This is a genomic window from Flavobacterium sp. KKT103 (assembly GCF_055640565.1).
The window spans coordinates 2,306,858-2,364,528 of the sequence record NZ_CM145766.1 but is presented as its reverse complement, the minus strand read 5'-3'; the positions used below and the strand labels follow the sequence as shown (position 1 = coordinate 2,364,528).

At 34.2% G+C, this 57,671-nt stretch carries 47 protein-coding genes and 1 tRNA gene (2 of these 48 running past the window's edge); 23 read left to right on the top strand and 25 right to left on the bottom strand.

Features of this window, described 5'->3' with window-relative positions:
* On the top strand, window positions 1-900 hold the final stretch of the coding sequence (clpB, locus tag ACZ2G0_RS10165) for an ATP-dependent chaperone ClpB (protein WP_470307540.1). Its footprint begins 1,710 nt before the window's first position; only the last 900 of its 2,610 coding nucleotides appear in the window; its start codon lies beyond the left edge, outside the window; it ends in the stop codon at window positions 898-900.
* Between the two features lie 806 nt (window positions 901-1,706).
* Here clpB and ACZ2G0_RS10160 read toward each other — a convergent pair.
* A complete protein-coding gene (locus ACZ2G0_RS10160) occupies window positions 1,707-3,998 on the bottom strand; it encodes an acyl-CoA dehydrogenase family protein (RefSeq protein ID WP_470307539.1) in 2,292 nt (763 codons plus the stop codon).
* 291 nt (window positions 3,999-4,289) lie between these two features.
* On the opposite strand from ACZ2G0_RS10160, the gene ACZ2G0_RS10155 reads away from it, so the two are divergent.
* The 4 genes from ACZ2G0_RS10155 (at window position 4,290) to ACZ2G0_RS10140 (ending at window position 7,440) form a co-directional block, all read left to right on the top strand.
* A complete protein-coding gene (locus tag ACZ2G0_RS10155; RefSeq protein ID WP_470307538.1) occupies window positions 4,290-5,009 on the top strand; it encodes a tetratricopeptide repeat protein in 720 nt (239 codons plus the stop codon).
* Window positions 5,010-5,060: 51 nt separating this feature from the next.
* Entirely contained in the window at window positions 5,061-5,858 is a 798-nt protein-coding gene (locus tag ACZ2G0_RS10150) for a DUF1853 family protein (RefSeq protein WP_470307537.1), read from the top strand.
* Between the two features lie 111 nt (window positions 5,859-5,969).
* Complete coding sequence (locus ACZ2G0_RS10145; RefSeq protein ID WP_470307536.1) at window positions 5,970-6,806, top strand: helix-turn-helix domain-containing protein; 837 nt, start codon at window positions 5,970-5,972, stop codon at window positions 6,804-6,806.
* An 85-nt stretch (window positions 6,807-6,891) separates the two neighbouring features.
* Window positions 6,892-7,440 (top strand): YbhB/YbcL family Raf kinase inhibitor-like protein, encoded by a 549-nt coding sequence (locus ACZ2G0_RS10140; RefSeq protein ID WP_470307535.1) that lies wholly within the window; start codon window positions 6,892-6,894, stop codon window positions 7,438-7,440.
* 68 nt (window positions 7,441-7,508) lie between these two features.
* On the opposite strand, the gene ACZ2G0_RS10135 is transcribed toward ACZ2G0_RS10140, so the two are convergent.
* Complete coding sequence (locus tag ACZ2G0_RS10135; RefSeq protein WP_470307534.1) at window positions 7,509-7,790, bottom strand: hypothetical protein; 282 nt, start codon at window positions 7,788-7,790, stop codon at window positions 7,509-7,511.
* A gap of 321 nt (window positions 7,791-8,111) precedes the next feature.
* Here ACZ2G0_RS10135 and ACZ2G0_RS10130 point away from each other — a divergent pair, with 321 nt between their 5' ends.
* Window positions 8,112-9,884, top strand: coding sequence for a hybrid sensor histidine kinase/response regulator (locus ACZ2G0_RS10130; RefSeq protein ID WP_470307533.1), 1,773 nt, complete (start codon window positions 8,112-8,114; stop codon window positions 9,882-9,884).
* Window positions 9,885-10,016: 132 nt separating this feature from the next.
* On the opposite strand, the gene ACZ2G0_RS10125 is transcribed toward ACZ2G0_RS10130, so the two are convergent.
* Window positions 10,017-10,736: a hypothetical protein gene (locus ACZ2G0_RS10125; RefSeq protein ID WP_470307532.1), complete on the bottom strand. Its 720-nt coding sequence runs from the start codon at window positions 10,734-10,736 to the stop codon at window positions 10,017-10,019.
* A gap of 181 nt (window positions 10,737-10,917) precedes the next feature.
* Here ACZ2G0_RS10125 and ACZ2G0_RS10120 point away from each other — a divergent pair, with 181 nt between their 5' ends.
* Both ACZ2G0_RS10120 and ACZ2G0_RS10115 read left to right on the top strand, forming a co-directional pair.
* Window positions 10,918-11,850 carry an NAD-dependent epimerase/dehydratase family protein gene (locus ACZ2G0_RS10120; protein WP_470307531.1) on the top strand — a complete coding sequence of 311 codons (933 nt, stop codon included), beginning with the start codon at window positions 10,918-10,920 and terminating at the stop codon, window positions 11,848-11,850.
* Between the two features lie 146 nt (window positions 11,851-11,996).
* Entirely contained in the window at window positions 11,997-12,884 is an 888-nt protein-coding gene (locus ACZ2G0_RS10115) for a carbon-nitrogen hydrolase (RefSeq protein WP_300286846.1), read from the top strand.
* Window positions 12,885-12,957: 73 nt separating this feature from the next.
* Here the strand turns inward: ACZ2G0_RS10115 and ACZ2G0_RS10110 are convergent, their stop codons facing one another.
* The gene (locus ACZ2G0_RS10110; RefSeq protein WP_470307530.1) at window positions 12,958-14,484 is read right to left on the bottom strand and encodes a choice-of-anchor I family protein; all 1,527 of its coding nucleotides are present in this window, start codon (window positions 14,482-14,484) and stop codon (window positions 12,958-12,960) included.
* A 196-nt stretch (window positions 14,485-14,680) separates the two neighbouring features.
* Here ACZ2G0_RS10110 and ACZ2G0_RS10105 point away from each other — a divergent pair, with 196 nt between their 5' ends.
* Entirely contained in the window at window positions 14,681-15,721 is a 1,041-nt protein-coding gene (locus ACZ2G0_RS10105; protein ID WP_470307529.1) for an agmatine deiminase family protein, read from the top strand.
* 70 nt (window positions 15,722-15,791) lie between these two features.
* On the opposite strand, the gene ACZ2G0_RS10100 is transcribed toward ACZ2G0_RS10105, so the two are convergent.
* The 5 genes from ACZ2G0_RS10100 to ACZ2G0_RS10080 form a co-directional block, all read right to left on the bottom strand.
* Entirely contained in the window at window positions 15,792-16,634 is an 843-nt protein-coding gene (locus tag ACZ2G0_RS10100; protein ID WP_470307528.1) for a DUF2911 domain-containing protein, read from the bottom strand.
* Window positions 16,635-16,692: 58 nt separating this feature from the next.
* Window positions 16,693-17,367, bottom strand: a complete 675-nt coding sequence (locus ACZ2G0_RS10095; protein WP_470307527.1) for an HAD family hydrolase — start codon at window positions 17,365-17,367, stop codon at window positions 16,693-16,695.
* A gap of 73 nt (window positions 17,368-17,440) precedes the next feature.
* Window positions 17,441-18,157: a tRNA threonylcarbamoyladenosine dehydratase gene (locus ACZ2G0_RS10090; RefSeq protein WP_300286841.1), complete on the bottom strand. Its 717-nt coding sequence runs from the start codon at window positions 18,155-18,157 to the stop codon at window positions 17,441-17,443.
* Between the two features lie 48 nt (window positions 18,158-18,205).
* On the bottom strand, window positions 18,206-18,862 hold the full coding sequence (locus ACZ2G0_RS10085; RefSeq protein WP_470307526.1) for a TatD family hydrolase: 657 nt from the start codon (window positions 18,860-18,862) through the stop codon (window positions 18,206-18,208).
* A gap of 2 nt (window positions 18,863-18,864) precedes the next feature.
* Entirely contained in the window at window positions 18,865-19,464 is a 600-nt protein-coding gene (locus ACZ2G0_RS10080) for a DUF1684 domain-containing protein (protein ID WP_470307525.1), read from the bottom strand.
* Window positions 19,465-19,561: 97 nt separating this feature from the next.
* Between ACZ2G0_RS10080 and ACZ2G0_RS10075 the strand changes: the two genes are divergently transcribed.
* The 6 genes from ACZ2G0_RS10075 (at window position 19,562) to ACZ2G0_RS10050 (ending at window position 25,732) form a co-directional block, all read left to right on the top strand.
* Entirely contained in the window at window positions 19,562-20,782 is a 1,221-nt protein-coding gene (locus tag ACZ2G0_RS10075; protein ID WP_470307524.1) for an MDR family MFS transporter, read from the top strand.
* Window positions 20,783-21,034: 252 nt separating this feature from the next.
* Complete coding sequence (locus ACZ2G0_RS10070) at window positions 21,035-21,394, top strand: BlaI/MecI/CopY family transcriptional regulator (RefSeq protein ID WP_470307523.1); 360 nt, start codon at window positions 21,035-21,037, stop codon at window positions 21,392-21,394.
* A gap of 520 nt (window positions 21,395-21,914) precedes the next feature.
* The gene (locus tag ACZ2G0_RS10065) at window positions 21,915-23,336 is read left to right on the top strand and encodes a M56 family metallopeptidase (RefSeq protein WP_470307522.1); all 1,422 of its coding nucleotides are present in this window, start codon (window positions 21,915-21,917) and stop codon (window positions 23,334-23,336) included.
* 4 nt (window positions 23,337-23,340) lie between these two features.
* A complete protein-coding gene (locus tag ACZ2G0_RS10060) occupies window positions 23,341-23,709 on the top strand; it encodes a BlaI/MecI/CopY family transcriptional regulator (protein WP_470307521.1) in 369 nt (122 codons plus the stop codon).
* Window positions 23,710-23,746: 37 nt separating this feature from the next.
* Entirely contained in the window at window positions 23,747-25,528 is a 1,782-nt protein-coding gene (locus ACZ2G0_RS10055; protein WP_470307520.1) for a M56 family metallopeptidase, read from the top strand.
* A gap of 63 nt (window positions 25,529-25,591) precedes the next feature.
* Window positions 25,592-25,732: an SsrA-binding protein gene (locus ACZ2G0_RS10050; RefSeq protein WP_470307519.1), complete on the top strand. Its 141-nt coding sequence runs from the start codon at window positions 25,592-25,594 to the stop codon at window positions 25,730-25,732.
* Here ACZ2G0_RS10050 and ACZ2G0_RS10045 read toward each other — a convergent pair.
* Complete coding sequence (locus ACZ2G0_RS10045) at window positions 25,729-26,241, bottom strand: adenine phosphoribosyltransferase (RefSeq protein ID WP_470307518.1); 513 nt, start codon at window positions 26,239-26,241, stop codon at window positions 25,729-25,731. The genes ACZ2G0_RS10050 and ACZ2G0_RS10045 overlap by 4 nt on opposite strands.
* A 93-nt stretch (window positions 26,242-26,334) precedes the next feature.
* On the opposite strand from ACZ2G0_RS10045, the gene ACZ2G0_RS10040 reads away from it, so the two are divergent.
* The 3 genes from ACZ2G0_RS10040 to ACZ2G0_RS10030 all read left to right on the top strand — a co-directional run bounded on the left by ACZ2G0_RS10040 (window position 26,335) and on the right by ACZ2G0_RS10030 (window position 28,786).
* A tRNA-Arg gene (locus ACZ2G0_RS10040) sits at window positions 26,335-26,408 on the top strand.
* Between the two features lie 561 nt (window positions 26,409-26,969).
* Window positions 26,970-27,626 carry a vWA domain-containing protein gene (locus ACZ2G0_RS10035; RefSeq protein WP_470307517.1) on the top strand — a complete coding sequence of 219 codons (657 nt, stop codon included), beginning with the start codon at window positions 26,970-26,972 and terminating at the stop codon, window positions 27,624-27,626.
* 23 nt (window positions 27,627-27,649) lie between these two features.
* Window positions 27,650-28,786 carry a hypothetical protein gene (locus tag ACZ2G0_RS10030; protein WP_470307516.1) on the top strand — a complete coding sequence of 379 codons (1,137 nt, stop codon included), beginning with the start codon at window positions 27,650-27,652 and terminating at the stop codon, window positions 28,784-28,786.
* A gap of 231 nt (window positions 28,787-29,017) precedes the next feature.
* On the opposite strand, the gene ACZ2G0_RS10025 is transcribed toward ACZ2G0_RS10030, so the two are convergent.
* The 12 genes from ACZ2G0_RS10025 to ACZ2G0_RS09970 form a co-directional block, all read right to left on the bottom strand.
* On the bottom strand, window positions 29,018-30,679 hold the full coding sequence (locus tag ACZ2G0_RS10025) for an ATP-binding protein (protein WP_470307515.1): 1,662 nt from the start codon (window positions 30,677-30,679) through the stop codon (window positions 29,018-29,020).
* 649 nt (window positions 30,680-31,328) lie between these two features.
* Window positions 31,329-32,093, bottom strand: a complete 765-nt coding sequence (locus ACZ2G0_RS10020) for a hypothetical protein (protein WP_470307514.1) — start codon at window positions 32,091-32,093, stop codon at window positions 31,329-31,331.
* A 184-nt stretch (window positions 32,094-32,277) separates the two neighbouring features.
* Window positions 32,278-33,858: an ATP-binding protein gene (locus ACZ2G0_RS10015; RefSeq protein WP_470307513.1), complete on the bottom strand. Its 1,581-nt coding sequence runs from the start codon at window positions 33,856-33,858 to the stop codon at window positions 32,278-32,280.
* A 6-nt stretch (window positions 33,859-33,864) separates the two neighbouring features.
* Entirely contained in the window at window positions 33,865-35,874 is a 2,010-nt protein-coding gene (locus ACZ2G0_RS10010; RefSeq protein WP_470307512.1) for an AAA family ATPase, read from the bottom strand.
* Between the two features lie 5 nt (window positions 35,875-35,879).
* Complete coding sequence (locus tag ACZ2G0_RS10005) at window positions 35,880-36,095, bottom strand: DNA modification system-associated small protein (protein ID WP_470307510.1); 216 nt, start codon at window positions 36,093-36,095, stop codon at window positions 35,880-35,882.
* A 5-nt stretch (window positions 36,096-36,100) separates the two neighbouring features.
* On the bottom strand, window positions 36,101-37,087 hold the full coding sequence (locus ACZ2G0_RS10000) for a virulence RhuM family protein (RefSeq protein WP_470307509.1): 987 nt from the start codon (window positions 37,085-37,087) through the stop codon (window positions 36,101-36,103).
* Between the two features lie 9 nt (window positions 37,088-37,096).
* Window positions 37,097-39,433: a DEAD/DEAH box helicase gene (locus tag ACZ2G0_RS09995; RefSeq protein WP_470307508.1), complete on the bottom strand. Its 2,337-nt coding sequence runs from the start codon at window positions 39,431-39,433 to the stop codon at window positions 37,097-37,099.
* A 3-nt stretch (window positions 39,434-39,436) separates the two neighbouring features.
* Window positions 39,437-41,326: a site-specific DNA-methyltransferase gene (locus tag ACZ2G0_RS09990; RefSeq protein WP_470307507.1), complete on the bottom strand. Its 1,890-nt coding sequence runs from the start codon at window positions 41,324-41,326 to the stop codon at window positions 39,437-39,439.
* A 265-nt stretch (window positions 41,327-41,591) separates the two neighbouring features.
* Window positions 41,592-43,715: a DUF262 domain-containing protein gene (locus ACZ2G0_RS09985; RefSeq protein WP_470307506.1), complete on the bottom strand. Its 2,124-nt coding sequence runs from the start codon at window positions 43,713-43,715 to the stop codon at window positions 41,592-41,594.
* An 8-nt stretch (window positions 43,716-43,723) separates the two neighbouring features.
* On the bottom strand, window positions 43,724-45,550 hold the full coding sequence (locus ACZ2G0_RS09980) for a DUF262 domain-containing protein (protein WP_470307505.1): 1,827 nt from the start codon (window positions 45,548-45,550) through the stop codon (window positions 43,724-43,726).
* A gap of 558 nt (window positions 45,551-46,108) precedes the next feature.
* Entirely contained in the window at window positions 46,109-49,153 is a 3,045-nt protein-coding gene (locus ACZ2G0_RS09975) for an SbcC/MukB-like Walker B domain-containing protein (protein ID WP_470307504.1), read from the bottom strand.
* Window positions 49,154-49,165: 12 nt separating this feature from the next.
* Complete coding sequence (locus ACZ2G0_RS09970; RefSeq protein WP_470307503.1) at window positions 49,166-50,389, bottom strand: metallophosphoesterase family protein; 1,224 nt, start codon at window positions 50,387-50,389, stop codon at window positions 49,166-49,168.
* A 284-nt stretch (window positions 50,390-50,673) separates the two neighbouring features.
* Between ACZ2G0_RS09970 and ACZ2G0_RS09965 the strand changes: the two genes are divergently transcribed.
* The 5 genes from ACZ2G0_RS09965 to ACZ2G0_RS09945 all read left to right on the top strand — a co-directional run bounded on the left by ACZ2G0_RS09965 (window position 50,674) and on the right by ACZ2G0_RS09945 (window position 54,341).
* Window positions 50,674-51,177 carry a YqiA/YcfP family alpha/beta fold hydrolase gene (locus ACZ2G0_RS09965; protein WP_470307502.1) on the top strand — a complete coding sequence of 168 codons (504 nt, stop codon included), beginning with the start codon at window positions 50,674-50,676 and terminating at the stop codon, window positions 51,175-51,177.
* Between the two features lie 90 nt (window positions 51,178-51,267).
* Complete coding sequence (locus tag ACZ2G0_RS09960; RefSeq protein ID WP_470307501.1) at window positions 51,268-51,474, top strand: hypothetical protein; 207 nt, start codon at window positions 51,268-51,270, stop codon at window positions 51,472-51,474.
* A gap of 48 nt (window positions 51,475-51,522) precedes the next feature.
* The gene (locus ACZ2G0_RS09955; protein WP_470307500.1) at window positions 51,523-52,098 is read left to right on the top strand and encodes a hypothetical protein; all 576 of its coding nucleotides are present in this window, start codon (window positions 51,523-51,525) and stop codon (window positions 52,096-52,098) included.
* 78 nt (window positions 52,099-52,176) lie between these two features.
* The gene (locus ACZ2G0_RS09950; RefSeq protein WP_470307499.1) at window positions 52,177-53,076 is read left to right on the top strand and encodes a helix-turn-helix transcriptional regulator; all 900 of its coding nucleotides are present in this window, start codon (window positions 52,177-52,179) and stop codon (window positions 53,074-53,076) included.
* Between the two features lie 359 nt (window positions 53,077-53,435).
* On the top strand, window positions 53,436-54,341 hold the full coding sequence (locus ACZ2G0_RS09945; RefSeq protein ID WP_470307498.1) for a DUF6268 family outer membrane beta-barrel protein: 906 nt from the start codon (window positions 53,436-53,438) through the stop codon (window positions 54,339-54,341).
* Between the two features lie 174 nt (window positions 54,342-54,515).
* Here the strand turns inward: ACZ2G0_RS09945 and ACZ2G0_RS09940 are convergent, their stop codons facing one another.
* The 3 genes from ACZ2G0_RS09940 to ACZ2G0_RS09930 form a co-directional block, all read right to left on the bottom strand.
* A complete protein-coding gene (locus tag ACZ2G0_RS09940; RefSeq protein ID WP_187010962.1) occupies window positions 54,516-54,692 on the bottom strand; it encodes a histone H1 in 177 nt (58 codons plus the stop codon).
* A gap of 164 nt (window positions 54,693-54,856) precedes the next feature.
* Window positions 54,857-56,284 carry a TolC family protein gene (locus ACZ2G0_RS09935; protein WP_470307497.1) on the bottom strand — a complete coding sequence of 476 codons (1,428 nt, stop codon included), beginning with the start codon at window positions 56,282-56,284 and terminating at the stop codon, window positions 54,857-54,859.
* Window positions 56,262-57,671: the end of an efflux RND transporter permease subunit gene (locus tag ACZ2G0_RS09930; protein ID WP_470307496.1), read on the bottom strand. 1,770 nt of this gene lie beyond the right edge of the window; 1,410 of the gene's 3,180 nt are visible here — the last part of the coding sequence; its start codon lies off the right edge, out of view; the stop codon is at window positions 56,262-56,264. The genes ACZ2G0_RS09935 and ACZ2G0_RS09930 overlap by 23 nt, the downstream gene beginning before the upstream one ends.

The window sequence follows — 57,671 nt, the reverse complement described above, 5'->3', positions numbered from 1 at the left end:
GGTCAAGAGGAAGCAATTGAGGCCGTGAGTGATGCCGTGCGTCGTTCTCGTGCAGGATTGCAAGACATGCGCAAACCCGTGGGAACCTTCCTTTTTCTAGGAACTACCGGTGTGGGAAAAACCGAATTGGCCAAAGCCCTAGCCGAATACCTTTTTGACGACGAAAACGCCATGACGCGCATCGATATGAGTGAGTACCAAGAGCGACACAGCGTGAGCCGACTAGTAGGTGCACCTCCAGGATACGTAGGTTATGACGAAGGCGGACAATTGACTGAAGCTGTACGTAGAAAACCATATTCTGTAATTTTGCTTGATGAGATCGAAAAAGCACATCCAGATACTTTTAATATTTTATTGCAAGTACTAGACGAAGGACGATTAACAGATAACAAAGGGCGTCTAGCCGATTTTAAGAACACTATAATCATTATGACCTCTAATATGGGAAGTCAGATTATTCAGGATAAATTTGATAATATTAAGGGAAGTATCGAGGACGTTACCGAGGAAGCCAAAGCCGATGTGCTAAGCTTATTAAAGCAAACCGTACGTCCAGAGTTTATTAACCGTATCGACGAGATCGTGATGTTTACCCCTTTATCAAGCGAAAATATTGCCAAAATTGTAGGCCTCCAACTCAAATCGGTTACTAAAATGTTGGCCCTACAAGGGATTACTATGGACGCTACGCCGCAAGCAGTAGCTTATTTAGCCAAAAAAGGGTATGACCCACAATTTGGAGCCCGTCCTGTAAAACGTGTTGTTCAGCGAGAAGTACTGAATAAGTTATCGAAGGAAATTCTTTCGGGTGCTATCACTACAGACAGTATCATTTTGCTAGATGCTTTTGATGACGAATTGGTTTTTAGAAACCAGTCAGTACTCATTCCAGAATAGTTTTTATATTGTAGTAAGAAAACACCAGTCGAGAGGCTGGTGTTTTTTTTGGGGAAGCAGACGATTGGTTTTCAATTAACATTCCCTCCTGCTCTCTGCTGTATCTCTCCGTTTCACTGCGAGGATGCCGCGACGATCAGGGCTATTAACGCAAACACATTTAACAAAGTCATTGCGAGGAACGAAGCAATCCTACTAAAACAATTTCTTAATACGAAGCCTATCTACAAACTAAGATTCTTCCTTCTACAAAATGACAAATGTATAAAAAAAACCACCCCACAAAGTCATTGCGAGGAACGAAGCAATCCTAATAAAACAAATCCATAATTTGAAGCCTAACTTCAAACAAAGATTCTTCCTTCGTCAAAATGAAAATTTTGTACAAACAAAACCACACCACGAAGTCATTGCGAGGAACGAAGCAATCCTACTAAAATAAATTCATAAAGCGAAGCCTGATTACCAACATAGATTCTTCCTTCGTCAGAATAACAAATGTGCATAAACAAAACCACACCACATAGTCATAGCGAGGAACGAAGCAATCCTACTACAACAATTACTTAATACGAAGCCTCAATACCAATAGGGATTCTTCCTTCGTCAGAATGACAATTATGCATAAACAAAAACACACCACAGAGTCATTGCGAGGAACGAAGCAATCCTACTAAATCAAATCCATAATTTGAAGCCTAACTACATGCAGAGATTCTTCCTTCGTCAGAATGACAAATGTGCATAAACAAAACCACAAAGGCATTGCGAGAAACGAAGCAATCCTACTAAAACTATTCCTTAATCTATACACCAAAAACTTCTCTCCCCTTTACAATTACCTGCTCAATTAAAGCACCCAAACAAGAATTTGGAATAGCAAAGGCATCGACTAAAGCAACAGCATCTGGACGTAAATCCCAACACAATTGATTAACCATTTTCCTAATGGCTTTGGTTTTCACGGCTTCCATATAATCATCTTCTAAATACCAACCTTTGTATTTTTCTAACTGGGAAAGGGCATACAATTGACACAACTGATTAAAAATTGCTTTGGCATCCGCATCTTCAACTGTACTAATAGCTATTTGAAATTGCTCTAATACCACTCTGTCTAAATGTGCTCCCGCCAAATCGATCATTTGGTGTTGCACCACATTAAAGGCATCGTAACCATCCATACCGCTATCAATTAATTTTTTTATGCGTCGCGCCGCTGATGCTACGATGGTTTGCTCACGGTGCTGAAACGCTTGTAAATGAAAGGCGCCATCTAATAAATGTGCTTCATCTGTGTTCCGAATCGCAATAGGATTTTTTTCTGAAATGGCAGTCTTGGCATTTTCATACACATAATTGATGACTGCCAGTGATCCCTTTTCGACAAACGATTTCCTAAATTCAGATAAACGACTTTTTGCAACTAATTGCATCAGTACCGTATTGTCGCCTTCAAAAGTGGTGTAAATCTCGGTGTCATTCTTTAAAGCATCAATTCTATTCTCAGATAAGTACCCTTTCCCTCCGATCGCTTCTCTACACTCTTGCAATGTTGCTGTGGTGTTCCAGGTACTGTACGCTTTTAAACCAGCCGCTAGTGCCTCGATTTCCTGCATATCGCTCTCTGACCTTTTTGTAAATCGGTCCGTCAGGTATTGTAAAGCAAAATGAATCGCATAGGTTTTTGCAAGCGGAATTAACAACCTACGTTGGTGCATGCGGTAATTTAAAATGGGTACTTCTGATCCGCCTTCGGGTCCAAATTGACGTCGTTGATCACTGTACTTTATTGCAATCGTAAGTCCCGTTTTGGCTGCAGCCAAAGCAGAACGCGGAATCCCTATACGTCCTCCAACCAAAGTTCCTAGCATCGTGAAAAAACGTCGGTTATCACTAGGAATTGGACTCATAAATTCACCCTTTTCGTTTACCGAGGCGAAGCGGTCTAACATGTTCTCTTTTGGAATAGTGACACTGTCAAAACGAATAGTACCATTATCCACACCATTTAGTCCCATTTTATGTCCACAGTCACCAATCGTGATTCCTTTTAGTATTGTTCCGTTTTCATCACGTAACGGCACTATAAAAGCATTTACACCATAGTCGTGACCGTCGATAATAAGCTTAGCAAAAACGGTAGCCATTTGTCCGTGCACAGCAGCATTACCTATGTATTCCTTCTGTGCTTTAGGATGTGGCGTGTGTACCGTAAAAGTTTGATGTGTATGATTATAAGTTGCCGTAGTCTCTAAACCTTTTACATTAGATCCGTGGTGCGTCTCTGTCATAGCAAAACAGCCCGGTAATTTTAAGCTCCCTATATCTCTTAAATATTTGGCGTAGTGTTTCTCCGTTCCTAAAGAATGAATACTCATTCCCCATAATCCAAATTGCACTCCAAATTTTATGACCAAACTCAAGTCGTGGTAGCTCAATGTTTCCATTATGGCAAAATAATCTAAAATATTATCTCCTCCGCCATGTTCCTTAGGGTATGCCATACTACCTAAGCCCTCTTTTGCTAAAATCCTAGACCATTGCATAACATGCTCGCGATACTCCGCAGTATTGGTTATTGTTTCAAGTTTAAACTCAGGACGGGAAATAATTTCCTTCACCTTATTCATGATAGGCGATTGCTCTCCATCTAAAATTGAAGTAATTTTAGCTACATCAAAATTTGTATGAGCAGTGTGCGTTGCTGTTTTAGGATCTATTTTGAGTTTGAAATGGCTTATTGCCTCGGCACTTGTAATTCCTAAATTGTGTTCCAGTATCATAAATGACTCTTCTGACTTTTTCACGTCAGTATTACCGCTAGAAAGCGCTACTGCAATTTCATAAATTGATTTTAATTCTGGATTGTCAGAAGTGATTTTGTCAATACTATTTTTCCATTCCGAAAGGATTTCACGAGATGGCGGATTAGAAACATCGATTTTCGAAAGTAGCACTTCTTTATCTACCTTCGTTAACCATTCTTGTTCTTCAATAAATTTTTTAAGCGTGGTAAACTCTAAAGGTGTTAATAAATCATCAGACCAAACGAGATAGAAAAGAGGTATAAAAGCTTGTATTTGAAATTGAGACATAAGACGTGATTTATAATGAAAAGGAAAGATACCAAAACTACTTCCAAACAGTTGTTAAGGTTCTTGTAAATATAACTATTAGCGCAAACTAAATAAATTACAAATGGATTTGTATACAAATAAAGTATCCCGAACTAACTAAAAATAGATCAGCTGCATTTGTTGCTCTTAAAAAAATTAATACAAGTACCATAATCTTAATGAAAAAACACTAATAAATAAAGTTATTTCTTACTATCTTTATATTTTTACTTGCATAATGCAAACCAAACTCTTAATTGACTACAAGCTATGAGCAGCAAACGTATTTTCCTTCTCTTAATTACTACTGTGTTTTTCATAAATGGATACAGTCAAACTGCAAAGAAATACGCAGATCAAGGCTATGCCAAAATTGAACAAGAAGATTACCGCGGTGCTATTTTAGCTTACAATAAAGCAATTGCATTAAATACTAAAGATGCTGAAAATTATGCTTTCAGGGGTTTTTCCAAATTTAAATTAGCTGATTACAAAGGTGCTATAACCGATTACACTACGGCAATTACTTTAGATCCAACAACTGCCAATTTATATGCAACTAGAGGTAGCGCAAGAGCAAAACTTAAGGATTATAATGGCGCTTTATCCGATTATAGCACTGTGATTAATCTAGAACCTAAAAATCCATTTGCTCACTATATTAGAGGGTATACCAAAATGAATCTGCATGATGATAAAGGTGCAATAACCGATTTTACCAAAGCACTGCAATTAAATCCTGACTTTAAGGATGCCTACGTGAATAGAGGTAAACTTAAAAACAAAATGAAGGACTATAAAGGTGCAATTGCTGATTATACTAAAATTATTGCGATAGATGGTACTGATGCAATGGCCTATTACATGCGAGGCAATGTTAAATCTAGCCTTGGTGACCTAAAAGGATCCAAAACTGACCATGATACCGCTATCAAATTATACCCAAAAATAGAAAACTTGTATAAGCTTACGGATTCCAAGGAGGACTAACTCTTAGTTCTGTCCATCCTAACAATATCTCAACTATTTTTCTTCTAATTGATGAATACAAAATCAAGAATAGCGTCTGTACTCCAAGCTACCCCTTTAGGCTACGAGCTTACGGGAATTCCTGTTTTTGATTTGAGGCTATTACAACTACCTCAACATCTTGATTTTCCATTGCCAACCAATCTACGTTTAGGACATTTAGTAGAGAAAATTGTTGCTGAACTCTTAAAACAAGCTAGTAATTATGAGTTGCTATTTGACAATATTCAAATAATTGATGATAAAAAAACGATAGGCGAGCTTGATTTCATTATCCAAGAAAAAAGTAGCAACCAAATTTATCATTTAGAACTAGCTTATAAGTTTTACCTATACGACCCAACCATTTCATCCGATTCTCTTTTTAATTGGATTGGCCCCAATAGAAACGATTCATTAAAAAAGAAATTAGAGAAGCTAAAAACAAAGCAGCTTCCTTTATTATTTGATGAACGTACTAGAGAAAGTTTGAAACCACTTTCAACAGCTCACATAAAACAAGTAGTTTGTATTTTAACAGCTTTGTATTTGCCTTTTAATTATGACTCCAAAATAGATGCAGCTTACACAAAAGGAATGAAAGGGTACTACCTCAACTTTGAATCATTTAAAAAACAGCATTCTACCGGGAAAAAGTATTACTTACCCAAGAAAACAGAATGGGGAATGGAGCCAAATGAAAATGAGAACTGGCAAGAATTTAGCACCATAGAACGGCATGTTTCTATGACTATCGCAGAAAAGCAAGCGCCACTTTGCTGGCAAAATCACAACGGATTGTACAGTGAATTTTTTATCGTTTGGTGGTAAAAACAAAGCACTATTTCGTTGGTATTTATCAAAAATCCTACTTATTAGTATTATAGATTGAAAAGTTTAAAATCAAATAGGGATTCGTACTTTTGTTAAAATTAATTTAGAATGAGAACTATTGCATTACCAGATGAGCTTCCTATTGAAAAGACTGATTTAGTTCAACTATATGATTATCGAAGTTCGTTAGAAATCAATAAACAGCAAATTATTCTCAATCAAAATACGTTTAGCTTTTTGATGGACGGTAGTAAAGAAGTTTTTTTTGACAACACTGCCTTATCAATCACGAACTCTCATTTTTTATTAATGAAGGCAGGTCATTGTTTGATGACGGAGAAATTATCTGATATTGAAAACTACCGCAGTGTTTTACTCTTTTTTTCGAATGAAACACTATTGAAAATTATTAGAAAAACCGCAATTCAATCTGTAAAACCGCCCCAAATTCAATCTGTTTATGGGTTTCAATACGACGAATTTATTCATCAGTTTGTGAGTAGTTTAGTAGCTGTTTCTAAATTAGCTGAAAGTATTCAGTCTAAATTATTGGAAGTAAAGCTAGAAGAAATCATATTGTATTTAACTGAAATATACGGAACAGATTACATATTTTCGCTTCTTGCAAATGGTGATAACAACAAACAGAAAATCATAAAAACGGTCGAAAACAATCTCCTTAGCAAATTAACAGTCGCAGAATTGGCTTTTATTTGTAATATGAGCGTTTCTACCTTTAAGCGAGAATTTGAAAAATGCTATGAGGAATCACCTATAAAATGGTTTCAAAACAAGAGGTTAGAGCATGCGCATTACCTACTACGTCAGGAGCATAAAATCGCATCTGAAATTTACTTTGAAGTAGGTTATGAAAACTTATCGAGTTTTATTCAGGCATACAAAGCCAAATATGGAATCACTCCCAAACAAGATGGTAAAAACTGACCTTTTAGCACTACTTTTTGAACAAATGCCCCTTCTTTGATTGTTATTTCTCATCTAATTTTGTTAAAAATTAAATAACAACAAAATGAAAAAAATTAACTTAGCTGTAGCGATTGCATTATTGTTCACAACTACAATATTCGCTCAAAAAACATTCACTTTAAGTAGTAAAAGTATTGGTGGTCAAGCCACAAAAATGCAAGAGTTTAACGGTTTTGGCTGTTCTGGTGACAACGCTTCACCGCAACTAAGCTGGTCAAATGCACCTGAAGGAACTAAAAGCTTCGCAATTACAATGTATGATCCTGATGCTCCTACGGGAAGTGGATTCTGGCATTGGGTTGTATTCGACATTCCAGCCAATGTTAACGAACTAGTCCAAAACGCCGGAAATGTATCTTTGAACTTGGCACCAAAAGGAGCGATACAAAGTACTACAGATTACGGAATTAAGGGTTTTGGAGGTCCATGTCCACCAGAAGGTCATGGCTACCATGAGTACATCATCACTGTTTTTGCGTTAAAAACCAATACTTTGGGATTAACCGACACGATTAACCCAGCAATAGTAGGTTTTAACCTTTGGAATCAAACTATTGCCAAAGCTAGTATTGTAATGTACTACAAGAGATAAACCACTTATTTAAATAAAAAAATCGGATTGAAATGTATATTTCAATCCGATTTTTTCTTTGTGATTATTTAAGCTATTTTTAAAATTCTGTTAATCGGTATTCCAACTCCCTTTTTAAGCACGACGCTTTCATCTGTTAATGCCCAGACCGTCGTTTCGACCATTTTTTGAGATAAATCGTCCTCAAAGAAGATCTGAATTTTAGAATGTTCTAAATTACCCAGGGACAAAGCGCGTTCCAATTCATTTTTTCTCTGATCTATCGCACTATCATCTTCTAAAACTTCACTGTGTGGGAATTTTAACGACTCGATTGCTTCCTTTTCTATGGTTTCAAAATTTAAGGTCATGGCTGGGTATTTTAAGTTAGTATTATAGTGTTTATTGCTATACAATTTGTCTCTTTACAAACGGTGCTTACTCAAATATACAAGCTTTTCTAAAAAAACAAAATACTATTATTATTACTTTAACAAAATTTTATTCTGTTTTAAAAAGCTTCAAAAAAACTATTTTTAACAACCATGCAAAACACCTAAACGTACCATGACTAAAAAAAAGCTAAAAACGAAACAACTAGCTAATTGAATACATATTAACATATTGTAGTTGCTAATTATATTTTGTACTTTGCATAACCAAAATCTACTTTATTACTTAGCTACGCATCTATGGCCAAAAAAATTACAAAATCAAACCTTGCCAGTATCTCTAAGGTTAATAAGATTGATAATTTCAGTTTCAACTTATTTACAGTTCAGTTTTTATTCATAATGGTTTTTCTTTTTGGAATAAAATTCTATTATGCCGCTTATGGCACAATACCAATTATTCTCTTATTCATTTACTTTTCCTTCGCTAAAAATCTTCACTTTCGACAAAAATCAATACTTGCTATTGCGGCGATTACCACCTTTTATACCTTTGCTTTTATCTTATACGGAAAGTCGTTTAACTTCATTATCATTACCTACTTGACACCAATATCATTGCTAATTATGATACGTTACAACAGGTTAATGATTCTCTTCGCACTAATAATTGTTATCATAATTGGAGTCACCATTCACTATGACTTTTTTGGCTTTGATTTTGGAAATAAAAAGTACATTGGAAGAGATATTTATGAGCCTCTTTTTTACTTTATTTTCGCCATGCTATCCATTTATTTAGTGATATTGTTGACTGCACGAACCAAAGCTATATCTGCCATTATCAAAGATTTGAAACATAAAAATGCGGAACTTGAAGAATCTAAAATTGAGTTAAAAAAATTACAGATCAATAAAGAATCTTTCTTTGCGATTATGAGTCATGAAATTAGAACACCACTTAACGCCATTAAGGGCATTAGTGATATTTTAAAAAATAATAGAGCTAACAATGAAGATTATAAATTACTAGAATTGATGGATTATTCCTCAAATCATCTCTTAGCTTTAGTAAATAATATTTTGGACTTCACTAAATTAAACGATGGTGCCTTTACTTTACAACTTTCCGAGTTTAACCTCCGAAACTCATTACTTTCAATATTTAAAATGAATGAACGCGTTGCTCAAGAAAAAGGACTTGAATACGTTTTTGAAATTGCAGATGATATACCTAATATGGTTTATGCTGATAAAAACAGAATAGACCAGATCATTTTAAACCTAATGAACAATGCGTTAGAACATACCGATTCTGGATTTGTAAAACTCAAAGCCAAAGGAAAATACAGTACAGAGATAAAAAATGTGTTCGAAGTACAAATTACAGTTGCTGATAGCGGAAAAGGTATAGAGAAATCTTTGAGTACCAAACTTTTTGAAAAATACAATACCTCTAGTAAGACAAAAGATAGTGTAGGCCTTGGTTTAACTATCTCTAAAGGCTTAATCGAACTAATGAATGGATCAATAAAATACAAGTCTAAAGTTAATATTGGTACTACATTTACAGTTAGCTTACCACTACCTTTAAAGGAGCAAATAGCAGGTGATCAAGAAATAGACGAAACCAAAATCTACTTGAATAATTTGAAAATTTTGATTGTCGATGACAATAAAATAAATTTGATGATCTTAGAAAAGCAATTAATTAACAATCTGAAAAACAGCTCTATAACTATTGCATACAATGGTTTAGAAGCAGTTAACCTAGTTCAAAATAACGACTATGATTTAATATTAATGGATATTGTAATGCCTGTAATGGATGGTATAACAGCTTCGGTTACCATTAGAAATCTAGATAATGATTCAAAGAAAAATATTCCCATTATTGCGCTTACAGCAAACGTTGGAGAAAACGAGTTTCGACGATGTCAAGATGCTGGCATGAATAAAGTGATGACCAAACCATTTGAAATTGAAGCTGTCATCAAGGTAATTGCAAAAGAAATCGAAGTCTATAACAGCAACATTCTGGATAAAACAAAAACGGATCAATTAGAATGCTGATTTTCTAACAGATGCCGTTAATGCGTTTTCTGCACGACAGAGACAATCAGTACAAGTATGATAATCATTTAAAAAACAAATACTATTTGAAACTAAATCAAATAGTATTTGTTGTTAATGGAATAACACTACTTACAAAGTAGTAAATAGGGCACTATCTAAGTTATCTTTTACGATAACATTTTTAGGACTAACATTTTCATTAGGTCTATCAAATGACAATAAGATAGATCCCATTTTTTGATAATTGTTCCAAGGTTTTAAAAATTTTGGCTCTGCATCATTAAAGTTTTGGTAGTAAGCCCATTGCTCTACTAAATGAGATTCTTGACCTACATACACCCAGTATTTGTTCTCTGGCGTTACTCCTACTTCATCAAAAGTCAATTGCAATACATCTGCTGTTTTACCATTAGGCAAAGTATCGGTTTTAACGAATGATAAGGTAACACCTGGATCTTGTAGTTTCCATGGCATAACGAGCCAGTACGCATCATTAATCCACCAATTTTTTCCCTTTTCTAGCAGTGCATTTACTTTCTTTTCATCTATTAGTTGCACGCCATTCTCGTATACCTTTCCTTTCATCGTATTGATATTTACCAATACTACTTGGTTGGCTGAAGGATTCTCTACTCTAACATCTCCGGTCCATTTATCCCAAGAAAGTTTTCTGTTTACAAAATCCCACTGGATAAAATGCGTAGCATTATAGTTCTTCATCCCACCCATTGCGGTCAACATTTCTTGGACAATAGCAGCTGCTTTTTTGTCCTTAGTTTGTGCGAAAATAGCCGTGCTGCTTACCATAATCACTACAGCCATAACCGCTGCTTTTACAATACTTTTCATATTTTTCTTTTTGATTGATTCTTAGTAACAAAAGTAAGTACTTTTTATAGATTTAAAATTTAAAACTACATTACATCTGCTTATTAGTATATTGGTACAAACTATAAACGCGGTTGATTACAGTAAGTATTTCAATATTTTCTTTAATTTTGACAACCATCTTATTTATCAAAACATCAATATGCAAACAATACTAGGCGCAAACGGAATCATTGGCGAAGAATTAGCTCGAGAACTTCGTAAAAACTACGCTGATAAAATTAAAGTAGTGGGTCGGAATCCTGAAAAAATAAATGCTGATGATCTATTGTTTAAAGCTGACTTACTTGATCCCAATCAAGTGTACTTAGCATTAAAAGGGAGTTCGATAGCCTACTTGACCGTTGGTCTTGCTTATGACTCGACCGTTTGGCTGCGGGATTGGGTTCTAGTAATGAAAAATGTAATTGATGCCTGCAAAAGCAACAATTGCAAATTGGTCTATTTTGACAATACCTACGCTTACCCTCAAGATGAAAGTATTCAAACCGAGAAGACACCCATGTCATCCCAAGGAAAAAAAGGTACAGGTAAACGTTTGGCTGCTGAACTATTATTGAACGCTATTGCTGATAAAGAAATTGAAGCGGTAATTTGTCGTGCTCCTGAATTTTATGGTCCTGGAAAAACGAAGGGATTTACCAATGCCCTGATTTTCGAAAATTTAAAAAATGGTAAAAATCCAAAAGTGTTTTTAAAAGATGATGTGCTTCGTACTTTAATCTATACTCCTGATGCCAGTAAGGCCATGGCACTGATAGGAAATACAGCCGATGCTTACGGTCAAACTTGGCATTTACCTTGTGATGACAATCGGTTAACTTACAAACAATTCCTAGCAGAAATTGAGAAACAACTACACAGAAAAGTCAACTATAGCGTTTTATCTCGTTTTGTACTTAAACTAGCTTCTTACTTCGACAAAAATCTGAGAGAAACACAGGAGCTGCTTCCGAGATACGCTATCGATAACATTTTTGATTCTAGTAAGTTTAAAAAGCGATTTCCCGATTTTAAAACGACCACTTATGCTAATGGTATTCAAGCGATAATTAAAGATTTCAAAATAAAATAATGCTTTTAGACAGCTTTACTATTCAACATAAATTAAGAGTAATTACTATTTATTAGGTCCCAAACTAAATCCTTTCGAGGATTAGCTAAATCTTCACTTTTAAAACTTTGCGAAATTCACTATTTTTGCATCCTAAACAATATATCATGCCAAATAAAAAATATAAAATTGCCGTTATTCAGCTGAATCTTAATGATATCGCCGAAAACAACTTGAAAAAATGTATTAGTTGGGTTCGTGATGCCGCTAGTCAAGGTGCCGAGGTAATCTCACTTCCAGAATTGTACAGCAGTCATTATTTTTGTCAAAGTGAAGATGTTGATAATTTTGCTTTAGCGGAACCATTATACAGCACTTCATTTATTGCATTTAGCGCTTTGGCTAAAGAATTAGGCGTGGTCATCATTGTTCCTTTCTTCGAGAAAAGAATGGCAGGAATTTACCATAACAGTGCTTACATTATCGATACTGATGGTTCAGAAGCTGGATTGTACAGAAAAATGCATATTCCAGATGATCCTTACTTTTATGAAAAATTCTATTTCACACCAGGTGATTTAGGTTTTAAAACAATACCAACTCAAAAAGGAAAAATTGGAACACTAATTTGCTGGGACCAATGGTATCCTGAAGCTGCACGTTTGACTGCCTTGAAAGGTGCCGAGGTTTTATTTTACCCAACTGCTATTGGATGGCATCCAGGTGAAAAAGAGCAATACGGCGTGAATCAATACGGTGCATGGATGAACGTTATGAAAGGTCATGCTGTAGCAAATGGTGTTTACGTTGCTGCTGCAAACCGTATAGGACTTGAAAAATACTTGCCAGATACAGATGGAATTGAATTTTGGGGTGCTTCGTTCATAGCTGGACCACAAGGAGAAATTTTGGCGCAAGCCTCACACGACAAAGAAGAGATATTAATTGCCGAAGTTGACTTGGATTTACAAGAAAATGTGCGTCAAAATTGGCCATTCTTTAGAGACAGACGTATTGATGCTTTTGGAGATATTACTAAAAGAGCAATTGACTAAGTATTAAGATACATAAAATACAAAAAGAGCCTAGCGTTAATAAACTCTAGGCTCTTTTTAAGTTAAAGCATTTCTAATTTAAGCTCGGCTGATAAATTTTCACTGTTCCGTCCCCTTCGCTGCTTACAATAAGTAAACTTCTTTTAGTTGGACTTTTTGAAGCTGGAATAAATAATAGTCCCTCGGGAGCATCACCTGTTTTCAGGGTTTGCAAATAGATTGGAGCTGCAGGGTTTGTAACATCGTAAACCATACAGTTATCTGTTCGTTCTAGTCCTACAAATAAAATATTTTTGTTTCCCATTTTTACTGTAACAACTGATTCTGGCTCTGATCCCTTATCATCACTTCGATTATCGTCATACGTACCAAAAGCAAAAGCTTTAGTATCCAAATCATTTTTACTATCAAATACCATATCCCCTGTATTACCATTCCAAATAGAAAACGACCTTCCACCAAAACTTACAAGCTCATCAATATCTCCATCATTATCCGTATCGCCCATTTTATTTACAATATTTAATCTACCCATTTTAGCATCTTTCTTTAGCTCAGATGCGTTAGGAAAACGTGTTGGGTCTAAAACGATAGCACTACTACTTATTCTGCTTACATCAACATAATTGGTATATTCTCTCGCATCGCCTTCGTTTGCAGTTACAAAGTAAGTTGTACCGTTCACTTCAAAATTACTAATAGCATCCGGCATGTACATTCCCTTCACATTCCATGGATTGAAAGCTACAGCTCCATCTTTGTCACTAACGTCAATTCCGTTTGCAGCAGTATTAAAATCTTTTAGACCTAAGGCAAAAATCGAGCTGATTTTTTTCGAAAGTAGATCAACTTTAGCCACACCATTATTTTCTTGCAGCGTCACCCAAGCCGTTTTTGAATCAGCTGAAATAGTAATGTATTCTGGCTCAATATCTTTGGCAAAGTCATTCGTTGGACTTGAAATCTTGAAGCCATTGGCCTTAAGTGCTGGTAGTTGATTACTAAAAGAACTAAAGTTCAAAGTAGTAACTGCATAATTATTATTGACCTCAATGATTGAAATGGTACCTTCAGGATCAACTGAATAATCGTTGTTGGGTTCCCCTTCATTTGCAGTCATAATGTACTTGCCATCTGGTGAAAAAACAACCATATCTGGCAGTGATCCAACAGTAATTTCTTTAATAACAGCGTAATTAGCTGTATCAAACACAACCACTTTACCTAAAGCTTGCTTATTAGGTACTGATTCAAGAGCAACTGCTAATTTACCATTGTAAGTGGCAACGCTATTCGAAGCACCATTGAATCGAGTTAAATCTATTTGACCTATAATTTTAGGATTGCTAGGGTCAGATAAATCTATAACATCAATCCTATTTGTATCACTATTATTTACAGTAAACAATTTTTTAGAAACCTCATCATAAGCACTAATTTCTGCAGCACCCGATCCTCCAATCGTAATGGATCCAATTTCTTTAAAAGTAGCTGGGTTTTCGTTTACGATCTCTTCGATCTTAGTATCAGCTGCATCGTTTGATGAACAGCTTGATACAATACTTGCTACTAGTAATAGCGCTAATCCGTAATTTTTCATCTTGTTTGATTCTTTTATTGGTTTTGCCAAAAATAGAAGGATACTTTAAGATATAGATTAACAAAACATTACGGAATCTTTACTAAAAATAAAGTAAGTATTAACCAGAATTACTTTTAAAAACCAGTTGGTTTTAAAATCATTCCACAATCAAAACATTTTATTTTACCTTTGTTCTTCATAAAATAAATTCGCTATGACTGAAAATAAAAGAAGGTTTCCTGCTGAATGGGAAAAACAACAAGGAATTTTACTTTGCTTTCCCCATAATGGTAACGATTGGCCTGGAAAGTATGAAGCTATTCAATGGGCTTTTGTTGAATTCATTAAAAAAGTAAGTCAATACGAGATGGTTTTTCTGGTAGTTGCTGACCAAAAGTTACAAGACAAAGTAACGGAGATGCTAGAAAGAGCTCGAGTTGATCTTGCAAAAGTTTCGTTTATTATTCAAAAAACAAACAGAAGCTGGATGCGTGATTCAGGACCGATAGTGGTTTATAATGGAACAGAAAGAGAAGCACTCAATTTTAATTTTAATGGCTGGGCCAAATACAAAAACTATCAATTAGACAAGCATGTCCCTGCTCGAATAGCTGCTGAACTGAATATGCCGATGACCCAAGTAATGTACAAAGGTAAACCCGTAATTGTCGAGGGTGGCGCTATTGATGTAAACGGTAGAGGAACTTTACTAACATCCGAAGAATGTTTAATGCATCCTACTATTCAAGTTCGAAATGAAGGATTTACTAAAGCAGATTATGAAGCCGTTTTTAAAGAATACCTAGGAATTACCAATGTAATCTGGTTGGGTGATGGAATTGCTGGTGACGATACGCATGGTCATATTGATGATTTATGTCGTTTTATAAATGAAGATACCATTGTTACTATTGTGGAAACAAATCCTGAGGACAGCAACTACGCTCCACTACAGGACAACTTAAAACGATTGCAAAATGCAAAATTAGAAAACGGAAAATCACCCGTTATTGTGGCATTACCAATGCCAAAGCGATTGGATTTTGAAGATTTGCGTTTACCTGCTAGTTATGCCAACTTTCTAATTTTGAATAACTGCGTTTTGATGCCTACATTTAACGATCCTAATGACCGCGTAGCACTTAATATCTTAGCAGCGTGTTTTCCTGATAGAGAGATCATAGGAATCAGTGCTATTGACCTCATATGGGGATTTGGAACCTTACATTGCTTGAGCCAACAAATACCTGCTTAAAAACAGCCAACTCCTTGAAACAAAAAACACCAGCAATGCTGGTGTTTTTTTATGCTAAAAAAAGAAGTTTTTATTTACTCCATTCAGAGATACTGTCTTTATTCATTTTTACATAATCTTGATTTCCTGCTGCTTCAGATGCTACTAACGAAAGCTTAGCTGTTTCCATAGCTCCTTTTTTATCTCCTTGTTTTGCTTGAATCAATGATTTTAAACGTAGGTAGTAAAAAGGTTTTTCAGCACTCATTTCTAAAGCTTTATCAATGTACGTTCTCGCTTTATTAATATCTCCATTCGATTGTAAAAAATATTGAGCTGATCCAAAATAATCTCCTGCTGATGGACCTGCAAGTACTTTCTCTATACTAGCGATCGCAATTTTTTGCGTAGGTACTTCAAATTTTATAGCGGCAAATGAGTTTTCCCAAGAGATCTCTAAATTAGCAGAGTTATTTGTCAATGCACCAAATCCAATTGTAAAAGTATCAACTGCCTTAGGTAATGCTTCTTCTTTTACAGTAGTTCTTAATGCTACATTAGCTTCTTTAAATTCTGCTGGATTTCCCCAGTTATCCGTTGCTGTATAAAAGATAACTTCCCAACTTTGGATACTTGGAATAGTATACAAGGCATATTTTCCTTTTTTTAATGTTTTCCCGTCGATCATAACGTCATCACTAAAAGAAACAGTAGTATTTTCGTTAGCACCGGTTCTCCATAACTGTCCAAACGGAACTAAATTACCAAAAACAGCTCTTCCTCTGGCAGATGGTCTTGAGTAAACAACTTCAACATCAGTCAAACCTACAACTTGGTTAATCACTGCTTTGGGACTCGCTTGTGGTGTTTTTACTTGTGCTTGCAGCGTAAATTGCGTTATAATAACTGCTAAAGCAATAAGAATCTTTTTCATACTATATCTATTTAAATTTATGTTTTTCCAAATTTACAAATTCAGAAATGTTAATTTGTTAATTATTACTTAATTTGGAATCTAATTGACGGACTACTTCAAAATTTAATTCGGTAAAATGATCAATAATAGTATCCGCCGCAGATAAATCTTGCGCTTCCGAATGGATGCTATTATAACCAACACAAAAAATACCGGCGGCTTTAGCAGCTTTAACACCATTTGTACTGTCTTCAATAACAATGCATTTTTCTTTAGGTGCCAAAGATAAACTAGCAGCAAATTCAAAAATTGCAGGATGCGGCTTGGATTGCGGAAAATCTTCGCCGCTCACCTTGTGTGTAAAATAGGGATTTAGTCCAAAGCGATTAAAAACACGATCGATTGTCACTTTCGAAGCAGATGAAGCCAAGATCAATTGTATTCCGTTTTGGTGTAAATCGACAATAAGTTGCCTAACACCATCCAATAAATCTAAATCCTTTTTAGTGTCAAAGGCATCATTAAATATAGCACGCTTTCGCTGGATCAAATCTTCTACTTCATGTTCTAAACCAAATATTTCTTTTATTTTTTGAAAAACATTTCTGGTAGAAAAACCGGTGAAAGAGGTATATAACTCCTCCGAAACTTCAATGTTCAGTTCTTTAAAATGTTGAAAATAGGCATAACGGTGCACCGGTTCGGTATCAACAATTACACCATCCATATCAAATATTACTGTTTGTATCATAAGTAAGTATGCTTTTTTGAGAACTGAATGCTTTTTTAAAGATAGCTCCTCTTTTACTAATTAAATAGGCTCTTTACTCTTTTTTAAGTAAATATCGAATCACTGTTTCGGCAGCATACAACCCAAATAATCCAGGCATATAACTGTTTGTACCATAAAATGATCGTTTAAAATTAGAGCCATCCGTCATTTTTAAACTGCTTTCGTCTTGTATTTCCGATGAGAAAACCACCTTCAATTTGTCAATTTTATGTTCTTTAAGTCTTTTACGAATGGTTTTTGCGAGAAAACAATTCTCAGTACTATTAATATCCGCCACTTTTACTTTGGCGGCTTCCATTTTTCCACCCGCTCCCATACTTGAGATGATTTTCACTCTTTTTCGCTTTGCTGCGATGATCAAATTCAGTTTTGGAGTAATGCTGTCAATACAATCCAATACATAATCATAGTCGGCCGTTACGGTCGCTAGCGCACGCTCTGGAGATAAAAACTCTTGTATACGCGTCAGTTTTAATTCGGGATTGATATCCATTAATCGATCACCTACTATGGTTACTTTTGGTTGTCCAACAGTAGAATGTAAAGCAGGTAGTTGCCTATTAATATTGGTAATATCTACCACATCCCCATCAACTATAGTCATAGTTCCTACTCCTGCTCTTGCCAAAAATTCAGCTGCAAAAGATCCTACGCCTCCAAGGCCTACTACTAATACATTTGCTTTTTGCAATTTATCCAGACCTTCTTTTTTAAATAATAGTTCTGCTCTTTCTGTCCACTCTGCCATTGTACTTTTTTCTAGTTTAAAAATTGAAGCGATGCGCTTCCCTTCTTCTTATGTTAATTTATTTTTGAATACAGCATTAAAATTCGTCGCAATAATTGCTTGTAATTCTGCTATTGAAATGTTCTTGTATTTTGCTGCCAAAGTATATACTTCTTGAATCGTTTGTTCAGATGTATCGGTTTCTAAAAAAAATCGGTCGTTTGGTACAGCAGTAAATACCGACTCTAATTCGGGATTTTTCATAAGATACTTTCCAAACGACAGGTAAAATCCATTGTTTAGCAGCTGTGTTGCCAACTGTACATTTTTAGAAAAACCGTGAATTACAATTGGAACCGTGCTATTTAATTTGTTTTTGATTTCGATTAGTTCTTGAAAAGCAGCTACACAATGAATGATAACGGGCTTATTGTACTTTTGGGCCAACACTAGCTGTTGCTCAAAAACCTTTGTTTGCAGATCTAATGGAGTTTCTATCCGTTTATCGAGTCCACATTCGCCTATGGCAAGGCAAGAATCGAGTATTATTTTCTCCTCAATAGTCTTTAAATCACTTGCTATCCTATCGGTTTCAATGTACCATGGATGAATTCCAATAGAATAGGCAGTACAAGCACAATCAAACTCCCACGGATATTGATTGACCAGTTCTAAAACGGTCGTTTGGTTTGTAAACTGATGCGTATGTAAATTAAAATAGTCCATGACTAATGAAATTTCTTTACACCTGCTTTAATTTCAATATCTAAATCATTTTCAAGAGGAACCAAAGGACAAGAGTACTTATAATTGTACGCACAATACGGATTGTAGGCAGTATTAAAGTCTACTACAATTGTATTTCCTTCTGGAATTTTTAAATCAATATACCTTCCACCGATGTAGCTTTCTTTTCCTGAGGTTAGATCAGAGAAAGGTAAAAAAAGATCGTCTTTGTACTGCGGTTTTTTAGAAAGCTCTATGTCTCGATACACGTTTAGTTTAAGCTTCTTTCCTTCCAGAGTAAACGTTAGCTCTCCATATTTTATATAAGCAGGCGTTCTAGATGTAGATGTTTTCATCTTGAAAGGTTTCTCTTTTTTAGTTCTTGTAAACTGAGCAACAACGAAAGCTTTTTCATTAATGGGAAAAAACTCTAAGCTCTTAAATTTAGCCAAATCGGCTGCCATCAATGGGCTTTCCTTTGGGTTGGCGTACTCTGCGTTGATTTTATTTTGGAATTCTTGTACTGCTTTACTATCAAATTTTTCTTGGGCTTGTCCAATCGTAGCGATGCACAAAAGGATTACAGAAAGTATTTTTTTCATGATTTAGATTTTAGCAAAAATAGTTTAAAAGTAACAAAGAGACAAAGTAACCATGAGACAAAGTTTTTTACCTTTGTAACTCATTAGAAATTTCCCCATGCTTAAAAACGCTTTTCGACAATACATCAATAATTTCAAAGGTTTTTCAAGAGAAATTTGGATACTCGCCATCATCACTTTTATCAATCGAGCCGGAACTATGGTCTTGCCTTTTTTATCCAAGTATTTGAAGGAAAATTTACAATTTTCCTACGGTGAAGTGGGTTGGATAATGGTCGCTTTTGGTTGTGGATCAATGTTAGGCTCTTGGTTAGGTGGAAAACTTTCGGACAAAATAGGATTTTATAAAATCATGGTATTTAGTTTATTCACCAGCGGAATCTTCTTTTTTGTTTTGCAGTACATTACTTCATTTTGGGGACTGTGTATCGGGATGTTTAGTATCATGACCTTAGCGGATATGTTTAGACCCGCGATGTTTGTTTCGCTCGCTACCTATGCGAAACCTGAAAACAGAACCAGAGCGCTGACACTAGTTCGTTTAGCTGTTAATCTTGGTTTTGCTGCCGGACCAGCCTTGGGTGGACTTATTATCATGGGTATGGGTTACCAAGGTTTATTTTGGGTAGATGGATCGTCCTGTGTGGTTGCTATTTTAATTTTTGCACTTTTAGTAAAAGAAAAAAAGAAAGTAGTAGATCCAAATGTCTCCATTTCAATTACAGCTGTTTCCTCGGTTTTTAAAGATAAGATTTTCTGGATTTTCTTATTCGTTAGTTTTGTAACGGCTATGATTTTCTTTCAACTTTTTACGACGCTACCACTTTATCATAGTGAGCAATTTGGACTAAGCGAATTTCAAACTGGATTATTAATGACTCTAAACGGACTCTTGATATTTGCCCTTGAAATGCCTTTTGTGGGTTATTTTGAAAGAAAGAAGGTGCAGAAATTAAAAATCATCCTTTGGGGTGTTTTATTAATGTCTTTTAGTTTTTATCTACTTTTAATAAATACGTGGGCCGGCATATTAGTCATTAGTATGATTTTTATTTCGATAGGTGAAATACTCGCTTTTCCGTTTTCGAATACTTTTGCTTTAAGTAGAGCGCCAAAAGGACACGAAGGACGTTATATGGCTTTGTACACGATGAGTTTTAGTTTAGCTCACATTGTCAGTTCTAAATCGGGATTGGAGATTATTGCTCAATCAGGCTATCAAACCAATTGGTTTATTATGGGAAGTTTTGGTATCGCAGCAGCAGTATGTTGCATTTGGATTCAGAAACTTTTGAAAAAAGAAACCCAAATAGTGTAGCAAATTCAAAAAAATAAATTGTGTTGAGAAGCCTTTGTTTATCCTGTAAACAAAGGCTTTTTTAATTTTCGGACAGTTAGCTAACTTAAAATTTAGTTAAATAACTATAAAAATAGTTTGTAAACTATAAATATAGTTGTAAGTTTGGATTGCGTTAAGGATAGTAGGCGGCATCCTCGTAGTGAAACGAAGAGATACAGCCGAATAGCCTGACCCGCTTTTTAGCGGGTAACGCCCAAATAAACTTATACTATGCAAAAATTAACCAATAAAGAAGAGGAAATCATGCAGATTTTATGGAAGCTAAAAAAGGCTTTTGTGAAAGAAGTTATGGCCGAAATCACTGAGGAGCGACCGCATTACAATACGCTTTCGACTATTGTGCGCAACCTGGAAGAAAAGGGATATGTGGCACATAATGCCTACGGAAACACGCATCAGTACTACCCTATTGTTCCTATTGAGGACTACCGAAAACGATTTATGAGTACTGCAATTGATACTTATTTTAATAGCTCGTACAAAAATATGGTTTCGTTTTTTGCCAAAGAAGAAAAAATATCGGCTGCAGAATTAAGAGAAATTTTGGCAATGATTGAGAATCAGGATTAACAATAAAACTAACCAACCACAATAAACCAATTTTGAGATGGAAGCATTTTACATTTATTTTCTTAAAGCTAGCGGCTTACTTACACTATTTTATTTAGCCTATCATTTTACTCTGAGAAAAGAGACCTTCTTTACTTCCAACAGATGGTTTTTACTGGCCGGATTAATAACCTCCGTTTCATTACCATTACTATTTTATACAAAGGTAATTCAAGTTGAAGCCACTCCTCTTACTTTTGATTGGACAACTTTAAAAACTACAAACGCATCAAAAGAAGATAATCCGCGAATTGATTGGTATCTGATCGTAAGTTACTTATATGGGTTTGGTACTTTACTCTTTATGTCAAAAATCATACTTGACTATTATAGACTACAAACGATTTTAAAAAACAAAGCCTTCAGATCAGAATCTAACCTTAAGTTTATCGACACAGTAGATCATATTGAGCCGTTCTCTTTTTTTAGTACCATTGTATACAATTCATCATTATACAATTCGACTGAATTAGATAGTATTTTGCAGCACGAAAAAGTTCACAGCAGACAATATCACACTGTAGACGTTTTATTAACAAGGTTTTTTTGTGCTCTTTTCTGGTTTAATCCTATAATTTGGCTCTACAAAAAAGCCATTGTTCAAAATCTAGAATTTATCGCTGACAAGGAGGCCTTAAAGAAATTAGAAGACAAAAAAGGGTACCAGTTAACTCTTTTAAAAATAACAACTCAAGAAAATTGTATTTCAATCACCAATCATTTTTATCAATCATTAATCAAAAAACGAATCATTATGTTAAACAAAAATCAATCAAAAAAAATTAATTCATGGAAATATGCTATGGTCCTTCCGGCACTTGTTGCTTTTGTGTTTTTATTTCAAGTAAAAGTTGTAGCACAGGAAAAGGAAAGTGAATTTAAAATCACTAATGCGCCGGTAACAGTGTCGCTACATGTTATGTCTAAATCGACTCAACAAGATCTCGATGTTGAGAAAGAATTCTTTAAAACGACTTATGGAATAGGTTTAACATTTACGGATCTTAAATTTAATAGCAATAATGAGATAATCGCAATTTCAGTTCGTATGGAAGACAAAGCTGGAGTAAAAAAAATATACAAAGTCAATGGAGACAAACCTATTAAGCCCTTTGATATTTTTGTAAAAGAAGACAAATCAAATCAAATCACTTTTGGTTTTAGTGCCTCAAGTAAGGAGAATCTTCATTTAAAAAATCATATGGATTTTGTGAACAAGCAGCAGAATAAATCAGATAAAAACAATGATGAGCCAAAAGTAGAAATAATTTCTTCATCGTCACCTTATCCATCATGGAGCATCACAAATGCAACTAAAAACGGAAAAGAATACCTTATCGTAATTGATGGGCAAAAACAAAATAAGAATGACCTAATCAAAGTGGATCTAGATTCAGAAATTGCATCATCGATTACTTTGCCAGCTACTTTAGCAGAAAAAAAATATGGTGCGGAAGGAGCTAACGGAGCCTTTGAAATAACAACAAAAAAAAATAGCTCAAAATCTAGCGAAGCCTTAGAGGATACAAAGCCTACTAATAAAGGTTGGGAGATAAAAATGGGTGTTTCAGAAGTAAGTTATAATACAATTAAAAATTTTAGTGATAAAAAAGAAGATAAAGATTCAGAAGCAAAATATAGGATAGCTATTCCAGAAGATAACTTAGATAACGTTAAAATCAATAAAGATGTTGACTACAAAAAAGCAGTAATTATTATAAATGGCAAAGTAAGTAGCGTTGCAATTTTGAATCAGCTAAAGCCAGAACAAATTGCAAATATAAGCATTGAAAAGATAGACAGTGTTAGTGAAAAAAGTAAACAGTTGGCTATACAGAAATTTGGTGAGCAAGCTATCAATGGAATTATTTATGTTCAAACTAAAGATTTTTTAAAAAAATAAAACGATGCAAAAATTAACCAATAAAGAAGAGGAAATCATGCAGATTTTATGGAAGCTAAAAAAGGCTTTTGTGAAAGAAGTTATGGCCGAAATCACCGAGGAGCAACCGCATTACAATACGCTTTCGACTATTGTACGCAACCTGGAAGAAAAGGGATATGTAGCACATAATGCCTACGGGAACACGCATCAGTACTACCCTATTGTTCCTATTGAGGACTACCGAAAACGATTTATGAGTACTGCAATTGATACTTATTTTAATAGCTCGTACAAAAATATGGTTTCGTTTTTTGCCAAAGAAGAAAAAATATCCGCTGCGGAATTAAGAGAAATTTTGGCAATGATTGAGAATCAGGAAGCAACCAAATAATTGTGTACATTTAAAGTCTACTTAAACAGCTCTATACATGGAACTTATTGCAATTTATCTACTTAAATCGTGTGGCTTGCTACTGTTGTTTTTTGCAGCCTATCACTTTTTGTTGCGAAAGGAAACCTTTTTCACTGCTAACAGATGGTTTTTAGTAGCAGGATTACTGACTTCCGTCATTTTACCATTGGTAGTATTTACTACAATTGTTTGGGTAGAACCCAATCCCGAACCTTTTGACTGGTCTAAAATGCCAGTGAGAGCAATAGCTGAGGAGGATACTACCGAAAGATATATTTATTTTAGTTTAGCCTTCCTGTATACTGTGGGAGTTTTAGGTTTGTTAACAAAATTCGGCTTTGACTTTTACAGCCTTCGCAAACTTTTTAAAGGACAGCCTGCAACGAAAAAAGCCAACTTTATCCTTATTGATAGTAGTGAAAATCGCGCGCCTTTCTCTTTTTTCAAAACCATTGTCTACAATTCAGCACTTTATAATCCCTCCGAACTTCAAAATATTTTAGAACACGAAAAAGTGCACAGCGAGCAACATCATTCAGTAGATGTTTTACTATCCCGACTCTTTTGTATTCTTTTTTGGTTCAATCCGGTGGTGTGGTTGTACAAAAAAGCAATCATTCAAAATTTGGAATTCATTGCAGACAGTGTGGCATTGAAAAGAATAACCGACAAAAAAGCCTATCAAATTACCTTACTAAAAATAACAACCCAAGAGCAATGTGTTGCACTTGCCAATCCTTTTTATCAATCATTAATCAAAAAACGAATCGTTATGTTAAACAAAAATCAATCTCACAAAAGAAATTCTTGGAAGTACGCTACTGTTGTACCCGCACTAATAGGATTTATGTTATTGTTTCAAGTAGAAGTCGTGGCGCAAGAAAAAGCACCAAAAGAAACTAACAAAACTACATACAATACTGTTTCGAGCGCAGTTGAAGTTATGCCGACTGACAGCATTAAAAAAATGAAAACTGCTGTAACTTCATCAGAAACTACCAATACGATTACTGCTGAAACAGAAATTTATATCAATGGTAAAAAAGTTACTAAGCAAGAATTAGATGCTACCGATGCAGCAACTATTGCAACGATGAATGTCACGAAAAACAATGGTAAAAATACTATTGAGATTATTACTAAAGACAACAAAAATACTTCCTCATTCACATTTGAAACAAAGACGGCTACGGAAGAATTAGAGGTTGAAAAAATAGATCCTACAAATTTGACAGGAGCTAAGGGACCACGAGGAAGCTATACAGTAACATCAACTTATACTACGTCAGATAAAAATACGCTCCCTACTAATGTAACATACTTTGTAAACGGAAAAAAAGTAAGCCCACTTGAAGCCGAAAGTCTGAGTCCAAATGATATAACCTCTGTTGATGTAGATAAAAATACGGGAACCAATAAAAATGCCGTTCGTATTGTAACCAAAAATTACGTCTATAACAAAGTAAATGTACCTGAACCGCCTACTCCACCAACACCGCCTACTTTTAACTTTAAAACTCCAAAAGCTCCCAATTTCCCCAAAGCACCTCTAGCACCCAAAGGTTCACCTAGCACGGGAGATAAAAAAGAATGGGCTGATTTTAACAAAAAAATGGAAGAGTTCGAGAAGAAAATGAAAGCCATTGAGCCGGAGATCGCTGCTTTTGACAAAAAAATGGCCGAATTTGATAAACAAATGGAGCCTTTTAATGCCAAGATGAAAGTTTTTGAAAAAGAAATGGAAGTATATGAAAAGCAAATGAAAGCCTATCAAGCTAAAATCAAAGCTACTAAATAATCACATAAAAATGCCGCTCCATCAAAGAGCGGCATTTTTTATATCTTTGTCAAAAATAAAAGTATGTTTAAAATTCTGGCACACCTCAACCGCTTAGTTCTTCCTAGTTTCACCAAACAAGGTTTAGATTTGGCTAAAGCCAAAAAATGGCAAATGGCAATCATTGGATACCGCTATTATATTACTACGAGAGCAATAGACTAATAGTTTATCGCAGCAAAAATAGGGTAAGTACCTAATTTATCCCTTCCGTTTAAAAACGAAAGCTCCATTATAAAATTAAGTTGTACAATCTCACCACCTAGTCGCTCTACTAATTCGCAAACCGCTTTAGCGGTACCTCCTGTGGCCAAAACATCATCGTGAATTAGAATTCGGTCGCCTTTTTTAATGGCATCACTATGCATTTCTAATGTATCTGAACCATATTCTAAATCATAACTAGCAGCAATAGTATCGTAAGGTAATTTATTAGGTTTACGAACAGGAATAAAGCCAGCATTTAGTTCTTGCGCCAACAACATCCCAAAGAAGAAACCACGGCTTTCTACTCCAATTACTTTGTCAATCTGCTTGCCTTTTACCGAATCGACTAGTATTTGCAAGCATTCTTTGTTGGCTGTGGCATCAATTAATAAAGGAGTGATGTCTTTAAATACAATTCCTTCTTTTGGAAATCCTTGAATATCACGTATATACTTTTTTAAGGTCATTTTTTTTAAATTTTATCGAATAATATGCTTGCAATTTACACATTTATACTTATATTTGCACCCGCAATCAGGTTATTATTAACCATTGCAAATGGCCTTGTGGCGCAACTGAATAGCGCACTTGATTACGGCTCAAGAGGTTACTGGTTTGAATCCAGTCAAGGTCACAAAAAACTCCAAATGAAAATTTGGAGTTTTTTTATGATTTAAAGTCAAAAACCTGCCTAAAATAATACAGTTAGAATTGATGTAGCAAAAATCTTTTGAGATACCAACTACTACTTCAAATACACTTTTATCGGTACTAATTCACCCTCCATAATGGCGTACCTAAATCATCATTTACATTAGCTCCTTCCTCTTTTAAAGTAAGACTTTAGGATGTGGCCAAAGATAAACGGAGCTAGCAACATAGCAATTTTAAGCTAACTCAATTTCTGCTATACAGGAACTACTATTTTGTCCTTCAATAAAACGTTTTTATCGGACTGCATTCGAATCTTATTATTTTCTAACTGTTATTAAGTGCAGTAATCCTTTTACAGCCAATCATTTTTAAGTCCTGCCTTATTTTATGCAAGTGCACAATCTATTACAGCTGTACTTTTTCACGATTACTACTAGGATTTGATGTTGTTTTGTAATTTTAAAAAGAATTGCAAGCTTGCAAAGAATAGTTTACCCTACTCTTTCATGATAATTTTGAACAATAATCAAAAAAAAATGTCATGAAAAACAAAAAAACGCTTTACCATTTTGTAGTAGATAAAAGTGGTTCAATGAGTAATTGCAGAGAAACAACTATAAATGGTTTTAATGCACAATTAGAAACTATAAAGAGTTTGCAAAGTGAATTTCCAGAACAGTGCTTTGAAATTTCACTTACTATTTTCGACCATGAAATTAACCCTATTCTCAGTCATGTACGAGCCAACAATTTTGAATACCTAACAAGTAAAAAATACAATCCAAGTGGAACTACAGCGTTATTGGATGCAATAGGTACTTCGATCAATCAAATAAGAATTACTAATGAAAGTAACATCTTAAACGACGATATGAGTGTGGTTATGGTTATCCTTACAGATGGTATAGAAAATGCAAGCCGCGAATTTACCTATCATCAAATTGCCTCCACAATAGCTACGTTAGAAAATACAGAGAGATGGACATTTACTTTTTTAGGGGCTGATATTGATGCTGTCCACACTTCAAAAATGTTAAATATCCGAGAAGAAAATGTCATTTCATTTAATAAATCTGGGATGAAAGAAATGATGGATGATATTAGTGAAGGGATGCATTTGTATTCAAAAAGTAAAGCTACAGGGGTTACTAAAAAAAACTTTTTAGATTTTATCAGCAATAAGAATAAAAGAAATTAAATTTTAATTATTAGCTTAGTCATATGAAAATTCACCTTGTAAGATCTCCTGAATTAGACGAAATAACCTATCATAATGTATTGCAGTTACTGCAACAATACCGGGGGCCTATACAATTTATTTCAAGTGAAAATGAGCTGGGATTTCATGAAGATGAAATGCAGGAAAAAACTTGGCTGAACAAAGAAGACTTTGAGAAAAAGAACCTAATTTTATGTTCACAAATAATATCCATCGGTGAATATAAAATTAGTTTCCCTCACAAAGAAAAAGTCAAGACTTGGAAGCAGTTTTTTAAAGAATGTGACACCTACAGAAAGATAAAAAAAATTCCCGCTAATGAGATCGTAATCTTATTAACTGATATTGGGAACGACAAGAATTGGTTTGGAGCACCTTCCCCTTCAATGAAAAATTATTTTATTCAGACATCGAATTGGGAGCATTATTTTGGTAACGGCATTGATACTCGTTTCCCTATTGCGTACGAAGTAATTATCTGGCTAATGCGCTTTTATATGTTTCCTGATACTAATTCCATATTTCGAAATATACATAAAAACCCCATAGGGTGTATCATGGATTTTTGCCAAGATAAATCTCAAATTATATTAAAAATGCGTACCGCAGATGTTTGTGAAAAATGTATGGAACATTTTACAGCTCGAGACATACCCGTATTATATGCGCAACAGTTTTTTGACATTTTAGATGGTATCAGAAAAAGTATGACGTTTCGTGGAAGAGCGGTGCTTTTACACAAACCTAGCGCCATAGAAATAAAAAGTCGGGCACAAAAAATATTCTTTATTGATTTAGGCGGTCTTGAACTAAGGCTAAACCCCAAAGAAAAAGCGCTTTACCTTCTGTTTTTAAAACATCCTGACGGTATATTTCTTCATGAACTACAAGACCACAGGAAAGAATTAAAAGATACTTACAGTTGCTTTTGTACACAAACAGATAATAATCTTATTAATCAGGCTATTGACAACTTGGTAAACCCCTTAGATAATGATAAGGATATTGTATTATCCCGAATTAACAAAAAAATAAAAGAAGCGGTAGGCGAATCTCTGATGGATTTCTATACTATAAAAGGAGAGCACGGTGGTAGAAAAAAAATAAAATTGGACCGAGAGTTAGTGACTTTTATCTAAAGAGCGCAACCAAAAATTTAAATCAAAAAATAACATCTACAGTTAGATTTCATCACAGTACTTTCCAATACAGTTAAATTAGTTTTCCATTGGGATGTAATGCACTTAGACCACTTCTACAAAGGTTAAGTACCTACTACTAACATTTGGTCTAAGCATCAAAATGAATTCATGTAGAACAATGCTATCTTCTAAACAAAGTTAGTAGTAGGCTCAGCCAAAGTAAGACTATTAAAAACCAATTTTAGTAGCAGTGCCACTTTTCTCCCATTTCTCAGAATCACAAAAACTAATGATTTTTTCAAAAGTTAATTTATTTCCTAGCACTACTTCTTCCATAATACATTTACGGGCAATATTCCCCATTTCACCACCTGAAAATTTATAGGAATTGGCAAGAAATAATGCTTCTTTTGCGGATATTGACGGTACTTTATTTTTCCAAATTTTAGCAGCGTTTTCTAATGATGGCACCTCAAATTTTATTTTGAATAGAAAGCGTCTTTCAAAAGCAGGATCCAAATTTGAAAACAAATTTGAAGTGGCAAATAGGATTCCGTTAAAATTTTCTATTTCCTCTAAAAGGATATTCTGAATCGCATTTTCGGTATCGGACACACTGGAGGAACCAGCACTTTTGCGTTTTCCTATCACCGCATCCGCTTCATTAAAAAGTAATATCGGACATACTTTTTCTTGTTTCTTGAATTCATAATAATCTGTAAATATCTTTTTAACTAGTTTTTGGCTTTCGCCGAACCACATCGACTTAGTTTCCGAGATTTCTACCTTAAATATTGGTCTTTTATATTTTTTAGCAATTTGATAAACGGTTTCCGTTTTCCCCGTTCCTGGTGCACCATAAAACAATACTACCACACCAACCGGGAGCTGATGCTCACCTAATCCCTTTTGCAAATTTAAAAATGACTTATGTGACATACTGTTAACAACAGGCTCTAACAATTGTTTCTCTAAAGGATTGTAAAACAAATTGTTTTTTTGAATGGCATCTGGATAAGTGAGTTTATCATTGTTGCTGTCCTTTTGAAGAAATACAATTCCTTCCATATCGCGGAGCATCGATATCGATTTTGCAGATAATCGTAAATGGTGTTTATTGGCAAATTCACTTTTGTCTTTTTCAACTAAATTCAACGTATTTAACTTTGTTTTCCCCAGTAGAAAATTAGAAACATAGTCGAAAGTGTCGCTCCTCGTGTTGGTAAAATCATCAACTGTTTTTTGAAAAGCGGTATTGAAATTATTATCACCTATAGCAATAACATCAATTATAGTATCAAAAAATATAAAAGAATCGATAGGTTCTAAATTCTCAAATGCATAATTAACTAAAGGAAATTTTAGATTACTCTCTATTAATTTTTTGAATCGATATACAAAACTACTGTAACGAATTTCTTTTTGGTCTTTGGCATCACTTAAAATATCTAATTCTTTCAAAAAGGTATAAAAAGTATCCTCTTTAGGTTGTATTGAAATCAATTCAGAGGGAATTTGTGTATTTGAAACTAAAAATTCTAACAGATCTTTCCTTATGCAATAATCTGTACGTAGCATGTTTCTATGCGTGTCACTCACCAATATATTTTTGTCAATTAAATGCGTAATATCACTCATGTGAGTTAATAAACCAATTTTCTCTACACCCAAATAAGAAATCAATTCATTCAATTCAATTTCATCAAAACACGACAAACTAATAAAACTAGCAAGCAAAATACTTTGGACTTCGTTAATTTGAAAATAAGTAGAAATATACTTTAATTCTAACAGTACACTACTGTATTTATCACTATCTAACTTGGATTCTTTTGAAACTTGATGCACTGTTTCAACGGCTTTCAAAATAGTAATTTCTGTGGTTTTCATGATTTAGTTTTTTAGAATGGTACAAAACTAAAACGACACACTGCCAAAGTGTGTCGTAGTGAAAACGAACTGTATCTATTTTGAGATATAACCTAATTTATAATTTTCAAGAATTAAGAGTCTCTTTGTAAATCTCCGCGTAAGTATCGTAATCGTATTTACTGTCAATAGTATTATTTGTAAAGTCTATACGTTCCATTTGATTAATTTCAAGTGACAAGACAACTTTCTTACCTATGAAAAAGACTCCGTTTAAAATTTTGATAAGACAATCCTGAAGGGAAATACCCTCATTGATCAGTAATTCTTGACTTACCCTAGTTTGACTATACATTTCATGATACATTTCTAAAATTTGAGCTGAATATTGCTTTATTTATTCCAAATGTCTTGCTGTTTCAAATTTCCTAAAGTTTAAGTTTATTTATTATTCCACCTGACCATGCCTTGTCTTGCCAATTTCAAAAGACAAAAAATTTAAACATGATATCCTAGGTAAAAATTACAGTCTATGTATTTTTATACTTAGATGCCTAGGCAATTTTACAATTCATACTTATAGGAGATTAAGTATTTTTACTATTGATAGAGTATTGTTTTAATAGCTTTATAACATCCATATAAATTATTTTTAACCTTAAAGATAGAATTATACATTTTTAACAATACATAATTCATAGAATTCACTAATTTTTATAATGTGGTCGTACCCTTGCAAGTCTTTAATTATATCTTCATAAAAAATTGGCTCTATAGTTATCTTGTTTAAAACTGGAATAAATTTCGTATCAAACCATTCTATTCTTTCAATATAATCATCTTCATTTTCATACTGATCTACTCTCTTTTTAACTATGTTTTTGATATCTTCTCTATCCATGTATTCTCGAAAATTCTTTCTCCTGCCATATTGATTTTTTGGAACGGTTAAATAAAAACCAATTGATAAGTTTTCTAAATTTTCTAGTTTCTCAGCTTTATCAAGTGTCTCTACCATACATGCAACATACCTCGCTGCCTGATTATAAAAGGACGCGTTTGTTACGCCTTTAGAAAAGTCAGAATTAATTTTAGCTTCAAAAATATTTAGCTTGTTTCCTTTTAACTCTAAAAGACCTTTAGTGTTATCGTTTCCAACAGTAAAATCTCCAATAGCCCCATCTGCATGAGTGTGACTTTCAGCAAAAGGTTTTTTTTCACCTTTCGTTAAAAATGGACTTGACAATAATCCTTCACTGAAAAACTTATTCTCGTGATTTACAAATAGAGGATGCTCTCTTAAATTACAATCAGTAACTGCTAGTACTAATAATTTCAACAGCCAACCTTCATTATAAAATTCTGTAGGATGTGTGTAATTTTTCCAGTAATCAAAAAAATCAAATAATTTATTTATATCGTAGTTGTTTTTCATAAATTGTGGTGTGTTAAAATTATTTATCAAAAGAGTAAGAAACTATTATATTTAATTTCAGCAATAAGATAGACAAATTCAAAGATATCTATTTTCATGCTGTAGCGTTTGAAATGAATTGCCTTAAAATCTATAGTATAAATTATCTTAATCCTTCATAATTACTAATTATTGTAAATCAATATTATATCAAATGTCTAACCTTTATTTTTTTATATTTTTTACCAAAACCCATAAGGATTGCATCGTTATTTTTGATTATGAGTTCTCCTTTTTGTAGTCCTGCTATGGCTTGTTTGATATCATTTAAATCATTTCCTGACACACCATACATATCTTTTAGAACGCCATCGTTTATAGATTGCTGCTTCATGATTAAAGGGTATTGCGCATTTGCATAAAAATCAAAATATTTACTTTTGTAAGCATCCATATTTTGAGTCGCAAGAATAATACTCATTCCCTTATTTCGACCAACCGCAATCAAATCTCGAAGCGGTTTGTTGTCAAACCCTAACATATAGTGTGCTTCATCAATAATCGTAAAATGCCTAAGTTCTACTTTTTCTTTGTCATTGGCTTGTACCGGTAAGTTTTCATATATTGAGTTTAATTTAGAAACAATGAAGTAGACTATTGCTTTACCAAGTGGTCCATCATTTGGAAATCTATCCATCTTAACGATAAAACTATTACCAATTAAATCTATTTTATCTTCATTCGAAAACAAATTAGAACGCTCTAATTGACTCAATACTGATTTTACACTATCAACTCTGTCTTTTTCATTTTGAGGCTGCAAATCTGTATAGTGTTCTATTATCATAGTGAAATTTATTGGCTTCCCCTTTGTTTCTTTATAAGCATTAATGATTGCTTCTGACAATCGGTTGCTCATATTTGCACTAATCTTTGCACTATCGATTGCCAATAATGCATTTGCCAGTGCAGTAGAATACATATTTACTTCATTTTGTGTCTTACCCACAAAATCTTTAAAAGGTGTAAAAGGTAGTGGCTCTATCATTGGATCTAAAATGGCCGTGCGATCTAACTCAAAATGTTGTAGCCAGTCATTATTTGCAATATCCGAAAACTCACCCTTGTAATCAAAAAACAGAAAGTTTACAGGATAGTTACTTTCAACGGATAAAGATCGCATTTCATTCATTAGTACAGCTAATAAATTTGACTTCCCTGATCCAGTGGTTCCTGCAATCAATATTTGCGTATTGGTTACATTTTTACTATTCATATCCAAGTAGGCACTTATATCACCATCATAACTACCAATATTTAAGTTTAGTAATGGTATTTGACCCGCTTTTACAGACGCTGCAGTACTCACTTTTAACCAATCGTGTAATGTATCACCCTTCATAAGCAAATCATAACCTCTGAATATTTCAGCATTTACAACTTTACTTTTTGTGATGTTATCTTCCCAATTGATGTCTAAGTGATGATAACGCAATTTAATCATTGATGATAAAATTCCATTTAAGTTATGCACTGTGAATAATGTTGGGTGAATACTATTGCTAGACATTTGGATATTGAGCATGTCTTTATGCCTTGCTTCAGTATCTGATAATCCAGCAATTAAACAAATACGCATCAACTTTGCATTTCCTTTTGGAGTAACGCTCTTATGATTATCCGTGTACTGCTTCAAATTAATATGTTTTTCCAATCGCTCACGCAAATCATTCATTTTTGAACTTAATGCTTCTGCTTGTCTTAAACCTGTTTCTAATGCTGCCATAACTACTTAAATATTATTATCAAAATAACCTTCGACAACATGTGTCAGTTGATTTTCTTTGTCCCTAACGAGTGTGTATTTCTTTGAAATAAAGTTTTCAATTTTAGCCAAATCAATTGATTTTCTAATTTCACTATCTGTACTCAACAAAATAGTCTGATGTGAAAGTTTTGGAAAATAATTTTCTAATAATGAAGCTCTACTGCTTTCATCAAGATAACCAAAAACAGTATCTATCATTACGGGTGGGTCATAATCACCAAAATAATGCAGTGATTTCAATAATACTTGAATAATTATCTGCTTTGATGCAGCGTTCAATTCGTCTAAATAAATTTCGTTACCTGCTTTATGATATATTTTAAACGAAAGATTACTTAGATCATCTGACAACACTACTCGGTCTATTTGATCTTTATACACAACTAGGGTTGTATTCAAGTCATTTTTCATTTCCTCTTCAATTCGTGCTTTTTTGTTTACCAGTAGAGCATTCGAAATTTTAGAAAATAATGGACCTAGTTTTTTCAGAGTTTCTAACTTAGGATTGGGCTCTTCTTCGTCAGATAAGTCAAATTTTTTGATCTTAGCATCTAGTTTTTCTATTTCTAATATGTAATTGCTAAGGGTATCCTTGTAATCTTTAATTTTAAGCTCATTCGCTTCAAAGCTTTGAATCACATCTTCACTTCCACCAATATCATTTTTTCTTAAATCTAAAAGCTGAATTTTTAGATTAGGCAGTGTTACTAAGTCTTTCTCTAAACTATTCTTTTGTTGTTCTAAGGTTGTGTATTGATTTATACTTGACCAACCTAATAATTGCTCAAAATATGAAATATCTTTTTTATCAATAAAGTCATATTCTGTATTTTTATCACTCTGTCTTGATTTAGTGAGAATATATTTTGTTAAGTCATTTTTCTGTTTTGCAGATAGGTCTGCAGGTAGGAGTAAATTTTCCCTAAGAAACGTTAGTACAGTTTCTGAAACCTTGCTAATTTGTTCAGAATCTAAAAAGTCATTGTTATTTTGCTGTCCTTTTTCAGAAAGAATTAATTCTATTTCATATTGTACAATGCTAACAAGCTTTGGGATAAAAACCTGAATCTCGATATCATTTAGAAATTTTTCAGATTGCTCAATAAACAATGATTCTTTATTTAAAATGTCTTCAATCTTTTTATCTATGATTAAGATCTGTTCTTTTATATCCGCTTGAAGGTTCTTACCCTCTTTGGCACTTTCATACAATTCTTTGTGAGAGATGGAATAGTTTAATGCTCTTTCATTTAGTGATGCTGTAGACTCTATTAATTCTTGGTACTTCTTTTGCTCTTCTATTAGGTTTTTATACTGTGTTCTTTCTTCCCCAATTTCTATGCTTTGTGCAATATAATCTTGTGTAAGGGTATGAGTAGCATTTCCTAACTGAATGTATTTATTGAATCCCATAACGTTTTCAATATTCTCTTTGATCACACGGTTTAGGTACTCGTCTTTCAATAAGTTACCCGCTTCCATTGCATCAAACAAGAAATATTTACTTAATTCTTGAGGTAAATTGGCCTTGATTATTTTATTGACCTCGGCTTCTTTCTTAACTCTTTCAGCATGTGGAGTGGCAGTCCCGTAATTGAAAATATCTCCATTAAGATTTAACATTACAGCTTCAACAGGGTTGTTTTGTGCGTTAATGGTGTACAGTCTTTTGATGATGTACTTATAATCATTTTGTAATACTTTACCAGTAAAATGAATTTCTAATTCAATTTTATTGCTATTGTTTTCTAACGATTTTGCTCTTTCACCAGCATTTTGTAATTTATAAAAATGTTGTTCATCTTTAACTTTCATGCCATATAGAGCACTGTATATCGCTTGAAATAAGGTGGTTTTTCCTCCTCCATTTTCTCCTCCAATCAAGATTATTGGCTGCTCGTCATTAACAGTCAAGTCTAAATCTAGATCTTGATAGGTTTTAAAATTTTTGGCAATTATTCTAGTAATGAGCATAGTACTTATATTTTATTTAAAGCCTTTTCGATAATTTTTTCAATCTTTTTACTATCAATATCTTCATTATTGATTTTAAGATTATGGAACTCTTTCAAGATGTTTTCTTGCATCCAATCAAAGTCCAAACCTTGTTCTTCACATAGATTTTTGATGATTTCCATATCGTCTTTTCGAATACCAAAATGAATAAATGTTGTATCTAAGCCTTTGTTTATCATAACTTTTATTTGTTATTGAGTTTTTTTATTTCTCGATCTAAATCAGAAATGTATTTTTTATCCTGCTCTATTCTGAACTGTTCGTACTCTGAATGTGCTTTCTCTACTGCTTGTTCATGCGAAATATTTCCTGCGTTTGGCAGTACTCCAAGCTCATTACTTTCTAAAAAGGTGTTAGTTCGTTTTAACCAATCTTGCATGTTCATTAATTGGTTTCTACGTGCTTGAAACTCTGCCAAATCTAAATAGGCACTGACCAATAGATTCAAATCACCAATTTCATTCTCTTGCAAATAGTTTTTTGCAATGGTTACATCACTTTTCAAAACTTTACCTTCTGGTGCTTTTTTCCAAGAGGTTAATCCCATGAACTCTTTTGTTTTATCGGCACGAGTGTAGACAATTTCGGCAGCTGTTTTTCCGGTAACAGCAAAATGTAGTTTGTTTTGAACCATTTTATAAAATAGCTTTGTTTCCTCAGCTTCTTTGTTGTAATCAGCACTGCACTGTTCAAAAATATCGCCTAACTTTTGGTACAGTCGTCTTTCGCTAGAGCGAATTTCTCGAATACGCTCCAGTAATTCATCAAAATAATCTTTACCAAATGGTTTTCCGTTTTTGAGCATTTCGTCATTCAAGACAAAACCTTTAATAATGTATTCTTTAAGCGTTTGTGTAGCCCAAATACGAAATTGGGTGGCCTGCTTTGAATTTACTCTGTAACCAACCGCTATTATGGCGTCTAGATTGTAAAAAGAAGTAGTATAGTTTTTACCGTCTGATGCAGTTGTTTCCATTTTGGAAACAACTGCATCCTCAATAAGTTCTCCCGACTCAAAAATATTTTTCAAATGCTTGCTTATAGCAGGCACTGCTACACCAAAAAGCTGCGCTAATAGCTTTTGGGTAAGCCAAAAATTCTCCTCAAAATAAGTAACATCTATTACGACATTGCTATCTTGACTTTGATAAAAAATAATTTTGTTTTCCATGCTGTATAATTAAAGCGCATTTGGGTTAAAAAATGTCCATCCTGTTAAATCCTTGGTGTCATCTATTCTGAACTCTGGATATCTAAAACCTAGAACATCTGCATTTTCGTCAGGGATTAATATGCCACCAATTAGTTCTCTTTTTGTATTTTCATTATTTTCCTTTTCAATAAAGTCGAGAAGCGCATTGTGTTTTCTAGGAGCTTCGCTATCCGATCGTTTTGTTTTTGTGTCAAACAGCCCAATTTTACCAGATTTGAATTTAATTACAAAATCAACATAAAACAATTTCAATTCATGTGCTGAATTAACATAGTCTACTGCAAAATTCTCTCGGCCGCTGTCACCATTTTTGTACCACCAATCAATGTATTGCTCATTTGCAATCAAAAATTCTTTGAAGGCCTTCTCAGGACTTGAAACATTGTTAATCTCAAAAAAAGGTTCTAGCGCATGGCTATCAATTTCTTGACGGTTATAATTTTCAGAGTAATAACGTACTTCTGGCACTTCCCAATTGGTGTTTTCTACACGTTTATTATCATTTCCTCTTGCTTTTTGCCAAGTATCAAAACTTTCAAGTGCTGTCACAATATGTTGCACCAACAATTCTTTGTTTTGGGGATATAAATAAATTTTTCTTGCCTCTACCTCAAATATTCCCAAGTAATATTCTGCAAAATGAATTAAAGTCTCTCTTAACTTTTTCCAACTTTTAGATCTATTTAATCGCGTAATATTTGCAAAACAAAAACGATCAAACATTTCTCCAAACTGAGCTGTAGTTATTGCAAAATGCTGGATTTGGTTTGCTTGTAATACTATCGAATTGACTTCGTACGGATCTACTTCAATATCTGTAGGGATATGAATTTGGTTAATGTCAATTTCTAATTGCCAACCATTTTTAATTAAGGCTTGCCTATTTTGGTCAATTTGACTTTTGACCGATTCAAGGTTTTGAGGGGTAAACAAATCAATATCTGGTAATTGTGTAACTCCATATCTTTGTTCCATTACCGAGAAAAACTTTGGCTCAAATATAGATGTCAAAACCCCACTGGAAGGTCTGTCATTTATGATTGTTGCTGTAGGTATAATATCAAATGCCCAGTTATTTTGACTTTTACGTTCGGCAAATTGTTTGTCAAAAAAATCATTGTCTGATGGCACAAAAGTAATTTTATGGGTTTCAATATTCGAATACACATAGCCATAATTAAGCCCATCATTTTTGTAATGTCGTTGATGTGGCATCCTCAAAATACGCCCGACGGTCTGAATACCAAACTCTACACTATTAATGTTTCTATAACTAACCAATATTGCAGCTCTAGGACAATCCCATCCTTGCGCGATGGCTTGTTTGAAAATCAAAACATCTTGAAATCCATTAGTATCTTCCAATCCATCTTTGTTACGTTCGCCAGATAACCAAACCGCTAGTCTCCCGTTATTGGTAGAAATATTGTATTCTGTATTTAGTAATCCTTCTAATGTTTCTCGTATCGATTTATCATCTTCTGACAAAGAGGCATTGTCTGAGGGCAGTTGAATAAGTATTAATGGGTTAACAACATTTTCGCCCAATTCAGCATTGTACAAGTCCTCTAATTCTCTCTTCTTTTTAAAAGCAGTACGAAGTAAATGGATGTGTACATTATCTCCGTTTTGCTCGGCTGCATTCAAACCTATATTAATGCGCACACCTTTTTTGATCATTTCTTGCTCTATCACTTTTTTTCGTGAGATAGAAACAGTTCTTTGCGGTCTCATCTTTGGTGTGGCGGTGACTAAAATTTCAGCATTGGCTTTAATCAAATTCCTAACCGCTATTGCCTGAGCACCCGAAAAAGCACTTAAATGCGCCTCATCTATAATCAATATAATTTGGGTACCCTCTGCTTTGGTATTTTCTACTAATGTTTCGAGATTGGTATTGGTCTCATTCTCTCTACGCCACAAGTTTTTTACTTTGTCAACCGCACTCCAGTTGACAAAAAGCAAATCTTTGTGGTCCAAAACTGGGTTACTGGCCAATTCACTAAGATCAATGCAATGCAACTTATTAGCATCAGCATATAGTTTTTGTAACGATTGAAAACTTTGTATGTGCAAAGTGTTTGGAGCAAACCATATAAATGCCACATTGGGATTGAGCCCAGGTTGCATAGGGAGTTCCTCAACTATTCTTTCTATCAAAGCAGCCATCATTACTGTTTTACCAGCACCTGTAGGCGCCTCTAGTAAAATTTTGGTCTGTGGCTGCGTTTCGGCCAAGGCTTCAAAAGTATGTTCTAATAAATCAGTAACTGCTTTTTCTTGAAAATCTTTAAGTATGTACATAATTTATTCTTGGTCTTGGTTGTCAAACAAAGTGGTTTCGCCTTCTATATCATCTGTTGGAGTAACAATTGCTTTAGCCGTTTTATCTAGTTTTAATACTCTAAAAGTCGCTCGGTAAGCATTGTAAATAGCTTCTGGTAGTGGCACAGCCTCTATTTTATCTCTTACTTCATAGAAATCATCTACCAAGGTTTCTTTTTCGGGGCTAAAAACATAGAGTTTTACTTTTTGAGTAGTTTCTAGTTCTTTAATATATTGTGTTAATTGTTCACACACGCTATTCAATTGGCGACTGTGGTACACAACAATTAAAAACTTACCCTTACCATCTGTAAAAATTTTACATTCTTTCTCGTTAAAATTCGCATTATAGACTTCAATTCCTCCTTTGGGGGCTAGTGGACTATAACAATCTTCCTTAATACAAAGCAACTCAGTACTGGTTTGCGTTAATATCCTTTTGTTTTGCTCCGTTCTAGAACTAGGTACAAACTCACTTTTATAGTATCTCAAGTTATTACTTTTCAAACCTTCAATAGCTACGCCTTTGGTATTAGTATAACCCTCAATTACTCGTTTGTTACGCTCATAAGTAACTTCTTCGCAAATATTATTTTCATTGTTGGTTACTAAAATACATTGACGATTTCCGCCGTCTTCTGCATTAAGTGCCATTGTGGCGTGAAGTGTGGTACCTGAACCTGCAAAGAAATCAAGAACAGTTGCATTCTTGTTAAAATGAGTTGAAGATTCAATAATTTTTTTCACAAGATTAGTTGGTTTTGAATATGAAAAAAGTCTATCAGTATTAAACATAGATTTTAAAAACTCATAAGCATCTTCATTAGTAGCACTAATTTCTCTACCGTCAATAAATGATGGTAATGCTTTTATTGAATCATTATTATGCCTAATAACACGAACTTGAAGATTTATGGTATTTATTAAAATATCTGTACCTCTTTCGATTTCATCATCTAAATATTCTTGTGACCACACAAATGGAGCTTCAATTGAAAAACTATTAACAATAACTTTGTTGACTACTTCAATATCATTTTTTAAAACACTTGCACTTGTTCCGTCACCATAATTACCACTTTTATAAATTCCGTCTTTAAGTTTAGTCAATACTAACTTTGCTGGAAATTTTAAAGTTTTCCTTGAATTAGTTCTTTTAATTATTGGCTGTGATTCTGTGTTGTCAGGAGTTCCTCCAAAAAGATAAATTGGTTCATTCTTTCTATATGGTAAAATATATTCCGTTAATGATACTAATTGGTTTGACAAGAAAGAACCTTTTCTTTTTTTAAACCAAACAATCGCACCAATGAAATTGTTTTCGCCAAATACTTCATCACATAATAATTTTAATTGAGATTGCTCATTATCATCAATAGAAATAAAAACCACTCCTTTTTCACTCAATAATCTTTTTGCAATTATTAATCTTTTATGTATAAAACTTAACCAAGTTGAATGTCTAAAGGGATGCTCTTTACCTATAAATTCTGGTTTATCTTTAAAAGCATCGTGATAAGTAAAATCATTATTTCCAGTATTATAAGGCGGGTCAATATAAATTACATCAATTTTACCTTCGTGGGTAAAGGTTAATGCCGTTAGTGCGTGCAAGTTGTCGCCTTCAATAAGTACGTGGTTAGGAGCCCCCTCCGCCCCCAAAGGGGGAACTGGTGTCAAAATGCGTTTGTCGACAACTTCTTTTAAGACAGGTAGATTTTCTCGTAGTTGTTCCTCAACGTCTTCAGGTTTGTCTTCCCACACTAAGCCATATTTTTTCTTGGTGTTTACTAATTCTATCAAGTAAGCACGCTCATCTTGAGAGATACCGTCGAGCTGTTTTATTTTTGAGATTAGGTCTTGCTTGTTCATGTATGGTGTTGAAACTGTTAATTAATACACAATCAGCTGCATTAATAGCTGATTGCATAAAGGGAATTGTTTTTTTGAGTTAACTGTAAAACTAAATAAATTTGTCAATAAAACCTATTTGTTTCGAGACTGCTCTTGTATATTTTAGTTTCGATTATCCATCAAAACTACATCCAGAGATAATGCAGTAATAAATAAGCTAAGCCACAAATTTTTAATGAGAAAATCATGAGCTTAGCTTGAATTATTTTTTTGTCGGTGATTATTACAGTTCGTTTACAACTTCGCTATTTGCCCAATCTATTATTAATTTAAAAGGCTCTCTTTTCCTCCCACTAGCAATCATCTCTTGCTCTAAAGAATTTTTAGGATTAAGCCCTAGATTATACCTAAATTGAGATTCGTAAGTTTGAAAAATAGGGTTTGTGGTATGCAAATAGCGGCAGTCTTCGATTCCATTTACAAAAAGTGATTTGAATCCCTTTTCCTTAGACAACCACCCAAAGTTATAACCATTTTTAAAAAATGAATTATACTGTTTATTGTATATGCGGGTATGCATGATGTAGTACAGGTACAACTGGTGCTTTACATTAGTAATCTCTTCAAAAGCAGGCTGTTTCTTCTCTAGCTTTTTGACAAATTCTTTTTGCACGTCCATGAGGTACGCTTGCAGGTTTAGCTTCTTGTTTTTCTTAGAAAACTTTTTGGCAAAATAGATCATTGCTGGTGCCTTCCTGAAATCATAGTTATACATTAATCGAGACTCATTGGTTTGACTGTAAATGCCAGTAATCAGTAAATCACCCCATACTTGATTGAAATTATCTTTTGCAATTGCCATATAACCACTGTATGTAGCCGTAAGCTCTTTACTGTTGATGGTGCTTGGGTCTAGCTCTTCAAGAAATAATTGACTGTATTCTTGAGGATTATTTGCATAATTGCTTAACAATAAATTACTAATATTGCCTTTGAAGTTCTCATCATCTTCCATTTGAAAGATGCTGTCTTTTATCTCTGGATAGTGATCAAATAGCTTTGCTTTAAAGATTTCTTCATTTCTTTGCTTCACTTCAAATCCTGCTAAGGCCTTAGGACTCACTTTATTTATTAATAGGGTGTAGACATTTTCATCTGAGATCAAATTATTAATAGCGTGTAATAATTTTGACCATTCACGACGAGATTTATCCCTAGTATTGTGCACAAGATTTCTAACAACTCGTAGAAAGTCGTATAAATTAGCATTACTCTTGCCTTGATATTTAAATTCTATCGCTGCAAACAATAAAAATAACTCATTAATGTCTCCTTTCTTACTTACAATTACTTTTAAAATTTCGTTTAATGAGCTGTGTTCCTTCCAGAGTAAATCAGGCTGGGTATGATTTTTTAAATCTTTGATGAAATCAAATGCAAAAATTAAAAATTTTAGATTGGCTTCTACCGAATAAACATCTTTCAAAATTTTGAAATCTAAATAATCTATTTCTTTATCATATGATCTAAGTTCTACATTTTTAGAATAAAGCATCTCTGTAATGAAATTCAAATAAAACATAAAGGGTTCATCGATTACATAACTGTCTTTGTTTCTAAAATTCCATAGATTATCAACCCAGCCATACTCAATTTTATCTTTTACTTGATCTAACAATACATGGTTGTAGTTAATGATCTTAAAGAATTCTGACTTAAAATTTTCAAAATCAGTCAGCATTTTACCTCTAGCATTCATTCGGATATACAGGTTTTCTGTTAATCCAAATTCATCTAGATCTGTAAAATAAAAGGATACCAATTGATCTTGTGAATCTAACAAACGGTCCAATAAACTATCGCTAGCATTTACTAATGCATCATTATTAGCAAAAGTATCGAGCATGTTTATCATACCTGAAACTGTTGGGTCATTGTCCCAATTTTCATTGTACCATTCTGAGTTTTCAATATCAAATTTAATATTTGTAAGATTGATAACCTCAAAATCATTTATTAACTTTTTACAAAAATCGTGTGCTGAAGGTCTTGTTTCATAATTGAATTTACTTAAAACAGTGCGCACTTCATTTAATCTGTTCTCTTTTAAAGCAATAAAAAAGTGTAGTAAATACAACGTGGTTAATCTTTGCTGCCCATCTAATGGAATGAAGATTTTTCTTTTATCATCTTCATTTCTTTCAACCAAAATAGATCCGTAAACAAAATCCAATTCAACTTTTTGATTGGTAAGCAATGAATTAATCAAGAAGTCGTTAATGAATTTTTTTCTAAGCCTTTTTATTTCAGCAGTTTCTCTACCTTGAGCGTAATCTCTTTGTATAATTGGCACTTCAATTTTGTCGTACTTGTCACAAAGTGACCAGAATGTATGTTTTATATTCATAATGTGTTTTAGCTTAAGTAAGGTTTTAAAATGGCTTCGATGTTTTCTACATACTTTATCTTATCTGATTTACTCCAATAAAATGGCTGTAGATCAGAGTCATTATAATATTTCAGAAAGACATTTTTTGTAGTGAGCGGAACATATTTTCCTTCTTTTTCCATTTGAATAATTCTATTTCTTTTTACAGGGAATAGGGCATTATTCAATGAAGAGTTGTCTTTTTTAGATAATAATGCTAGATTATCTAATTCATGTAGTGAGTCTGATTCAAAAAACTTTATTAATCTATCTTTCAAAATATTAAATTCCTCAGCATTGATTTTTTCAGACTCTAGCAAGTCTTTAATTTCCTTTTTTATTTCTTCATCTATTGTAATCAATTCAGTTACTTCACTTGCATCTCCATTCTCATCCTCAATTTTACTTTCCTTTTCAATTGTTGTAATGTTTTCAATTGCTTTATAAGTATCTCCAAGCCATTTCCTGATTGATTTTTCATCTTTCATTCCCTTAGATTGCTGTGCATGAATGTGTTCAATGCTCCATCCTCCATCGTTTTGAATTTTTTTGTACAAGTTGAATGGGAATCTAGCTTTTTGAGCTGAATTAATTTTTTTCGTTGCTATAACATTATGAAGTAAAAAAACTTTATGAAGTTCTGTTTTGTCTTTTTCATAGGATAACTCGTTTATTTTTACGTCTTTTAAATTATCAATAATAGTATCCAAGGTCCATTTTTTGAAAGCGTCTTTTTTACAATTTGAGTTTTCTAGAATTCCTCTAATCGTCGTTAAGCTATTGTCCTTGATAGCCAATATATACCCTAAGTAATGGTACAAATCATTATCATTAAACCAGAATTTCATTTTGTTAAAATAGTCTCTAGTGGTATCCCACAACTTGATCGCTTTTTCTTTTTCTAATTCCTCACTTTCAGAACGGATTTGCTTTTCGAACCATAAGTAAGTGGAGTATTTTTTAGAACTATCAGCCGCAATTAATTTGAAAATTAATTCTATTGCTGAAGAAGTTTCTTCTTTTGATTTGTTATTTAGGAAATACCAGAATTCATCTTCTCGTAATTCCATTTCCATTTGATGCCATTCGTTTGAAATTTCAGCTTGTCGCATGATGGATTCCCTCTCTGATAAGCCAAATTTAATTTTAGACAATAATAGGGCTCGGATTAATTCTGCATCAGTCAAGGGTATTTTTCCGATATTCAGTCTATTAAAAATGTCGATTTTTTTATTTTCTTTTTCATCTACTGAGATACTTTCATTTAACCCTGTTAACTCTTCAACTTGATACCAGATCACTTGAACCTTTTTTGTCATTGTTGAGTAGAAATCATCAATATATCCAACATCATTTCTAGTTTTTAGTTCAAACCAGTTCTTTATTATTTGATGCGCTTGACTCATAAAGTGAAAGTCTGGACTATCATGATTATAGGTATCATCGGTTAAATTTTCCAAAAAAGTGGTGCTTTGTGCTCTTTGTCCAAATACTAGTGAATACCTTGGTTTATTAAGGTATTTAAAAATAATGTACATTGTAATTAAACGTTGTTGACCATCAATAACCTCCCAAATTGGAATGCCCTGTTGGTCAGTATTAGGAACCACAACTATAGGTTGCAAGCAATAATTTTTTTCTCCAGATTTTATAAAATTATGTATATCATCTAATAGTGCTTCTACATTTTCAATATCCCATCTGTACCCTCTCTGATAATACGGAATCAAAAAATGTTCTACTCTAGGAGATCTTTCGGGAGTGCTCTCACTAAGAATTACTTTTCCTACGGGCTTTGTATCTATTATATTCACTGACTGACTGTTTTTAAATTTAATAATGTTGAAACTCAAATGTAAGTAAACCTACTCAATAATAATTACGGGAAACCACAAGAGGCCTTGAAATAAAAAATTAAAATTAAAAAAATGCATATAATTGACATCTTTATTTTTCATTTCCACATCACAAAATTACACTGTAATAAAATTAAAGTACTCATATCCAGAATATTATAAAACAAAATATAAGTAACACTGACAAATTAAGTACAAATTAAAACTCCAGATTTTTTAATTAAAAAAAGTATATAATTGCTCTTAAAAGGATGTTTCAATTTGGTGGAATCAAGTAACTGAGTCAGAAAGAGCAGTTGTTGCTACATTAAGTAAAGTAGCCCTCAATAACTTATCATTTGATAGATTACCCGCGATCGAAAACACAGCACTATTACAACCTGTTAATCCATCAATTACATAAGAGTTAAATAACTAAATCGTTTAAAGGTAAGCCATAGAGAATGGGGCTAATAAAAATAATTTTAATGCTTGACATGACATTCACTAACTAGTTAAGCACGCTATTAACAACAACTACCCCCAACTCTCCTTCACCACACTCCCACTCTCCTCATCCTTCACCACATTAATCGAGCGGGGAATACGTTCCTGTAGTTCGGCTACGTGCGAAATGATTCCGACGATTCGGTTTTCTTTGTAGAGGGATTGTAGGGTTTCAAAAACGATGGCGACACTTTCGGGATCCTGGGTACCAAAGCCTTCGTCGATGAAGAAGAAATTTTTGTCGTTTTTGTTTAAAGATTGTACACTCTCTGCCAATGCCAAAGCCAAGCATAGCGAAGCCTGAAAACCTTGCCCACCCGAAAGGGTTTTGACACTTCGGGAAGCACCATCGTTGAGGTAGTCGATCACCTCAAATTCGTTGGAACTGTTAATGGTCAGACTCAACTGGTTTTTGGTCATGCGGTGAAAACGTACATTGGCCACATCGGCCAAGTTTTGCAAATAGATGCTTGACACATAATTTACAAATCCGCTGGCGTTGAACATATTGGACAAAATGCCCAAATTAGTATAACGCGTATTTAAAACATCAAATTGAGCTAGTAATTCCGCTTTTTGAAGCAAAGAATCTTGGATTCGTTTAAGGTTGTCTTGTAAAGTAGAAACCTTCCCTACTTGCGCTTCAAATTGCGTTTTTCGTTCTGCTTCTACCATTTTCTTTTCTTCGAATAGTTTACTGTCAAAACTTTGGTTTTCGACTAGCTTTTCAGCAGCTGCAACCGCAGTTTCGGCTACTTTAATATCGACAGCAAACTGTTTTGTTTTGGCTTTTTCGGCTTCGATATCCCAGTTTTTTGATAGAATCGTTTGTACGGAATCTATACTTTCGAATTGATGCGTTTGTAATAAGGTTGTAATTTTGTTTTGGTTTTCAGTCACCAATTGTTCGGCTGTGACCAATTGCTCGGCTAAAATTTTATAACTGGCTTCATGACCTGCCAATTCTTGATTTTGCTGCACTAAAATGTCCGATTTTGACTTGTATTCGACTGCTATTCTGTTATTTTCTTGGTGCAATTTCTCTTTTTCTTCTCGAATGAGTGCTATTTCTTTATTTTCATACTCTGCGAAAATGAGCACTTTTAATTGTGATAATTCGTTGGTAATCGCACCCAATTTGGCTGCTATTTTATTGGCAATAGTCGCTTTCTCATCTGCTTGTTTTTTAACTTCGTCCAACAGTTGCTCTTGTTGTGAGCGCGTGGCTTTTTCTTGTTGTTCTTGTGCAGCAATAGCTTTCTCAATGGTTTGTTGCTCTTGTTTTTTGGCTAAAAAACCAGCATTATCAGTAGCGGAGAAAGACTCCCAAACAAACTTTGAAAGGTGCAATTTTGAATCGGATTCTAATGTTTCTTTTTCGATAACAGTCAAACGCAATTGTTCCTGTGCGTGCGCAATATCATTTTCGCTCTTTAATGCTTTCTTTTCGATAGCATTGAGCTCTTTTCCATCCGTTTCTACCGTTTTTAATGCTGTTTCAACTGCATTCAATTGTCCGGTCACATCTTCTGCGTGCATCACATGAGGATGCTCCAATGATCCACACAACGGACAATTTTCGCCATCATGAAGTTTCGATGCGTAATCAGCCAATTCTTTTGAAACCATAAGTTTTGTCTTCGCATCCTGTAGCGTTTTAAACTTCTTTCTCAGTTGCTCTAGCTTCTCTAGGAGTACAATTTTCCAATTTTCTTTGGGCAACTGCATCGCTTCAAACTGTTCTTTGTGTGCTAGAAGTTCTTTTTCAATAGTAAGAATTCTTTTTTGCCTTACTTCTATTTGCTCCGCAATCGACTCTTGCTTTGTGAACCAATTACCTACTTCCAATAAAACAGTTCCATCGATCTTTTTGGACTTCAAATTGGTTAATTCGGTCTGAATGGTTTCTGTTTTTTCCTTTAAATCTGTAGCTGCCTGCTGAATGGCAACCGCTGACAATTCCATAGCAGCTGCCTTCTTTTCGAGTACAGCAACTTCGGTTTGTAAGGCTATACTTTTTTCGATGGACTCTAAGTCCGATACTTTATTTTTCGAAGGTTCCAATTTATCAAACAACGGTTGCAATTCCGTCAAAATGGTTTGGTTGACTCTTCTATTTTTATCTAAATCCTCTTTTATTTTTTCAAGCGAAAGGCATTTTTCTTTTGTTTTCGAATAATTACTTTTTGCCAAATCCAACTCTTTCAGTTCTTGCTTGAACGCTTTTTCTGTTTTTTCGAATAGGTCAATGCTCCTCTGCAACGCTTCCATTTCCGGTTTTCTTTCGATAAAAGTAGCAAGCTGGTTTTTCTTTTTTTCTAGCTCTTCAAAATTAGTTTTTAAAACAGTCATTTTCTGCAGCTCGGCTTGCACTAGCTCCAATTCGGTTTTGCTCTTTTGAAGGTTGGTAGTGGCTTCTGAAACCTCCACTTCCAAGGCAGCAACACTTTCTTTCGAAATGGTTTCAAATCCAGACAAAGCACCTCGCAACTGGTCCAACTGCGTACGTGCGCTACTTTGCGCAGCAGCCACTTTCGATGCCAGATCAAAACGTTGCAAATGAAAAATTTCTTTCATCATGTCCGAGCGATCCTTGCCTTTTAGTTCCAAAAACTCCTTGAACTTCCCTTGTGGAATGATGATGGTTCGACGAAAATTTTCATAGGTAAGTCCGATCAAACTTGTCGCATCAGCGGATGAAAGCGGAATCCATTGCTCCTCTTTCCACTCGTACGCCAATCGTTCTATGGTGGTGGTTTCTTCAAAACGCTTTTTGTTTCGTTTCCAATCAGCAACAAATTTGAATTTTCGTTCTTCAAAATTCTGAAACTCGAATTCGATATTGGCTTTGTCCGATTTTAAGTTCAGCATATTGTACGATCGCTTGTCACGGCTGTTTAAACGCTCGGTTTCCCCGTACAAGACAAAACCAATCGCTTCCAAAACAGATGATTTTCCGGAGCCAACAGCACCAAAAATCCCAAACAAACCTGCATTTGTCAATTCTTCAAAATCAATGGTTTGCTTTTTTTGATACGAATACAAACCAGTAATACTTAATTTTAATGGTAACATAAAGTGTGTGTTTTATTCGTTTTTAGCGTTACTTCCGATAATCTCATTGAACAAATCCAGTAATTCTTCGTTGGGTTCTTGTTTATGTTTCGATACAAAGTAATCTTTGAACAAGCCTTGAATGTCTTGTTCCAAGTTAACTTTGGGAGTATCAGAGTCCATTGCACCACTCTTGTTCACAATTGGAATAATGAAGATGATTCCGTCGTGACTTTCGTGTATTTTCTTTAAATCTTGAGTGGTGAAAAAAGTATCACTCACCAATGTTAATTCGACCAAACAATAGGGATTATCAAGTAACCAAGCTACGGCTTCGTCTATATTTTCAAATCGCTTTCTATATAAAACCCGCCCAGATTGCAGCGGAATAGCAGTGAATTTAACCTCTTCGTTAGGCTTTGCTTCTATCAAAACGACTTTCTTTTCTTGTCCCGCTTCCGAAAAGCTGTAGGACAGCGGACTACTCGAATACACTACAGGACTAGGATGCCCGCCCACGTTTTGAAAGCGATGCAAATGTCCCAAAGCCGTGTATTGCATTTGGTGCGGAATGCAATCGGTATAAACGATATCGGCATTCCCAATTCGGAGCGGTTTTTCGCCATCGGGTTCTTCTAGGATTTCGCCTCCACGTTTGAGCATGTATAAATGTGTTGTGAGGATATTCACGCCTTTGGTATCGCAATATTTATCGGCAAGCGCAGCCCAAGAATCATGCAATAACTGATTCAATTGTTGTTCTTTATTTTCGGCTCCCAAATACATTTTCAAGCGCATTTCGTTGGCATAAGGTGTGGCTATTATTCGAATAGGAAAATCATAATGAGGCAATTTAATTTCGATAAATCCATTTTCTGACTGGGTAATTTCGAAGCCATTTTCGATAGTGAGTGTCGGAATCGTAACATCTGGGTTCCCTACAAATAAAATTCCGCATTCTCGTGCCAAAGGATTTGGGGAATCTATCCGATCCGGACTGTCGTGATTTCCAGCAATAGCAATTACGGGACGTTTGCCGTTATTGGTCAATCTTTTGAGGGTTTTATACAACAAATCTATGGCTTCTACTGGCGGATTAAAGGTGTCGAATAAGTCACCCGCCACTATGACTACATCGGCATTTTGTTGATCGGCGATTTCGCAAATTTCATTCATGACGATCTTTTGCTCTTCTAGTCGCGAAAAATGATCTAGTTTTTTTCCTAAATGCCAATCGGCAGTATGTAGTATTTTCATGCTTTAAACTTATAATGAGTGACCACTCTTAAACTTGGTTCGACCGTAGGCTTTACAGTAGCAATATCGCCATTAATAACGGTATAAAAGCAGCAAATGGCACAAACGATTTTTTGTAAAAATACTAAATTAATACTGATCTGTTTTGCGGGAAACCGTAATCTAGTGCACTAAATTAAGCGTATTTTTGTATTGAATTAATTCAGCTAAAAAAAAATTAGAGCGCCTTATTTTGTCGTTGTCGCCACTTACTTTTACAAAAGAAATATTAAAAAATGATACCAATGACTATTTTATATTTACATGGACTCGAAAGCAAACTTAGTCCACCAAAGAGATCCGTTTTAGAACGTTTCGGAACCGTTATTGCACCTGATTTGGATTACTACAACAACCCAAATGTATTTGAATTCCTTTTGAAACTAAACAAAGAATATCATTTTGATGTAGCCATTGGGAGCAGTATGGGAGGTTTTATGAGTTACTATTTTGCCAATACAGTCAACTGTCCTGCTTTGCTTTTCAACCCTGCATTGCCACACCGGCCCGTTCCTCAAAATATTTCTGATTTAGATTCATCAAATAGTTCGTCAGTCATGCATTTTGCTTTAGGCGGGCAAGACGATATAATCAAAGCCAATGATAATCTACAATGGATTTCTGAAAACAGACAGGCTAATACTGACCTAAAAATTTCGATTCACAACCAAATGGGGCATCAAATTCTACTGGATGTTTTTGAAACAGAAGTAGCTGATTTTTTTCGTCAATTAGAGTTAGTACAATAAAATATTTTTGCGTGACTTCTCTGTTTCACTTATCGTTACGCGTCAGCAAAAAAAAGGTTACTAAATAAAACATCGCCTAAACAACCTATTATGAAAGAACTACGCATTAAATTGACTGATGAGCAGCACGAAAAATTGACGGCTAAATTGAGTAACGAGTCACAGCAAAATGTAGAGCACACTACTCTTTCCGGTTTTACGATTACTTTAAAAGAAGTTTTTCCTGGTATGTCGTGGCTAACGGTTGACATGAATGGTGAATTAGATCTAGGTGATGTCGACTGGATAATTATTTAATTCGTATTAACTGTTACAACCGATTAACGCATCAAATATATCTAGACTGTGCCACAAATTAAAATCAACCTATTTGGAGAAGGGATTGAAATAAGACAGCTCCTGCTCGATCCTGAAATCATAAAACAATGGAATGAAATCGCTGATCGAAAAAACAAAGTTATTACAGACCTAATTACTGATCCTTTTTTTTATCATGGATTACGGAATCCCGATATAAAATCTCTTGAAGATTGCCGTGCTAACATAGCACAAGCGATGTTACACTCTCCAAAAGGCCAAATAGAAATTTGGTTTCAGCGCCGTAAAGTACTCAAATTCAAATCGCATGAATTATTCAACGAAATGGTTTTGTTTCCGTTGTTTCAAACCAAAGAAAATTTTGTGTTTGGTACTCCTGAATTGCAAGCTGGATTGTATGCAATCAAAAAAGAAACAGGATTACTTCAATCGCTCACAATAAATACTTTAGATGAAAAACTAAACCTCAATGATTTTGTTTTTGAACTTTCCTCTTTTCAAAATAATCGCATAGTAACGACTATTACTTACAAGCAACAACAGCTTGAATTTAGTAAGAGCGACACTTTAATTACACATGAAAGTGCATTTGAAATAAAATAAACTGTAGTAGATTTATTTACTCTGCCGCGTTTTGTCTACACTAAATAGTACTTTAGCAGATATCAAATTATACGCACCATGGCTAAAGTAGGTTTTTACAAAAGGTATTTATACATCATCGAGCGGCTTCATACGGTTCCCACAAACTTTAAAGATTTACATCAGCATGTACTGACTAAATTAGAAAACGATGATTTAGGGTCTAATTTTGAGTTTTCGGCACGTACTTTTGATAGGGATAAAAAAGACATTGCTGACTTGTTTGGTATTTACATCAAATTCAACCGAAAAGACAAGGTATATCATATTGATGAGGAGATAGAAGATCCATCCGTATCAAGAATGATAGAAGCTTTTTCGATCCATCAAGCACTGAAAGAAAGCAATAAAATCGCTCCCAGTATCTATTTAGAAAAAAGAAAGTCATCAGGAACCCATCTAATGAACGGAATTTTATATGCTATCCAAAATCATTTACAGCTGAGTTTTACACACACCAAATTTTGGGATATGGAAATCACAGAGCGAACCGTAAAACCCTTGGCAATTAAAGAATCGCAACACCGCTGGTATCTAATTGCCTGGGATCATAATACGGAAATGATAAAAAACTTTGGTTTTGACCGTATCACCAACCTACGTATTTTAGACACGAAATTCAAGCCGATTACCGTCGATATTGAAGAGAAGTATCAGCACGCTTTTGGTATTGAAACCTATTTCCCTGCTGAAAAAATAGTTTTAGAATTTACATGGCAACAAGGGAATTATATTAAATCTTTCCCGCTGCATACTTCTCAAAAGACCATTATCGATACCGAAGAAAAAGTAGTGATTGAATTGTTCCTGCACCCAACCAATGATATTATTATGGAACTTCTTAAATATGGTTCAGAGGTTAAAATTATAGAACCTAAAGCAATGCAGGACAAGATCCATAAACGTGCACTGGAAATCATTGACCTTTACGAGTACTAGTGTTTCGGTATTTTTAAAAAAAATCAAATATCCCTATCGGGCTAAATGTTGTAAGAGAACAATTGTTTCTATACATTTAGTACAAAAGTACTTGTTGTTGAACCAGATACTAAACTTTATGATCTAAAAGATATTGAATTGCAAACAGAACCTAAAAAAGGTGCCTCATACTAAGTCCCAGCAAATATTGTTTTTTACACTCTTCCGTTAAAAGAAAATCTTCACTTTACTATTCTATTTTAAATTAATAGTCTTTCTAACGGTTAGCCAAGAGATCGTATGATCAGAGGATGGATTCATAAATGGATCTAAAACCAAAAACCAACTCCTACTATCCAAAAATAACCTACATTTAAGGCATGAAGAACAAATTGCTATTGCTATCATTATTACTATTATCATTTTGGAGTTATTCACAGCAATATGTTGACGTTGCTGATATTAGCTATTCTAAAACTGGCGCTACTCCTTATATTAACAGTGATAAAAGCACCACAATTTCAATTTTTGATTCTAAAATACTTTTACCAGTTGTTTTAAATGAAAAAACAGCTCTTATAACAGGTTTCGATTTTAACATTAAAAAATTTCAATTGTATCCTGATGCTAATTACAACACCTTATACTATACCAGACTAAAATTAGGTTTTACAACACAACATTCAAAAAAATGGTCTGGTATTTATGTCTTACTTCCTATCCTATCCTCTAACTATAAAAAAATTGGAACTGATGATATTTATATGGGAGGAATTGCTGTATTGACCTATAAAAAAAGTACTAATTTCAATTATAAATTTGGACTATATGCAGGCAATGAAGCGTATGGATTGTATGCGACTCCATTAGTTGGTATGTATTATAAAAGCCTCGATGCTCGTTTTGAGTTTACTGCTTTGATTCCGGGCTTGTTTGACGTGAACTATGGTCTTTCAAACACCACTAGAGTTGGGCTGGATTACAAGGGCAACTCTGAAACTTTTAAAATTCATACCGAAAACACTCCATTAACCTATACCGAGAATAATACATTGGAATTCTCAACTTACGTGCAAAATAATTCTTTGACCAAAAATTTGCTCTTGCGATTAAAGCTTGGTGTTGCTACCAATAAATACGATGTTTATGCCGTAGATGATAAGATAGGACTCGCGATTACCCCTTTTCGCATTGGCGACAATAGAACCAAATTGAACACTAACCTTGAGACAAGTGCTTTTTTAAAGGTACAAGCCATTTATAGGTTTCCTATAAGTACGAATTAGTAGAAAGATTTCTTTGCGTTTTATAAAACAAAAAAGAAAGCGTTTTTATAGGTTAACTTTCTAAAGCAACATTGTTTTTTCTAAAAAGAAATAACCTCTTTAAAGAGAACGATTTTAAAACAAAAAAACCTCGTTCAACTTGGTTAAACGAGGCTGGAAAAAAATAAAAAAATATTATTTTTTTGATTCTTCGATAGAAACTTTTCTAAACTCTTTTAAAAGTTTCTCTATTTCTAAAGTTGATTTACGAGCTCTTGCACCTGCAGCTTTAATCCCTTTCTCAGTAAGAGATTCAGATTCAACTTTAAACGTCTCGATTTCAGCATTGATTTTTACTAATAAATCTTTCATAGTATACTTTATTAAATTAGATCGCAAAAATATAAGTTTGTTCCACACTACAAGTACCTTTTGTGTTAAATTTATTATCTTTTTTTGTCAATAACTTTCAAGCAAAAACTAAAAAAGTCGGAAAAAAATTTCCGACTCTCTTAACTAACAATTTAATTTTTGATTTACTTCCAACCTCCACCAAGATTTTTGTAAATCGTAACCACTGCATTTAACTGATCCCTTTTGGTATCAATTAATTCTAATTTGGTCTCTAATGCATCTCTTTGGGTCATTAAAACCTCAAAATAATCCACTCGAGCCGATTTAAACAAGTCATTAGACACTGAAATCGATTGGTCTAATGCAGCCACTTGTTTTGATTTTAAATCATAGCTTTTCTCTAAATTAGCAATTCGTGACAATTGATTTGACACTTCTAAATAAGCGATAAGTACTACTCTTTGATAATTATATAAAGCTTGAATTTGTCTTGCATTAGCACTACTAAACTCCGCTTTAATCGCGTTTCTATTTATTAATGGTGCTGCTAAATCTCCGGCTAAGGAATACAATAATGAAGCAGGCGATTTAAACAAATAAGACGCTTTAAATGCATTATAGCCCACTCCAGCTGAAATTCCTAGGGAAGGGAAAAATTCAGCTCTTGCAACCTTTACGTCTAACTTAGCTGCAGCCAATTCTAATTCGGCTTGTTTAATGTCAGGACGGTTTTCAAGCAATTGAGCTGGAATTCCTGAGGCAATCACTTGCGGAACGATAGACAATACCGAACCTTTATCACGTGCGATCTCTTGCGGAAAACGACCTAAAAGAAAATTGAGTTTGTTTTCAGTTTCTTTAATACTCTGATTAATATCAAACTCTAAACTTTGCGATTTCAAAACCTCTGCTTGAAACTTTTGAACGGCTAACTCCGTACCTCTAGCAGCTTCTTTTTGCAATTTAACAATATCTAAAGCGCTTTTTTGCAGTGCGATATTCTGTTTTATAATCAAAAGTTGATTGTCTAAGGCTTGCAATTCATAATAAGAATTAGCTACTTCAGCCACTAAATTAGTACGGACAAAGTTTTTACCTTCGACAGTGGCTAGATAGCGGGAAACTGCCGCCTTTTTTGCGGTATGCAACTTATGCCAAATATCTACTTCCCAATTTGCATAGGCACCAATGGTAAAATCAGTTAAAGGATCAGGAAAATCTTTGCCTGGAGCGATCTCAGTTGTGGCATCACCCGCACCTTGGCTCGTATATCGTCCTACTTTTTCTACGCCTGTTCCTGCTCTTAGTCCTACAGTTGGTAACAAGGCCGCTTTTCGCATGCGGATATCATTCTTAGCAATTTCAATTTCTTGCAACGTCATCAATAACTCTTGATTATTATCTAATGCGGTACTTATCAATGTTTGCAAATTCTTATCTTTAAAGAAAGTCTTCCATTGTACATTTGCGGTATTCAAAGTGTCTGTACTAGCAAGAAACGCTTCAGGCACAACCGCTTTGGTAGAACTCTCTACTATTGACGGTGCTTTACATCCAACTATCAAGATACTGATAGCAAGTGCTATACTATTTTTCTTTGTGAACTTCATTATTATCAATTTCTTCTGTTAATGGATTTTCTTCTTCGTTTTTAACCAACTTATATTTTTCTGCTAGTCTAGCAAAAATGTAGTACAGCCCTGGAATTACAAAAACACCACAAATTGTACCTACTAGCATCCCTCCTACGGCAGCTGTTCCAATAGTTCGGTTACCTATTTTACCTGGACCCGAAGCAAAAACAAGCGGAATTAAACCAGCTATAAATGCAAATGAGGTCATTAAAATAGGGCGAAATCTTGCTTTAGCACCTTCCATGGCAGCTTCGAGAACGGATCGACCGGCCGCATGTCGCTGTATTGCAAATTCGACAATCAGTACCGCATTTTTACCTAATAAACCAATAAGCATGACCATCGCAACTTGAGCATAAATGTTGTTTTCTAAACCTGTTAATTTCAGTAGTAAGAAAGCTCCAAAAATACCAGCTGGTAGAGATAAAATTACTGATAGTGGTAATATGAAACTCTCATATTGCGCCGCCAACACTAAGTATACAAATCCAAGACAAATTAAGAACACCCAAATCGCTTGATTACCTTGTGCTACTTCATCAGCTGATATTCCTGCCCAATCGATGTCATAACCCCTTGGCAATTTTTCTGCAGCAACTTCCTGAATTACTTTAATAGCAGTTCCACTACTGTATCCCACGGCTGCAGCTCCACTAATTTCAGTAGAGGTATACATATTGTGTCGTGTGATTTCAGATAAACCATATACTTTTTCTAACTTCATAAAAGCAGAATACGGGACCATTTCATCTCTATTGTTTTTCACATATAACTTCAAGATATCCTCAGGCAAAGCGCGGTATTCCGGTGATGCTTGTACGATCACCTTATAGTTAATACCATATTTTATAAAACTAATTTCATAGTTACTTCCCACCAAAGTAGACAAGGTATTCATAGCATTTTCGATAGAAACACCCTTTTGCTGTGCCAGATCATTATCGATTTTCATCATATACTGCGGAAAACTCGCACTATAAAAACTAAATACATTGGATAACTCCTTACGCTTGTTTAGTTCTTTAACAAAATCATTATTAATCGCTTCCATCTTTTTGTAATCTCCTGAACCTGTTTTATCTAATAAACGAAGTTCAAATCCTCCTGCAGCTCCATATCCTGGTACAGCCGGTGGTTGAAAAAACTCAATGTTGGCACCTGGAATATCTTTTGATTTTTCCTCCAGTTCTGTCATGATTTCCTGCACTGTTTGCTTTCTATCGTCCCAATCCTTTAAGTTGATTAAGCAGGTTCCTGCATTCGATCCCGTACCCTCGGTCAAAATTTCATATCCTGCTAAAGAAGAAACTGATTTTACACCTTCTACACTTTCAGCAATTTTTTGTAATTTAACAGAGATATC

Coding starts and splice junctions, on each gene's coding strand:
- ACZ2G0_RS10160 (WP_470307539.1), bottom strand. CDS start 3,998: ATGTCTCAATTTCAAATACAAGCTTTTATACCTCTTTTCTATCTCGTT.
- ACZ2G0_RS10155 (WP_470307538.1), top strand. CDS start 4,290: ATGAGCAGCAAACGTATTTTCCTTCTCTTAATTACTACTGTGTTTTTC.
- ACZ2G0_RS10150 (WP_470307537.1), top strand. CDS start 5,061: ATGAATACAAAATCAAGAATAGCGTCTGTACTCCAAGCTACCCCTTTA.
- ACZ2G0_RS10145 (WP_470307536.1), top strand. CDS start 5,970: ATGAGAACTATTGCATTACCAGATGAGCTTCCTATTGAAAAGACTGAT.
- ACZ2G0_RS10140 (WP_470307535.1), top strand. CDS start 6,892: ATGAAAAAAATTAACTTAGCTGTAGCGATTGCATTATTGTTCACAACT.
- ACZ2G0_RS10135 (WP_470307534.1), bottom strand. CDS start 7,790: ATGACCTTAAATTTTGAAACCATAGAAAAGGAAGCAATCGAGTCGTTA.
- ACZ2G0_RS10130 (WP_470307533.1), top strand. CDS start 8,112: ATGGCCAAAAAAATTACAAAATCAAACCTTGCCAGTATCTCTAAGGTT.
- ACZ2G0_RS10125 (WP_470307532.1), bottom strand. CDS start 10,736: ATGAAAAGTATTGTAAAAGCAGCGGTTATGGCTGTAGTGATTATGGTA.
- ACZ2G0_RS10120 (WP_470307531.1), top strand. CDS start 10,918: ATGCAAACAATACTAGGCGCAAACGGAATCATTGGCGAAGAATTAGCT.
- ACZ2G0_RS10115 (WP_300286846.1), top strand. CDS start 11,997: ATGCCAAATAAAAAATATAAAATTGCCGTTATTCAGCTGAATCTTAAT.
- ACZ2G0_RS10110 (WP_470307530.1), bottom strand. CDS start 14,484: ATGAAAAATTACGGATTAGCGCTATTACTAGTAGCAAGTATTGTATCA.
- ACZ2G0_RS10105 (WP_470307529.1), top strand. CDS start 14,681: ATGACTGAAAATAAAAGAAGGTTTCCTGCTGAATGGGAAAAACAACAA.
- ACZ2G0_RS10100 (WP_470307528.1), bottom strand. CDS start 16,634: ATGAAAAAGATTCTTATTGCTTTAGCAGTTATTATAACGCAATTTACG.
- ACZ2G0_RS10095 (WP_470307527.1), bottom strand. CDS start 17,367: ATGATACAAACAGTAATATTTGATATGGATGGTGTAATTGTTGATACC.
- ACZ2G0_RS10090 (WP_300286841.1), bottom strand. CDS start 18,157: ATGGCAGAGTGGACAGAAAGAGCAGAACTATTATTTAAAAAAGAAGGT.
- ACZ2G0_RS10085 (WP_470307526.1), bottom strand. CDS start 18,862: ATGGACTATTTTAATTTACATACGCATCAGTTTACAAACCAAACGACC.
- ACZ2G0_RS10080 (WP_470307525.1), bottom strand. CDS start 19,464: ATGAAAAAAATACTTTCTGTAATCCTTTTGTGCATCGCTACGATTGGA.
- ACZ2G0_RS10075 (WP_470307524.1), top strand. CDS start 19,562: ATGCTTAAAAACGCTTTTCGACAATACATCAATAATTTCAAAGGTTTT.
- ACZ2G0_RS10070 (WP_470307523.1), top strand. CDS start 21,035: ATGCAAAAATTAACCAATAAAGAAGAGGAAATCATGCAGATTTTATGG.
- ACZ2G0_RS10060 (WP_470307521.1), top strand. CDS start 23,341: ATGCAAAAATTAACCAATAAAGAAGAGGAAATCATGCAGATTTTATGG.
- ACZ2G0_RS10055 (WP_470307520.1), top strand. CDS start 23,747: ATGGAACTTATTGCAATTTATCTACTTAAATCGTGTGGCTTGCTACTG.
- ACZ2G0_RS10050 (WP_470307519.1), top strand. CDS start 25,592: ATGTTTAAAATTCTGGCACACCTCAACCGCTTAGTTCTTCCTAGTTTC.
- ACZ2G0_RS10045 (WP_470307518.1), bottom strand. CDS start 26,241: ATGACCTTAAAAAAGTATATACGTGATATTCAAGGATTTCCAAAAGAA.
- ACZ2G0_RS10035 (WP_470307517.1), top strand. CDS start 26,970: ATGAAAAACAAAAAAACGCTTTACCATTTTGTAGTAGATAAAAGTGGT.
- ACZ2G0_RS10030 (WP_470307516.1), top strand. CDS start 27,650: ATGAAAATTCACCTTGTAAGATCTCCTGAATTAGACGAAATAACCTAT.
- ACZ2G0_RS10025 (WP_470307515.1), bottom strand. CDS start 30,679: ATGAAAACCACAGAAATTACTATTTTGAAAGCCGTTGAAACAGTGCAT.
- ACZ2G0_RS10020 (WP_470307514.1), bottom strand. CDS start 32,093: ATGAAAAACAACTACGATATAAATAAATTATTTGATTTTTTTGATTAC.
- ACZ2G0_RS10015 (WP_470307513.1), bottom strand. CDS start 33,858: ATGGCAGCATTAGAAACAGGTTTAAGACAAGCAGAAGCATTAAGTTCA.
- ACZ2G0_RS10010 (WP_470307512.1), bottom strand. CDS start 35,874: ATGCTCATTACTAGAATAATTGCCAAAAATTTTAAAACCTATCAAGAT.
- ACZ2G0_RS10005 (WP_470307510.1), bottom strand. CDS start 36,095: ATGATAAACAAAGGCTTAGATACAACATTTATTCATTTTGGTATTCGA.
- ACZ2G0_RS10000 (WP_470307509.1), bottom strand. CDS start 37,087: ATGGAAAACAAAATTATTTTTTATCAAAGTCAAGATAGCAATGTCGTA.
- ACZ2G0_RS09995 (WP_470307508.1), bottom strand. CDS start 39,433: ATGTACATACTTAAAGATTTTCAAGAAAAAGCAGTTACTGATTTATTA.
- ACZ2G0_RS09990 (WP_470307507.1), bottom strand. CDS start 41,326: ATGAACAAGCAAGACCTAATCTCAAAAATAAAACAGCTCGACGGTATC.
- ACZ2G0_RS09985 (WP_470307506.1), bottom strand. CDS start 43,715: ATGAATATAAAACATACATTCTGGTCACTTTGTGACAAGTACGACAAA.
- ACZ2G0_RS09975 (WP_470307504.1), bottom strand. CDS start 49,153: ATGTTACCATTAAAATTAAGTATTACTGGTTTGTATTCGTATCAAAAA.
- ACZ2G0_RS09970 (WP_470307503.1), bottom strand. CDS start 50,389: ATGAAAATACTACATACTGCCGATTGGCATTTAGGAAAAAAACTAGAT.
- ACZ2G0_RS09965 (WP_470307502.1), top strand. CDS start 50,674: ATGACTATTTTATATTTACATGGACTCGAAAGCAAACTTAGTCCACCA.
- ACZ2G0_RS09960 (WP_470307501.1), top strand. CDS start 51,268: ATGAAAGAACTACGCATTAAATTGACTGATGAGCAGCACGAAAAATTG.
- ACZ2G0_RS09950 (WP_470307499.1), top strand. CDS start 52,177: ATGGCTAAAGTAGGTTTTTACAAAAGGTATTTATACATCATCGAGCGG.
- ACZ2G0_RS09945 (WP_470307498.1), top strand. CDS start 53,436: ATGAAGAACAAATTGCTATTGCTATCATTATTACTATTATCATTTTGG.
- ACZ2G0_RS09940 (WP_187010962.1), bottom strand. CDS start 54,692: ATGAAAGATTTATTAGTAAAAATCAATGCTGAAATCGAGACGTTTAAA.
- ACZ2G0_RS09935 (WP_470307497.1), bottom strand. CDS start 56,284: ATGAAGTTCACAAAGAAAAATAGTATAGCACTTGCTATCAGTATCTTG.